This window comes from Anabaena sp. UHCC 0451 (assembly GCF_034931405.1).
In the GTDB taxonomy this organism is placed as follows: domain Bacteria; phylum Cyanobacteriota; class Cyanobacteriia; order Cyanobacteriales; family Nostocaceae; genus RDYJ01.
Map to the genome: position 1 here is coordinate 1 of NZ_JAYGHA010000025.1, position 57,671 is coordinate 57,671.

The window sequence follows — 57,671 nt, forward strand, 5'->3', positions numbered from 1 at the left end:
AAAATAGCTTGTTTACTCATCCCCTCTAACTCGTCAACAATAGCTAAAGCATCGTGATAACGTCCTGCTAAAATACTATTTCTGAGGTCTATTAATTCCTGTGTCATATTGATTACCTCAATTTGGAAATTTACTAATCTCAAAAAAGAAAAATTAAGAGTTTTGCAGCATTTTTAGAATATGTTTCGCTAAATTATTGTTAATTTCTCGATGTCTAGGAATTGGTTATGAAACTTTTGTGAGAGGATTTTGATACCAATCGTGATTACCACTATGTCTGATAAAAATACAACCAATTTCTTCTAATTCTTTAATTAAATCTCTTCTTTTCACAATAATTCTAACTCGGCAATTTTTCTAATGGCAGGAATATTATTACTAGAAAATTCCTGATACAAGTCCAATAAATTTTCCTGGAGTTCTTCTAAGGAATTTCCTTGAGTCCAATAGTCAGGATATTCTTCTAAGTACCCGATAAACATATCCTCGTCTTGCCAATAAATATATTTTTTTTTAGTGATTGTTTCCATGATCATCTCAACCTATAAGTAAAGGCTTGATCTAATTATATCAGATTTTTTCAAAAATTAAATATCAGCTTGATTGGCAGGGAATAACTAATTGGTAATCACTTTTTTATCCAGACGTTCAGCAAGCCACAATTTAATAATAGAATCAGAAGTCACACCTAAACGTTTTGCTTCCTGTTCTAAAGCTTCTATCATCCAAACAGGAAAATCAATATTAACTCTTTTTTGTGTATACCCTGGATGATGTACTTGAGATAAGTCTAAAAACTCAGTAATATCTTCACCACTGTCAAACTTAGTATCAAATTCTTCAGCTTTCATAAATATTGACCTCTTCAGTACGAGAACGACGAACAGAAATAATTCTTATTTTATCACTACGATAGGTAATGACTGCTGACCAATGTTTATCAGCTATCTTGCCAATCACTAAAAATCTGGGTTCATCGGTTGTGTTTGCCGTTACTTCTACTAGATGCGTATCTCTCCAAAGTTTTTGTGCTTCAATAAAGTCAATGTTATGTTTAGTTTTATTTGTTGCACTTTTGTTTGCATCAAATTCAAATTCCATCATTATTTTTGCATCTTTCTCAATTAAGTTTTGCCTTAATTTTCACTTTTGCTAGTCCTTTACAACAGTAATTTACTAATTTGAATGCCCCAATTGCTTTAATAAATCATTGCGATTATTGATATAAAGTTCATCATCTGGTTGAATACTAATTGCCTTGTCATAACATTTTAATGCTTCTCTGTATTCTTGTAACTCCTCTAAGGCAACACCCCGATTATGCCAAGCTTCATGATAGTCAGGTTTAATAGCAATAGCCTTATCGTAAGATGCGATCGCTTCTTCGTATTTTTCTAATTCTGCTAGGGAAACACCACGATTATACCAAGCATCATGATCGTCAGGTTTAATAGCAATAGCTTTATCGTAACATGAAATAGATTTTTCATACCCTTCTAATTCATGTAGTGCTGAACCCATGCAATCCCAAGCTTCATAGTAGTCATTTAGGAATTTGATCGTGATTTTGTCCTAATTTATATAATATTTGTGCTTCTTGTTCAAATAAACGGATAATTTCTGGGTCAATAATTGTTGGGTGCAGCTTTTTAACCACACAAATCGGTTTAGGAGTCACGGGAATATCTAAATCTTCTGCAAGGTAAGTTTCCCCAAACCCACCTGCACCTAATTTTTTAATAATCCTGTAACGTTGACGGAGAATATTACCAATCATAGAAAGATATTTTTATAACCCTGGTTATTAAATTCTAGCATCAAGAGCAATAAACTTTTACAGGATTACTAAAACCTTAGATGTGTAGGGGTTTAGCAGTGCTAAACCCCTACCGATAAAATCAGCTTGACTCAATTATTAATATGGCCAAGTCCAATCACGGATTTCTGGCATATCTTCGCCGTGTTTCTCGATATAATGCTTATGTTCAATCAAGATATCTTGTAATCTTTGCTTCACATAAGCAGCTTTAGAACCTAATTTTGGTACACGATCTATGACATCCATAACTAAATGGAATCTATCAAGATCATTCATCACCACCATATCAAAAGGTGTGGTTGTTGTTCCTTCTTCTTTGTAACCACGAACATGAAGATTTTTGTGGTTTGTATGACGATAGGTGAGACGATGAATTAACCAAGGATAACCATGAAAAGCAAAGATAATTGGTTTATCAGTTGTGAAAATTGTATCAAAATCTTTGCTGCTTAAACCGTGGGGATGTTCACTTTGTGGTTGTAGTTTCATCAAATTAACTACATTCACTACCCGCACTTTTAAATCTGGGAAGTTTTGGCGCAAAATATCTACTGCTGCTAAGGTTTCTAAAGTAGGAATATCCCCAGCACAAGCCATAACTACATCAGGTTCACCATCTAAATCACTGCTCGCCCATTCCCAAATACCTAAACCTTTGGTACAGTGTTTAATGGCTGCATCCATGTCTAAATATTGTAATGCTGGTTGTTTTCCAGCGACAATAACATTGACATAATGACGACTTCTTAAACAGTGGTCGGTGACAGATAACAAAGTGTTAGCATCAGGTGGCAAATAGACGCGAACAATTTCGGCTTTTTTGTTAATTACGTGGTCAATAAAACCCGGATCTTGGTGAGAAAAACCGTTGTGGTCTTGTCGCCAAACGTGGGAAGTGAGCAGATAATTTAATGATGCAATTGGTCTTCTCCAGGGAATTTCCAGAGTTGTTTTTAACCATTTAGCGTGTTGGTTAAACATGGAGTCAATGATATGAATAAATGCTTCATAACAAGAGAAGAAACCATGACGACCTGTAAGCAGATATCCTTCTAACCATCCTTGACAATTGGTTTCACTCAGCATTTCCATGACTCGACCATTTGGTGATAAATGGTCATCTTCGGGAAGAGTTTCGGCAACCCAGGTACGGTCTGTGACTTCTAATACAGGATCTAGGCGGTTGGATGCAGTTTCATCGGGTCCAAAAACGCGGAAGTTGCGACTTTCCTCGTTCAGTTTCATGATATCCCGCAGAAACTTACCACTAACTTTAGTAGCTTCAGCGTTAACAGTACCTGGTTCAGGTACTTCTACAGCATAGTTGCAAAAATCAGGCATGATTAAATCACGCAGCAACATACCGCCGTTAGTATGGGGGTTGTCTCCCATGCGACGCTGACCTTTAGGTGCGAGTTCTGCAAGTTCGGGAAGAAGCGTACCGTTTGCGTCAAAGAGTTCTTCGGGTTTGTAACTCTGCATCCAGTCTTCGAGGAGTTGCAGATGTTCTGGATTACCAACTACATTACCAAAGGGGACTTGATGCGATCGCCAATAATCTTCTGTTTTCTTTCCGTCTACTTCTTTGGGTCCCGTCCAACCTTTAGGAGTCCGTAATACAATCATCGGCCATTGCGGGCGTTCTTTGAAACCATGTACCCGCGCTTCTCTTTGGATACCTTGAATTTCTTGAATGATTGTATCTAAAGTTGCCGCCATTTTTTGGTGAACTTCCGCAGGATCAGACCCTTCCACAAAGTAAGGTTTATAACCATAGCCGATAAATAGGCTTTCTAGTTCATCATGGGGTATGCGTGCTAAAACTGTAGGATTGGCGATTTTATACCCATTCAAATGTAAGATTGGTAGAACTGCACCATCAGTAACGGGGTTGAGGAATTTGTTAGAATGCCAACTGGTAGCTAATGCGCCAGTTTCTGCTTCCCCGTCACCAACAACCGCAGCAACGATTAAATCAGGGTTGTCAAAAACCGCACCAAAGGCGTGTACTAAAGCATAACCGAGTTCTCCCCCTTCGTGAATAGAACCTGGTGTTTCTGGGGCGACGTGGCTGGGAATACCACCAGGGAAGGAGAATTGTTTGAACAGTTTTTGCATTCCTCCAGCATCTTGGGTGATGTTGGGGTAATACTCGCTATATGTTCCTTCTAAGTAGGTATTAGCGACAAGTCCGGGTCCACCGTGTCCGGGTCCTGCGATGTAAATTGTGCTGAGGTCGTATTTTTTAATGACGCGGTTGAGGTGTACGTAAATGAAGTTAAGTCCGGGGGTAGTTCCCCAATGTCCTAATAGTCTGGGTTTGACGTGTTCTTGTTTGAGTGGTTCTCTCAGTAGGGGGTTGTCGAGGAGGTATATTTGTCCGACTGAAAGATAGTTGGCTGCACGCCAATAAGCGTTGATTTTCTGTAGTTCTGTGTCTGTTAAGGGTTTTATTTGTGGAGTGCTGGCTAATGTCATCTGGAACTCCGGTAAGAGGTATTTACACCAATGTCAGTGTAATGGTTTGCTATTTCTGTGTCATCTTACCTATGATTAGTTTTTCTGGGGGGAAGTTACATATTTTTTTTATCTGACGCAAAGGCGCTGTGTTTATTAGGCTTTTGCGTAGCCTGTCGTAATTATCTACGAGTTTTTATCTTAACTTATTGACTTTTATTCCTAAAAGCTCTAAATTTATTTATGGAAATAGTTGAAATTAATTTGCAAAAATACTGGGAATTATTCTTAATGAAAAGTCAGAAAGTGAGTGTGAGCAAAAAAGGCTTATTATTGGGTGCTAGTGGGACATTTGCAGCCCTAACAGGTTTATTTGTCAGCACCTTGGGGGGAATGCAAGCCACAGTGGCTAACCCCAATCTGAATCAACCAGCACCACGCTTACTTGCCCAAAAACTCAAAACTTTAACAATAGTTTTTCCTAGTCGTTCTGATTCTACAGATTTGCAAACTAAAGCCAATGCTGTAGGTAGCTTTTTGTCCAAAGAATTGGGAATTCCTGTCAAAGCCCAGATCGGCGATGATACAGCAGCAGTGGAAGCATTGAGAGCAAATCGCGCTGATGTGGCTTTCTTGAGTAGTCGTCCCGCTTTGAAAGCTGAACAATTGGCAAATGCTCGTATGTACTTAGCTGAAGTTCGTGCCAATTATTCTGGTAGATTTACTTACGACTCCATATTTGTTGTCCCCGCAAACAGCCAACTGAAAAGCAAGACTACCCCAAAGGGAACTTTGGAACAACTGCGGGGTAAAAAAATGGCCTTTACTTCTCCTACATCCGGTTCTGGGTTTATTTTCCCCGTGGGTGAGTTGGTGAAGCAGGGTTTTGTACCTAATAAAGACCGCATGGATGGTTTCTTTGGTCAAATTACCTACGGTGGTAATTACAGCAAAGCTTTAGATGCGGTAGTTCGCGGTCAAGCAGATGTGGCTGTTGTATCAGAATATGCTCTGTTCCCTCCCTATATCTCCGCTGAAGACAGAAGTAAGTTAAGGGTTCTGCATAAAATTTCTGGTGTTCCTGCTCATGGTATTGCTATTGATGATGATGTTCCAGTAGTAATGCGGGAAAAAATTATTAACGCTCTCCTGAAGTTAAACAAGCCAGAAAATAACGCCATGTTCAAGAGCTTGTATAATTCTACAGAATTGGTCAGAGTTGATCACAATCGTCACCTCAGACCTGTCCGCGAAGCATTGAAAAATGTAGGTATGGAACCATAATTAAGAAGGGGTAAAGCGCAATGCTCAACCCCTACAATAATTACTCCCCACGTCAAATTACCAATTACTAATTAACTGATACCAGCGTGAAACTGATTGAATGTCATAATCTAGAGACAGCTTATACTGCATCTTTAAAGCGTCCCATCCTCAATGATATTAATCTTGATATACATCAAGGTGAGTTTGTGGTGTTACTGGGACTCAATGGTGCTGGTAAGTCTACATTGTTGCGATCGCTGGTAGGGTTAGTACCATTGGTACAGGGAGAAATTCACATTAATAACCTACAAATGACCCCCCAAACATTGCCGAAAATTCGCCGAGAAATTGCCATGTTATTTCAAGGTGGTGGACTAATTCGCCAATTATCAGCAATTGAAAATGTTTTGTGTGGTCGTTTGGGTGTGAGAACAACTGCACAAACTTTGTTTGGTTTTCTTAAACGCGATCGCATTCTAGCCCAAGAATTATTAGAACAATTGGGTTTAAAAGATAAAACATATCAAAAAACCAGTCAACTAAGCGGTGGACAACAACAAAGAGTAGCGATCGCTCGTGCTTTAATTCAATCCCCACAAATACTGTTAGCAGATGAACCTATTACCGGTTTAGATGTAGTTGCATCCCAACAAGTGATGGAAACTTTATCTCAACTCAATACCCAGCAAGGCTTAACTATTATTGCAGTTTTACATGATTTAGGCATAGCCGCAGCATACGCTCACCGAGCTATAGTTTTAGATGCGGGACGTATTATTTATGATGGAAATTGTGATCATCTACAAGAAAAATTTGCCCAGGTTTTAAGTTATTAAAAATATAGCCTTGGACAGGGTGGTTATACCATTTCTTTATGAGGCTGCGCTTAATTTTGTAACCTTATCTTTTTCTTCTCTGTGTCCTCTGCGTCTCTGCGGTTCGTTCCTTTTTAAATTTGGCGCATCTTTATACAGAATCGGTATTAGGACATCAATTGATAATGGAACTCCCACTACAAGAGGATTTTAATCCTGACTCCTGACTCCTGACGAAAACCTTATGAAAAAATCTGTTAAACCACAATTACTACATAATTACTCTTGGTTAATTAATCTAGCCATTCTATTCTTAATAATAGGAGTTTATATTTGGGCTTTACAAGGCTTACAAGTTGATTTTAATCTACTAAAAGATAGCTGGCCTTATATAATTGATTTTATTGTCAGGTTATTTCCCCCAGATTGGAAAGTTGTAGATATAGCAATTAAAGCATTAATTGAAACTGTGCAAATGTCACTGTGGGGAACTTCTATTGGTGCTATTCTCTCGCTACCAATTGCGATCGCTAGTGCTAATAATATTGCTCCCCTCTGGTTACGCTGGTTAGCAAATTTACTGCAAAACGCTGTTCGTTCCGTTCCCTCCATTATCCTGGGTTTAATCTTTGTTGCCGCTACAGGCTTAGGCGCACCCGCAGGAACTTTAGCATTATCAATCTATACTATTGGCTACCTTGCTAAATTTTATCAACAAGCAATTGAAGACGTAGATTCTCGTTCTTTAGAATCTTTACAAGTTGTTGGTGCATCGAGAATTCAAATAGCCCAATATGGAATATTACCCCAAGTATTACCCTTGGGATTAGGTTATACTTTTTGGATGTTTGAGTACAATATCCGTGCAGCTTCTGTACTTGGTGTAGTTGGTGCAGGTGGAATTGGTTTTCAGTTAAAAAGTTATATAGATGGTTTTGAGTATAATAAAGCCACAACTATGATGTTGGTGCTTTTGGTGGTGGTGACGGTAATTGATATTTTTAGTAGCAAATTACGTCGTTATTTGGATTCAATGTAGAGTTATCTTTAATTCTTTAATATTTTTGTGGTGGGACTACAAGTTTCTGTGTCATCTTACCTATGAGAAAAAAGAAATAAACAAAAATCAGAAAATTATCGTGGAGGTGTTCAGAGGGAACTCTTAACGGGCAACTCTTAACAGAAAAAACTCATGTTTAAAAACATGAGATTGAAATAATGACACTGTTTTTTTCGTGCTACGCATCTTGTAAAACATCTCTTTTTTGACTGAAGCTCTAAACTCAGAACTAAAGTTTCTTATCTGTTCCCTGTTCCCTTTTTTTTGTAATGAAAATTCAGTATTTGATACTGGGAAAAATGAGGATATCTATCATTTCACCTACCAACAAGCCTGAACAAGCAACTACTGTTAAAATCCAAAAAGAATCTGTTTTATTAAATCCAGCAAAACGCATTTCTAAATCAGCTAATAATGTAGTTGTTAACGGGATCAGAAATAAATTGAATAAAATTGACCAAATGGCTATTAAAGTAATTGATACACTTAAAACTAAGACAACAACTAAGGCTTGAGAACCAAATACTAACAGAATTTCTAACCAAGAGTTACTTTTTCTGACTATAGCGATAGTGATAGCCGTTACAAAAGCTCCCACCAACCAAGCAATCTGATGAGCCGCAAGATACCATCCCAAAAGATTGTAAGCTAACCACAGTAATATCAGAGCCGTTACAGGAAGCCTGTTTAAAAAAACCAAATTCATGTTTCCTAGTTCTATAATAATATTAGATCAATTTAATTTATCAAGATGTTATTTGTCTACTTCAGATTGAGAGAAAAATTTTGAAATTATTCCTCTATCTTCAGAGCTATTTTAACCCTTTACCATCATTGTGGTATTAATTTGTAATTTGGAAAATTTCCTCCTTCAGATATACATTCAAATATTCGCAAGCAAACCCATCGACAGAGATGGCTGAAGTTTTATTTTGTTAAACCTATAATTAGGGCTTGATCAATGATCTAATTTTCATAAATTGCTGAAAAAAGCAAAAGCATTATATTCTATAGAGAAGGTAAATAATATGTATGTTGAAGAAATATTACAGCATAAAGTAGCAGTCAATCAAAAACTTCATCGTTTAACACAAGCTGAAAGTAAACAGGAATACTCACAACAACAAGAAGGATTGAATATCTCTGATTTAGCAATAGCGTTAAGTCCATTCAGTTTTGTGTTAATTTGGGCATTTTTTTTGTTTATTTTCCACAAAATTCGCACTCATGCAGACAATAAAATAGCTTTTAGCATCAATGGATTACATCAAGTTCCTTGTAAAAATTGTCAATTTTTTTCTAACAACCATTATTTGAAATGTGCTGTAAAACCCGATATAGTTCTCACAGAAGCAGCTATAAATTGTTCTGAATACTGCCCTAAAAAAGCCAAATTACCCCGAAATAAATTATTTAGCTAACAAAATATAGCAATGCAAATAAATTACTAAAATCTATATAGGAATCCGGTTGGATTTCTGAATTTACCTTTCTGTCTGCTTACCATCTTGTAAAACATTTTGCAACATAGGTGCAAGTTCTTTATTTAACCGACCAGACCGGACAAATTCAGCATAAGTATCGGCTTCAATGGCTAGTAATTCTGATCGAAATTGTTCAGCACAGAAGTCTCTCAGATTGGGGTAATCATCTTGTAGTTTAGCAGTTTTTTCTTGTAAATCATTAATTTCACCTTTAATTAATGTCTCTTGGTAACGATAAAATTCTGGGTCAATTCCCGGACGTTGATCTGCTTGAAGATGTCGCAAAACTCTCTCTAAAGCTATGTTACGAGCAACTAATTCTAAGTATTGCTCACGTAAGCCAGAATCACCTAACAAATTTAATTTTTGTAATAAAGGTTTGATAGTTAATCCCTGTACCAGTAAGGTAAATAAAACCACACCAAAAACTGTAGCAATGATTTTGTCTCGTTCTGGTATAATTGTCGGTACACTTAAAGCCAAAGCAATAGAAACAGAACCACGTAAACCACCCCACCACAGAATAGTTTGCTCAGGTAAAGAAATTTCTGTTTTAGTGATGTTAGTGCTAACTAAGCTGAGAATGTAAAGAGCCAATCCTCGCATCACAATCATAGCTATCACTGTGATCAAGATGATTTGTATATTTTCGCCCAAACTAGCAAAACGAATTTGATCACCAATTAACAAAAAGACAATTGAATTGACAAAGAAAGCCAGAAATTCCCAAAATTCGGAAACAATAATCCGCGTCCGGGGATTCATGCCAATCCGAGAACCAAAGTTACCTAAAATCAAGCCTACAGTGACAACTCCAATTACTCCAGAACCGCCCAAGTCTTCAATAATTAAGTAAGTCCCGTAAGCGGAAACTAAAGTTAAAGATTGTTCCACCATTGGCAAATCGAAGCGTTGGGTCAGGTAGGAAATACCAAAACCAATTAAACTACCAACGGCTACACCAATACCGACTACTGTACAAAATTCAATTAAAATTGGTTGAAATCCCAATTCGGCATTTCCGAGAGGTAGAGCTACCAAAAAACCAAAAGCCACCACTGCCATGCCATCATTAAATAGGCTTTCCCCTTCCATGAGGGTAACAAGACGTTTACCTACTCCTAGTTCCCGAAATAATGCCGTTACAGAAACTGGATCAGTAGCAGATAGACTAGCACCAATTAATAAAGCTGTAGTTAGAGAAAGTCCAGCTAGTTGGTTAAGACCAATAGCTACACCTAGAATAGAAATTACTACCCCGAAGATTGCATATAAACAGATGGGTAAAAAATCCTTTTTTAGTTCTTTCCAGTGCAGATTCCAAGCCGCTTCAAATAACAGTGGTGGGAGGAAAATTAACAAAATCAAGCCAGGGGAAAGAGTGACAAGACGGACATTGGCGATCGCTAAACATAACCCAACAATTACTAATAGTAATGTGTAAGGTATTTGACGAAACCAACTAAATATTTGCGGTAATGTTGCTACACCTAATGATACTGAAAGCACCAAAAGAAACTGCTTGAGATTGTTGGCAATCAAATGTTCACCGATTTGTGATTCAATCATCATGAAAATTAGGGTAAAAAATCTGGTAAATTTCTCAACTCATTTTAATTTAACAATACTTATACCTAAGTAAGTCGGCTCGAAAAAACCAAGCAAGTACAAAAATGTAAAATCGCTGAAAGTCTCTTCCCTCTTCCCTCTTCCCTCTTCCCTCTTCCCTCTTGCCTTGCCATAACGACAATTTTCAACGCCTACCTACTTATTTATTCTGAACTTGATGATATTTTGCTATCAACTCCTTTACTTGAGCCGACACCAGTGGATGGGGATCTGTTTGCAAATGGGGGAGAATTTCTTGCAGCACTCGTTGGGAAACTACACTCAAGTAGGAAATTGTTGCCTCTCTAACAAAGCCTGTTGGATGGCGCAAATTTGCCAAAATTTCTGTAGTTGTGAGGCGAACATAAGCAGATTGAGCAAAATGAAAACAGCAAGCTAAACACCAATCAGAAAGCAAATTTCCCTGGGTAATGAGTTTACTGATACGCTGATTGATGGAAATATTTTCATATCGCCAAAACCCAGCATCCACAAGATACTTGAGCTTTTCTTGTTGTGGTCTTCGATCTAAAATATTCAGCAATAGAGTCTTACAAGGTAAATTTACAGTATGGTCTAAAATTTCTAACCCCCGCGCTAAATTGATCAAAGACTGAGATTGGAGATTAAAAGCTGCGGCCTGCATCTTTTCTGCTGGGTAAAGCAGTTTTAATAACAGCAATAACCGATCTCTGACATCCAATTCTAATTCTAGAAGTGAACGTTGTAGTAACTGAGCAATAGTTAATAATCGTTCATTTTCTTGATAATTTTCTAGTGACTCTAAATTTTGAAAGTCTATGTAAGCTGCATAAACCTCACCAAGAAGTCTTAATTCTTGCTCAATTAAAGCTTCCACCCGACTTTCATAAAATCGCTCTCCAACACTTATCTTTCCTGGTTGCTGGTTAATTTTCAGCAAGCTGCGGAGGATATAGTCTCTGGTAGTACCCCAAGATGTTTCTAAATGTAACCATAAAATTTCTATCGCTTCTACTGTACCGATTTGAGCAATGGTACGCCAAGCATACATTCGCACTACTTCTGGTTTATAAATATTTTTAGCTAGTTTCAATAACATGGGTATGGCTTCATTCTCCATGCTCACCAGACACTGCATGGCTGTAGTCCGAGTTGATTTGTAGTAGAGTGCAGCTAACAACGTTGGATAATATTCTTCCAAATGGGTAGCGGTAATCATTTCTAAGACAGCACAGCGTACCCGTAATGAGTCATCCTGCAATAAATTGGGGATGTGAACCCGCAAAGCCTGTAAATAGACGACTTCTCTCAGCGCCCTGACTCCGTCTACCCGTTCTCGTTCTTGTTTATGGGTTAACATCCGTCGCATGGTTTGCGTGGCTGCTGCTTGCTGCTGATGTGTTCCCTGACGTAACAGCAAAGCTGCTGCTGTAGCACGAATTAGTGAATGATGTAGTGGTTGTAGGTATTCTTCTAAGAGACTTAAATTAAGATTATCTTCCGCCAGCCAAACATAACGCATCGCCAGCGCAAACACTTCTGGATCAATAGTGGCTGGCGGCTGATCTAGTAAGCGACGAACTTCAGGCGCATACAGGGAATTTACACCTGACATGAGCATTAATTCTAAGCTTGATTTTTGCAAATCAGAAGGTAACTTCACTAACAAGGGCGCTAAAACTTGTCCCGCTCCTGGGAGATCGATTTGGGCTAAAAGTTCTAAGCAAGAGTGTTTATCGGTGCTAGTGCCTGTTTCTACTAAAGCTTTGACTATTCCCTGTTTGAAGGCACGGAGACCGACAGTAGTTGTACTTAATCCACCCCGTTCTGCACTCAAAACTAATACGTCAACATAGCGCGATCGCAATTCCCAGACGACTTTTAAACAGGTGGCTGCAACAATTACTGTTTCGCCAATTAATACCCACTTTTGCAGTGATTCCGGTACAAATTTATTACTGATATATACTGTGCCAAAAATGACAAATCCAGTTAAGCCGGAGGCGATCGCCTCGGCTGTACCACTTGATAACGCTTGCATCCGGCTGCGGATGCGTTCAGGAATAGGTTGATAAAGTGCCGGACCGCTACTAATTACGAAGGTATAGCGCAGCAGTTCATCACAAAATTTGAGACTGATTAAACCCCAGAAAAATCCCGGCTCTTCAATAGCTGGAAAGAGGTTCAAAACCGATATCGCTGCTGGTAATAAAAAGCCCACAGTCAATGGTAAAAGTGCGGCTGTGAAAAATACTCCCACTTTTTCAATCAAACGACTGGAAATAAACCACTGAGTAATTAATTCACATAAGCCGACAATGCCACCAAATATACCCAAAAAGCTGGCCAGTTGTTGTTCGCCTAAACTGGAATTGAGTTCGCGCAAATACTGAAAATCTATCAACAAGCCAATGACTTGCAATAGTGCAAAAAACGCGAACAATTGCCAAACATACCGTTTCAGTGGAGTCTCTAGGCGGCGATGTCGGGTAGCTTGTTCTTCCGTTAGCTGCCGTTGTGGCGTGTTGGGAAAAGCTGCGGGATATTTAAAAGTTAAATAAAATAAAATTCCTGATCCGCAAAAAACGACAACACAAGCGATCAGAATAACTGTATTCAGGGTGGCAAATTTTAGTAAAATTGGCAAACTAAAGCCACTAATGACATCGGCTACTAATATGCCACTACTCACTAATGGGTAAGTACGCTTAATCTCACGAATGTTGAATAGTTGATTAGCAACAATTGAGGTATTGAGGTCATTAACTACATAACAGGCATCTACCCAAAGCCGGAGCAGAAAGATAATAATTACTGCCAGGGTGGGAATATGTAAGCCCCAACGCAATAGTACCAGTAAGAATAAAGGTAAAATCATTCCCGGTGCGATCGCAACAATCACCGCACGGAAAGGGAAAACTTTTTGTAACCAAGAATATAAAACCACCAGTCCCGCACCTGTGGCTGCACTAGCGATATAAATCCAAGGTAGTTTGTCAGCACCATATTCATCTAAAAACAGGGCGACAGTGCTATCCTCAGCCCACCGTAATCCTATAGATACAATTGTGTAGAAGGCAAACATCATCCAAGTGCGTTCCACCTCCTCCGGTCGGAGATTTACCCACTTCAGTAGTCGTTTTAGAAAGCCTCTATCGCTAGTCAACCAGTAATTTTTCAATTCCATGCAGTTTTTTCTGGGGTGTGAAACAGGTGATCACAACACAACAGCTAAGTCATTAGGATAACAGTTACTGAATAGCAAAAGTCCCGAACAACTGAGTATTATCTTTCCCACTCAGGAGTCAGGACTATCATTTTTTGATAAATTTACGTTCAGGGGATTGGGGATTAGGGATTGGGGATTGGTAATTCTTTCCCAATTTTTCCTCTTCCTAAACCCTAAAACCTCAACCCTATTACTTCTTACTTCTTAGGTGAAATTAGCATCATCATATTTCGCCCTTCTTTTTTGGGCGCTTGCTGTACCTCACCAAATGGTTCTAAGTCTGTAGCCATCCGCTTTAGTAAAGTCTCTGCTAAGTCACTGTGCTGGATTTCTCGACCCCGGAACATCACCGTAGCTTTGACTTTATCACCATCTTTGAGGAAGCGTTCTGCTTGCTTGACCCGCACATTATAGTCATGCTCTTCAATCTTATAACGCATCTTCACTTCCTTCACGTCAGCTGTGTGCTGTTTCTTCCGGGCTTCCCGCGCTTTTTTCTCCTGCTCAAATTTATATTTCCCGTAGTCCATGATTCGACATACTGGTGGGTCAGCTTTGTCACTCAGTAGCACTAAGTCTAGCTCTTTTTCTTCTGCTAGTTGTAGTGCTTCCTGTGGTGGCATAATTCCCAGTTGGGCACCATCATTGTCAATGACCCGAATTTTCGGGAAGCGAATCCGTTCATTAATTTGGGGCAGATCGCGAGTTCTTTTTTTCTCAATCACAGGCATTATGATTTTTGGGAGCTCTTTAGTTAAGGATTTGGCTTGGTCTTAGTTTACTTAGTTTTGTTTGGTATGCCCCTAGAGGCAAAATACGGGAATGACTCAAAACTGAAAAATGAGTCTTTCTCTTTAAGGATAGCTAATCCATACAATAGTTGTTTAGTCTGTTGTATTTGCTATTTTACTAACTTTGATCAGATTTCCCTACAATAGTTAATCTAAATTACACAAACTTGGCTAAACTTAATTATTATTATAATTATACCTTAAATTAACTCTCTATTCCCATCAGCAATTACTAACATAGTAGAGTAGTTTTTCCCAGGAATTGAGTTGGAGGCGGATGTGTTAACTGGCTTGTCTTGGCAGCAGCGAGTGGGTAATCAAAGAGATTGGGTTTGGAGAGGTTGGCAAATCCGCTATACCTACATCCGTCCTGATCATAATTGCCAAAATGCACCACCTTTAATCTTACTACATGGCTTTGGTGCTTCCATTGGTCATTGGCGACATAATTTAGAAGTTTTAGGCAAATCTCATACAGTATATGCTTTAGATATGATTGGCTTTGGCGCTTCCGAAAAAGCCTCAGCTAATTACAGCGTTGCACTCTGGGTAGAGCAGGTTTATCAATTTTGGCAGGAATTTATCCGTCAACCAGTCATATTAGTAGGTAATTCCATAGGTTCTTTAATCAGCTTAGTTGCTGCTGCTGCCCATCCTGATATGGTACAGGGTATAGTGATGATGAGTTTGCCTGATCCTAACTTGGAACAAGAAGCTCTCCCCGCTTTTCTGCATCCAGTAGTTAGAGGAATTAAAAGTATTATCGCTTCGCCTCTACTCCTCAAACCTCTTTTTAAACTGGTACGGAAACCAAGTGTCTTACGAAGCTGGGTTAGTCTTGCTTATGCTAACCCCAACGCTATCACCGAAGAACTCATAGATATTTTAGCCGGACCTCCCCAAGACAGAGGTTCTACCCGTGCTTTTATTGCCCTCTTCAAAGCTTCAATTGGTACAGATTTTAGTCCTAGTGTCAAGAAAATATTGCCAAACTTAACAATTCCCATGTTGTTAATTTGGGGACAAAAAGATCGATTTGTTCCCCCAGTCCTGGCCAGTGAATTTGCCCGGTATAACGAGAAATTAGAAATCCTCTATCTCGAAGACGTGGGTCACTGTCCCCATGATGAATGTCCAGAACTCTTAAACCAGGTAATTTTAGATTGGATACAGGGAAACAGGTGACTTGTGACTGGGAAGAATACCCAATTACCCATTACCCATTACCCAATTACCCATTACCCATTACCCAACCGTAACTTGATTAGTATCAACAGATGTAGCGCCAGGTACAGAACCAGCCACAGAAATCATCTTGTTGAGAATATTCTGAGTGGAAACTCTGCCTTTTAATACCACAGTGCTACCTGTTTGAGCAACCCAGAGGGTATCAACATCATCAAGTTGGGGATCTTGATCAAATGCCAATGTTACTCGTTTGGCTAAACCGCTTTGGTCATATTCTCCGTTTAATCCCAGACGTTCTGGAGGGATTGTTTGAGTAGCGGTAGCCCCTGCTTGTTGTGCTACTTGAGGAGTTGGATTTACTTGTGCATTTTCTGGTTTTTCCAGTCCAAACAGTCTTTTTAACCAACTCATAAACAATTTTCTCCTATTCTAAATATCTCTGAAATTAGTATAAAGGCTGGAAAAAAAATTAACATCTATCTCTGAAAAGAGATGTAGTCACATATTCCTACTTTACGCAAGTGTCACACCAAAAATCTGTTGTAGGGTGCGTCAGATATCAACAATCTGTTTATTTGCGGGATTTATGCAGTCGGATGCACCCTACAAATGTTCCAGTTGCGTAAGTCCTGTTCTTTTTTGCAACAGTCACAAATGTAATTAAATCCATTTATCACAAGATATTTCTACTTAAGTAAAATCACGGTTTTCTCTATCAATGAATTATATTATGTTCATAAATGTATTTAAAAAAAGTTTCATCAGAAATAGTAGGGATTTAGCATTGCTCATTGGTGTCAACTTAACGTAAAACCCTTAATAAATAAGGAGGAGGAAAAGAGCGATAGCGCGGAATGCACTGCTATAGGCGATGGTATTCCACCCACCAAAGGTGATCGCTACGGAGGGCTTCGCTATCGCTAGATTTAAGAGTGATGTGCCTAGCTCACCGTAGGAATCACATTTGAAGCGAAAAAGAGGATAATAAAATCATAAAAAATACTCACAGAGTCTAAAATTATGACTCAAACAAGAAAAAGAAAAAATGGGAATCCAGATTTACGTTGTAAGCAGCAAACACTATCACCATCACTACCACAAATAGAAGAAGAATTAACAAAATATCTACAACCAAGTCTATTTACACCATTAAAATATTTACCAGGAAACAATGATAAACCGATGAGAGATAGATTGCTAAACTTACCAGTAATGGTAGCACTAATTCTCAGTTTAGTTTATCGGCAAATAGCTGGATTAGCAGAAGCAGTAAGAGTATTAAAAGAAGAAGGATTATTATGGGTAGAACCAATAGAAGTTAGTAAACAAGCAGTATCAAAAAGATTAATGAATATGCCGGCGGAGATTTTTGTACAATTGTTAAATCAAGTTGTAGAAAAAATTGCCAAGACTGAATCAAAAATAGTTTTAGAAAAGAAATTTGTAGAAAAAATTGCCAAGACTGAATCAAAAATAGTTTTAGAAAAGAAATGGGAGCAGATACAAAAAAAATTAACACCATATGGATAGCAGATGGTTCAAGCCTAGAGCAGCTAAGAAAAAGATTAAAAATCAGCGAAGATAATTCATCAAAATTAGGTGGAAAAATCATGATGATTGTCGAAGCTTTTACTTTAATTTTTTACGCAGTGCTAAATCAATTAGTTTCAGACGTAGCAGTTGCTTTAGGTCAGCCAAAAGAAAAAATATCAGTAGAAATGGTTTTTAGAAGTCTATATTATGTAGCTAAATCCGTAGAAAGGGGTGAAAATCCCGATATCGTCACCTCTAAAGTCCAACGAGCCAAATTATTTGGTTTAGTCAAAGCTATCAGGAAATGACATCGAGAAACACAACAAATCAGAGAGCAAATTTGGGAGGCTGTACCGTTAAGTTGACACCAATGAGCATTGCTAAACACCTACGAAATAAATAGTTTTCATTCAATACATATTTAATATTTATTGTCAATATGAATAGTTAACCGCTGGTATGTCAAAATAAAAATGACTGACTATCACAAAGTAAGCGACTCACTCAAACAGCTAGATAAAGGATTGATCTGAGAAATGGCAGAAGAAAACAATCAACAACCAGCAGAAACCGAAAAACCTGCTGCTAAACCTGCGGCTAAAAAGGAAAAACCCCCTGCTGTGGAAGATAAGCCGTTTGAAGAGTTTATGCAGCAATATTACTTACCAGCTTTGCAAAAGGCGATCGCTCAAGAAGGAGTTCCCGATGTAGAATTGAATTTTGCCAAACAGAAATATACTATTACTGGTTTTAACTCAACTGAAGAATGTTGGCAAATTATCGGCAGCTGGCAAAATGGACAGAGACAGTTTAACGTCTATTTCCCCGATGCAGACATTCAAGGTAAAAAGGGATTCTCCTGTAACGAAGGTAAAAAACCCAGCACCCTAGAATCATTCCTGATTGATGAGCGCAAAATTACCCTTGATTTATTGGTATCTCGCCTAGTTTACCGTTTAAACGGCCAAAAATGGCTAGGTAGAAATTAATTATTGGTGATTTGGTAGTTGTCAAGAGTTATTTACAATTCGTTAAAATGGTAGGTAACGGCTCCAGTGATGGGGTCGTTGTCTATTCTTACATAACCGGATTTCATCATTTCTTTTAGCACCTTTTCCACTTCTGCAAAACCAGCACCAGTAGCCTTCACGCCTTGAGTTACAGTCAAACTACCACCCTTGCTTTCTGCGGCTTCTAGCAATTGAACCATTAATTGGTTGCCAGCAGGACGGTAAACACGGGAATTGACAACTGGTTGATTGAGAGGTAAGCCCAGAGGTGATAAACCTGCTTTTAGGCGGAGATTTTGTTCATATTCGTCCACCATACCCGGAATGAGCATTAAATCAACAAACTGCCCTATGTAAAATAACCCGAAAGTACAAAACCATAATAAACCAGTTCCTATTTTGCCATTGTATAAGCGGTGTAAGCCGCCAACGCCCAAAAAACCCGCAGCACACAGGATGTAAGAAGCAACAAGACGGTCTTTATTCGGATTGTTTTGTGTATTCATATTTTATTCTCACCTTTTGTGTTATCTAGTTATTTTTTTAATTTAAGCCAATTAATACTCATATTAATTTAACGAGCAAGGTCAAGACTGGCATCAGTAATCCTAGCTAAATACCAATTTTCAACTCGTGATTTCGCAGTCACTCCAGATTTGTTGCAACTCTTAATGTTTTTTTTGCCTTTTTTTGCCTTTTTCCCGCCAACACCTTGGTACACTGGATTTTACAAGACCTCGCGGTAAGCGTAAAACTCAGTGGCTTTAGTCCTGAGATATAAGGGACACGAGGGATTTTAATCCCCGTGGCATTTGTGCTAAAATTGGGTTGTGAGTAAGAATAACTGTCTACGTGTTGAAGCATCCTAGTACGGAGAAATCCCGGCTCTTGTGAAACAACGGTTAGGTTCTAAGTCCTGACGACAGTATGACTTGAAAGAGCAATTAATGGCAGGTTGCGGAGCGTACCGCGAATTGGCTTAGTGATGGACTCTGAAAGCTTTGAAATTAGTGAAAGTAAGCGCAATTTCGACACCTTAATCGGTAGTTGCTTTGAGCGTCTAGGCGACGTTTGACGGTCGCAGCGAGGGTTTTACTCTGTCCGCAGAATCTCAGTGTCTTTAGACCTGAGAGTGTCAAACAAATGTAATTATTGTCCTTAGCTGCACCTTGTGAGAGCATAAACTTTGGCTGTCTGGTGTACTCAAAATTAAGAAAAACATTTATGGCAATCAAGAGATGGTAGATTCCTTAAAAAAACCAGGCTTTGAAGAAATGCGTCCTGGGGTTAAAGTCCCCTCCAGGGAAACCCTCTTAACACCCCGGTTTTACACAACAGATTTTGATGAAATGGCGCAGATGGATATCTCCGTCAACGAAGACGAGTTAATGGCCATCCTCGAAGAATTTCGGGTAGACTACAACCGCCATCACTTTGTTCGGGATGCTCAGTTTGAACAATCCTGGGACTCTATTGATGGGGAAACTCGCCAGTTGTTCATTGAATTTCTCGAACGTTCTTGTACAGCGGAGTTTTCCGGCTTTTTGCTGTACAAAGAACTCGGCCGCCGCTTAAAGGATAAAAGCCCTGTATTAGCAGAATGCTTTAACCTCATGTCACGGGACGAAGCGCGTCATGCTGGATTTTTAAACAAGGCAATGTCAGACTTTAATCTATCCCTAGATTTAGGGTTTTTGACTAAGAGCCGTAGTTATACCTTCTTTAAGCCTAAATTCATTTTCTACGCGACCTATCTCTCTGAAAAGATTGGTTATTGGCGTTATATCACCATCTATCGTCATTTAGAATCCCATCCTGAAGATCGGATTTATCCAATTTTCAACTTTTTTGAAAATTGGTGTCAGGATGAAAACCGCCACGGTGACTTCTTTGATGCCATCATGAGAGCGCAGCCTCAAATGCTAAATGACTGGAGAGCTAAACTATGGAGTCGGTTCTTCTTGTTGTCAGTGTTTGCAACAATGTATCTCAACGACATCCAGCGTAAGGATTTCTACGCTTCCCTGGGTTTGGATGCGAGAGAATATGACATTCACGTGATTAAGAAAACCAACGAAACCGCAGGTCGAGTTTTCCCACTGATGTTAGATGTTGATAACCCAGAGTTTTATCGACGTTTGGATATTTGTGTCAAAAATAACGAAAAATTGACCGCAATTGCCAACTCTAATACACCCAAATTCCTGCAATTATTCCAAAAAGCGCCAATTTATGTTTCTCATGGTTGGCAATTATTAAACCTGTACTTGATGAAGCCCATTGATGCAGTTGCTGCTCATGGTCAAGCTAGGTAATTTCATCTAATTTTCTAAAAGTTGCGGTGGTTCTGTTGTGTACAGAGCCACTTTTTTTATTTGCTTCAGTATATTTAAGAACCAGAAGGGAGCAAGCCTACAAAAATCAGCGTCAGCAATTGTATATTAACTAAAGATTTAGGTGTAATCCCGATGTTTAAAGATTTTACTAGGAAACTACCACTTATACTAACTTTTTGCTTATTTAATAGCTTATTACCCGCTGCCGCTACTGATGTTTGTTCCACTGAAAATGGTCAAGGAGGCTTTAAAATAGCTCAACGCTATAACCAGGACGGGGATAGAGAAAGTAATGGCCGTGCTGGAAGAGATGGCCGCAGTGGACAGAACCAGACTATTTCTGCTGGTTCACCAGTTAATCTTGACCTATCAGGTACGAATGGAGAAGATGGGGAAGATGGGGAAAATGCTTCTCGTCCCAGATGTGGTAGAGATTTCAGTAAAAATGCCAACAAAAATATTAATGCTCCTGATGGTGGTAATGGTGGTAATGGTGGTGTTGGTGGTAAAGGTGGAGATGGGGGAAATGGCGGTTCTCTCACAGTTTATTACACCAATTTAGCAGATTTAAAGACAATTTTTGTCCGTGCAGTTGGGGGAGAAAGTGGCCGGGGTGGACGTGGTGGCCAAGGAACAGCGGGTTGTAACTGTCATCGTCGCAGTTGGGAAGAAAAAACCTGTACAGGAACTCCTGGTAGTCCTAATTATAAGTGTACTAATACAGTTTATCGGTGTTATAACGGCAGGAATGGAAATAATGGAAGTAATGGACCGGATGGTAAACGCGGAAGCTTAGGGACTTTAAGTATTATTAATAGTCAAGAACCATTGGTGAATGATACACCAACTCGAAAAGTAGCAATTTCTCAACTAGGAAGTGAACAATTAACACTTTCTAAAAATAAATGGCTACAGCGTCAAGGTGCAGTTTCTTTACTAGCTGCTGGTTCTATTATTGCTGATGAATATCGAGAGTTTGAGCGGCGTTTAGAAGGAACTTTGAAATTAATTTGGCAAGAAAAACAGCCCATTGCTAACTTTGCTAATCAGACTGTAATACTGAGTTTAAATAATAATCAACAAATAGAAATTGCCTTTCCTGAAGATATGTGGGTTGATAGTAGTGCCAAAGTTGAGGATAAAGTGACAGAGTTTACTGTTAATTATGTAATTCCTCAACAAGAAGTCACTAAGTTAGCAGTTTCCGAGTTTGCCGATGCGGGACAAAACCTCAACTTAAAATTAGTTGATTTAGCAGGAAAGTCTGATTTAATCAACACTCAATTTAAAATAAAATATCGGGCAAGAGATAAGTTTTCTGGTAGTTCCGACTATCAAACTTTTTATGAGGGGGATATTCCTGTTACATTAATAACTCGTGAATATAACCGTTTTACTCTGGCTTTGGGTAAGCTAAAAATGCCTAGTGATGCTGTTAGTTCTGGAACAAATGTGGAAATTGAAGTAGTAGCAATTCGTTCTTTAGGTGAACGTTCTGCTCAACAAAATCTGAGATGGCAAGGTACAATTCGCAAGAGTAAATAATTGGTCTACTAACTTTTGTTTCTATGACTACTTTAAGCGTAATCATTCTTGCAGGTGGTAAAAGTTCCCGGATGGGTGAGGATAAAGCCTTAATTCCCATTCAGGGAATACCCTTATTACAAACAGTCTATAATGTTGCTAAAAGTTGTACTAATAGCATATATATAGTTACACCTTGGCCAGAAAGATATCAATATTTGCAGTTACCTGGATGTGAATTTATCGCAGAAGTTCCCAATAACACACAAAGACCATTAGTAGGTTTTGCCCAAGGACTAGAGAAAATAAAAACAGAATGGGTATTATTGTTAGCTTGTGACTTACCAAACTTGCAAGTTAAAGTGTTACAAAATTGGGTAAATAAACTGGATAATATAGAAGGAGAAAATATTGCTTGTTTGGTAAAACATACTAAAGGTTGGGAACCTCTTTGTGGTTTTTATCGCAGTCTTTGTTTACCGCTACTTTTAGATTTTATCAATCAAGGAGGACTTTCCTTTCAAGAGTGGCTGAAATTATATCCAGTTGCACTTTTACCTTTATCAGAACCAAATATGTTATTTAATTGTAATACTCCAGAAGATTTATCTTCACAACTAAAATCTCCAAATTCTAAGATAAGTTGAGGATTTAAGTAGGTAGGCGTTGAAATTTATCGGTTTTTCCCCAGTAGGGGCGAAGCATTCGGTCGATAATTTATCGGTTTTTCCCCAGTTTATTTTCCGAATGCTTCGCCCTTACACCGAATGCTTCGCCCCTACGACTCCTGGAATATTAGCTGAAATCGCGCAACATTTTTTTCAGTTCGAGATTGTGCATCTCTTCTTGTCCAATCATGCCACGGGCGAATTCTTCTAGATAGATACTGGCATCAGTAACTGTTTCTAGAAGATTTTTGTACATATCTAGGGCGTTCTTTTCGTGGGATAAACTTTCCTCTAAGATATTTTTGACCGTGTGTTTGAAACTTTCTTCCATTGAGGCAATTCTCAGAGTAGGATGTCCTTCTAAACCGGTGAGAATTTCCCCTACTTGTTGGGCATGAAGTAGGGATTCACTGGCTTGAGCTTTAAAAAACGCAACAATTGGAATGCGGTTAGGTCCTGTTACCATCAATGAATAATGGGTGTAGCGGACTACCCCAGCTAGTTCAAACTCCATGATGGCATTGAGGATATCAATTGTTTTTTGTTGGTCAAGTTCTCGCATTAGTTTTTAAGATGAGCAAAATTACGGTTGGAAAGGATTTTAGTGAGGAGTTATACACTTTTTATGTGTCGTAAATCTAGATGATTGGGAATGATTAATCTTTCACTATTTCCTCTCTTTCTACTTATTTTAAGCTGTTTGTTGTTTATATCCAATGGTGTGGAAATCTTAATTTTGTGCTTTAGTGCTAGTTTGAGAAAGGATTTTTTGGGTATTTTCCTCTACAGTTTTCAGTAGCTTATTGACATCATCAGGCGTTTTCATTGCTTGTGCGGGTGGAATAGCAGTAGGTCAAACTTTTAATAGCTCTGCTCAAGCTGTATCTATGGCTTTTTGCACTTCTGGCTTTACCTGAACCATCTTTGTAGAAATACCCACTTCTGGCTTTACCTGAACCATCTTTGTAGAAATACCTGTATATAGTTCCAGGACTTACGCAACTGGCACATTGGTAGGGTGCGTCAGACTGCATAAATCCTGCAAATAAACAGATTGTTGATATCTGACGCACCCTACAACAGATTTTTGGTGTGACACGCAGCTTTAGTCCTAAGTTCGTTGGGGTAAACCACAAAGCCATAGAAACTTTGTACCTCACGAGCATGGGAACTGCTATATATATTCAAATATCTGGAGTTTGAATCTGATGACAGAATATTTTAATTTTGAGGCAGATTTTGTTGACGCTCTTCGGTGTATACCAATGCAGGTACGTTGCAAGTTAGATACCTGTGGTATTAAGTTGAAATTGTCTGATTGGCATCAGATGACCATATTACAACGCACCACTTTAGTGGAATTACCCTGCTCAACAGCAACAGAAATTCAATTTTACCAAGAGCATTTACAAAAATTAATTTTAGAACTTACAGGCAAACCAGCTACTAAATTACCAATTGAACCTCACCCCCCGTGGATGGATTCTGCTACTGTACCACCTAGCCTTCAGGAAAAAGCACAAGAAATAGGTGTCACTATCACGTTACAAAATTGGGAAAAGTTAACTCCATTACGACGGTTTGCGCTGCTTAAACTTAGTCGTCCTGGACATGAAAACAAAAATTTTCCTACCGTCATGGCAGAGTTTAATCTGATTTAGGTAGTAAAGATGTTTTGCTGTCAAGACATTTCGCCATTACGTCTCTACAGTAGTCAAACCACCATGAATTAACATCCGTCCCTATATTATTTGTGAATTTGGCATTTTGTATTTTGAATTGGAGCAAAGCATCGGTTAGTGAAGCTATAGTGTATTTATCAATGGTGCTGCCGTTCATAAGGCTAAAATTAAGTCTACTACCTAAACATTTGATAACGTAGCTTGGCGTAAGCCATAGAATTTCTTTAGACACACTCACTAACTCGATGACAGGCAAAAACGCAAGACATAAAGCATTTCTGCGGCTAGTGTCTAGTAATGAAGTAGCTTCCAGGTCAGAATCTCGCTACTCACTGCTTCCCAATCAAGAAATGGTCATTGGACGCGACCCCATCTGCCAAGTTGTCTTGGATGCCATGATGTACAGGATGGTGTCTCGTCGTCATGCAGTGGTTCGTCCTCTCTCGTTATCACCAGATAGCAGATTCAGCTGGGTAATTTGTGATTTAAACAGTGCCAATGGCACTTTTTTAAATGGTCAACTTTTGCAAGGTTCTCAGGAATTGCACCAAGGTGATCACATTTCTCTGGGTGCTGATGGTCCGCAATTTATTTTTGAGTACGAATTTGTCCCTCAACCGACCGTGATGACAGCCAGTCAAGGTACAGTGATAGCCTCTACCAAAAATGGGCAACTGCAATCACAGCATGACTCGGTTAGTTTCACACAGCTATTTCCAATTATTTCTACTGGCAAAGATCTAACTCGCAAAGCTTATCTTGTACCAGGAATATTAACAGTTATCTTCGTAGTGTTGATGTTCGGTACTGTAGGCCATCCCCAAGCAAATCAAGTCATTGTCGGGTCTTATATCGCCTCTGCTGCTTACTACTTTGTTTACCAACTTTGCGGTAAGCAGAAGCCCTGGTGGGTACTCATCGCTATGGCATTGAGTACCATGCTAATTTTGCTCAGTCCTTTATTAGATTTTTTTATCTTTGTCTTTCGCGTGATTTTGCCTGGTAGTTTACCCTCATCTCAAGATTCGATTACCTTTACAGAATTACTTGTGCGGATGTTTTTCGGCGCTGGATTAATGGAGGAATTACTCAAGGCATTACCAGTATTAGCTGCTTATGTTGTGGCTAACTCTTTGTCCTCACCTTGGCGAGAACGAATAGGAGTTTGGGAACCACTAGATGGTATTCTCCTGGGAACTGCTTCCGCTGTAGGTTTCACTTTGCTGGAAACTCTTGGTCAATATGTGCCTGTAATTACGCAAAATGTTACCCAACAATCTGGGTTAGGTGCTGGACAACTGGTGGGTTTGCAGCTACTAATTCCCCGCATTTTAGGTTCTGTCGCTGGACACATGGCTTACAGCGGCTATTTGGGTTATTTTATCGGGTTAGCTGTCCTCAAGCCGCTGATGGGTTGGCAAATTCTCGCTGTTGGTTATCTAAGTGCCTCCGCCCTCCATGCTTTATGGAATGCTACAGGTTCTATTAATGCTCTGCTATTGGTGGTTGTGGGTGTTTTATCTTATGCCTTTTTGATGGCGGCAATTCTCAAAGCACGGGTTTTATCACCAACTCGATCCCAAAATTTCGCTACTCGCTTTCTCGAACCCAAATAAATCAGTTAATCAGTTATCAGTTATCAGTTATCACTGTGTACTGATCACTGTTTACTGATTACTGTCTACTTTTATCCATTCTTGTTAAAAGTTTTCTATGTCTCAGGATAGATGACTCAATTATTGCAATCAGTCTATATGTAGTTTATGGTGGGGCGAATATGAGTAGAAAATGAAAATTCAGCAAAAGGCTTTGAGACACAGAAGAACCGCGTCACAATCGAAAATAATTACTGTCTGCATTTAATCATCGCCTATTCTTGGGTCAGAAATTTAAGATTCCTCTTTTAAGCTAGAGAGTTCTTTGAAGGCATAATTAGCGATCGCTAAACTGATTTTTGCCTGTTCTATTTCTGATAAATCTGTCCACTCTCGATTTTCCAAATTGCTGATGATAGATGCCAAGTTTTGTGGTTCGTTACTTCGCATGGAGTATGCAAAAGGACGGGCTAGAACTAGTAAATCGTCTGTTCCCCAATTTGGCAGTAAGGCTTGAACACATTCTACTAGTTTCTCACTGGCAGACTGTTCTAAACTGATAATTTCTGATGCTTTTTGAGCGATCGCATTCAGCCAATTTGCAGGAACAGAGGCAGCAAACGCATTGTGTATCGCTACTTTTATACTTTTAGATGGCTGTTCATCATGGTCAGTTTTAGAATGGTAAACTTGAGACCAAATTTCGTCTAGATTGTGATAAAAATCTTGCGATCGTCTAGTCAGGTCTTCTGCTAGTAAATCCTCACATTCAAACTGCTGCTCTAGTTCATTAAAATAAGCTTCTGATTCCTGATCAACCAAATTCCATGGATAAGTCGCATCTTCAGGCTTTAGTAGTGCTTCTAATAGCTCTAAATCGACGATCAATGGTAAAAGTTGGCAAGTATCTAACTCATTAATTTTATTAATCATGTTTCACCTCACAATTAATTAGCATTCATTGATTAACCTTGTTGACAGCTACAACTGGCAGATTCAAATTTCCGTAAAAAACAATTTCTTAGTCATTAGTTATTAGTCATTAGTCATTACTGGTTGTTAGGTAAGATTGTTCTTCCCAATCCCCAATCCCCAATTCCCAATCCCCAATCACCTATCATCTAATGGATCTTCAATTACGAACTCCCAGGTTTCACCCTTAGCACTACCAAACTTTAATTTCATTCCTGATGTCAGAGGTACTTCTTCGCGGAGAATTTGTTGCCAACCATTTTGACTCAAACACCAGGTTGTACCGTAGGTAGAAAAATCTTGCAGATAATAAGTGGGAACTGATTGAGAACCAGTGAGAATATTCCGGCAGAGGATTTCGGCATGGCGTTTGGAAACATAAACTTCCGGGATGACAATATCATTGTCTTTTGTGCGACCAATACGAGTGACACCAGAACGCAGTAACCAAGTTTTACCTTCTGGTGAAAGTGATCGCAAAGCCGCCGTGAGTGAGGGAGCAGTGATACCAGAGATAGCTGTATCTGGTAGTTCCGTAATTCCTTCATCAACGGTTTTAATTAAATCACCATGAAAATCTGGATGCAGGTAGAGAACTGGTAATGTCCAAGCTGGTTGATTGAACTTATATATTGTTAACAGTTCTTGCCTAGCTACTGCCACTGCTTCATCAATAGGTTTACGCGATCGCAATGCTTCAGCAAAAGCTTGAATAAAACTGTGACTTTCTTGGTCAGCAATTTCATCCCGCATTGCTAATACCGCCGGTACACCATGACGGATGAGGACTTCTGCTAAACTACTTGCAGGTATAGCCTGTTGATTCATAGCTGCTGGTTGCGCTCCCCAACAGGCATTAAACACCCCTAATTTTACACCTGTCCGGGTTAATACCTGGGCTAATTCTATACCATTGAGGGTCATATTTGAACCCAAAAATAATAAACCACCATCGGGATCTGGCAGACCATGACCAGCGTAAAAGAACACATTGTAGGCCTTGGTTTCTAACTCTTGAATTAACTGTTGTGGAGTGGGTTGCAAGAGTGTTTTCACCATACAGGCTGATACAGAATTTTTCCCAGATGGACTGCATTCTGACAAAATTTTTTCCAGAATAGCAGCTTCTTTTTCTAATTCTAGGTTGTCATCATGCCCCAAAACTAACAAGACGTTTAAAGCTGGGTCTGTTCGCAAATTTGGCAGGGGTTCAACTTCACTGATAGTGCGACTAAATAAAATATCTTGGGAAAGAGATATTGCCGATTGGCCGGGTTCGCGCTGCATAATTTCCCAAGGTAGAGCGATTAGATCAGGATCACGAATTTCCAATCGCAACCGCAATCGTTTATTCTGACCCATAGCCATACCGCGACTACGTTCCAGACTACCAATAATTGCGCCATCGAATACCCAACGCCATAAATTTATGCCCAGATATTGCATCAAACGACTACTGTAGGGACTTGTAGTTTGACCGACCAGGGCTGAACTCAAATCAATTGGTAATGTATTTTCTCCTGGTGATGTCGAAATTGAACCAATATCCAGGGGAATATGACCAGCAAACATTTGCTGCCATTCTTGCCAAATTTGACTAAGTTCAGGAAAAAAAACACAATCACGCAAAACATAACCACTGGGATAGGGAGCTTTAACCACCCAAATGGCGAAGTTATCAGTGCCAGTATTTACCAGACGAGCGATCGCCACATTTAGGCAGGACATGGATTCAGGAAACTAAACTCTAAAAACCAACAAACAAATAAACTTTGTCTAGGAAGTGAATTCTTATTTTGTTCATCACCTGAATTATCATATCCCATTATGGTGATGAGAATCACTGAGGCTCTGCTGGTGAACTCACTGGTGGTGTTGGTAAATCTGGTTGGTTTTCTTCACTTTGCGGTGTTGGTTTTGTTGTTGTTTGTGGGCTAACAAATGGAGTTAGCGGCTCAATAGTTTTCTTTTCTGGCTCTCGCTGTATTTTGATCCACAATCCCAGTGAAGCAGCAGCTAAAAGCACCACTAAAAGAATTAGCAACTGTAGCGGTATTTTTGCAGCACGAGCCGACTTAGTTTCTGGAATGACTTGAGTTTGCTGGTGGGAATTGTTTAAAGTTGTTGCATTTGTTGTTCTGGGTGTCAAATCTACAGTTTTGCTGGCTGAAATGGTAGGAATTTCTGCTTTGAGGATGATATCTGGTTCCAAGTAGTTGACTTGATAATGTACTAAAGCGATCGTGACGTTATCATGTCCATTTTTCGTATTAGCGATTTCTATGAGTCGAGAGGCAACATTTTCTATATTTGTCTCGCCAGTGAGAATTGGTAAAATTTCCGTTTCCCAACAATCTTCTATTCGATCAAAATCACTCAACCCATCGGAAGTCAGCAAGAAGACAGCATCTTCGTCAATAATAAATCGTTGGGAAGTAGGATGCAATGAGGCACTCTTGCTCATACCTAATGCTTGGACTAAAGATCCAGAACCACTATGTTGTAATGCTTCCCGATAAACTGCATAGCCCAATCGTACCTCACGAGAAGCTACATCATCATCCAGGGTAACTTGATAACAACCGTGGCGCGTAATCCAATAGGCACGACTATCACCAATATGGGTAATGTACATTTCATGGGCAATAGGCAAGGCCATGACTAAAGTAGTTCCCATCCGTTGCCGCCCTTGGCGTTGTTCAGTGTCGTTGCGTTGGCTGATTTTATCGTTGACAATTGCTACGGACTGTTCTAAATCACCCAGCAGTATTAAGGGATCTATGTTTTCATAAGGAACTGAGGTGAGTTGGATCACCTGTTGTTGAATGGTTTCAATGGCCAAATTTGATGCTATGTTGCCTCCCTCATGTCCACCAATGCCATCACAAACAATGGCTAAGGCGTTTTGCTGGGGAGGTTTGCTCACCAGAACACCGCTAGGTGGATAACAGGCATCTTCGTTACGTTGACGACTCGGACCTGTATCTGTTTGGGTGATAATTTTAATGGTGGTGCTTTGGGTTGGAGAATTTCGCCCAGAAGAGGCTGTCCCCAATCCTGCCAGGGCTTGATCTAAAACCGTAATTAATTGTTCTGATGAGTTGATTTCACCCTCAATGAGAGCGTCGCTAATTTGCTTGAGGAATTCAGCTATGGCTGGCTTGGTATTTTTCAGGAGTTGTTGCCAAAATTCTCCTAGTTCGGACAATTTTGGGGCTGTTGGGGAATCAAAACGCAGTTCTAGTAATCTTACTAAAGCCCCTTCTACTCGGATTAAATGGGGATCTAATAAGCTAGAACCTACTCCTTCCGTTGAAAAAGGTTGCCACAAATGAGCTATCTGCCAAAGCCAATTTATTTGCCGCATTGATGAGGCATCACCCCAAGCTGTAGTTAACTCGCTGCACAGATTTACCTGAGTCTCTGTACTATTAGCTAACAAAGGCGGTTTCTCTAGGAGTAATATTCCCGACTGAGATTGTTTCTCATTGAGATAGACTATCCCATATACTTGTGGTATGTGCAAGCGATAAGGAATTAGTTTTAGATACGCTTTTATTTTCTCTAAATTATCTAATTCAGGTATCTGGGGTAGTAAACCAGGTTTAAGATCAACAATAATTGATTGACCAATGATTAAATAGCGATCGGCTAAAATTTCTCCAGGACTACCCAGACTCAAGCTATCTCCCACTGCCCGCAGGTAACGCTTGGGTAAGGGTGTGGAGCATCGCTGACAAAACTTGTGGGTCAAGGGGTTGGCAGCTTGACAATATTCATTTGGGCAGTAAAGCGTTGCCGCATCATTTTCCATATTTGTCGCACCGATCAGCGATTGGCAATTTATTCAACAGCAGGGGTAGTTTTTATTGAGTCCACTGATGTTTTTGTACTCAACATCATTGGGGATTGGGGATTGGGGATTGGGGATTGGGGATTGGGGATTGGGGATTGGGGATTGGTGACTAGGTAGAAAGTTATTCTCCTCTGCTCACCTGCTCACCTACTCACCTGCTCCCCTACCTCTAATTTGTTGGTGAGTCATGGAGTTATAAATTTTGTAACTCATCAACAATAACTCTTAAATTCATTGATTTGCGTTAGCTGCAACTTGGGGTAGTCCCATACTGTAGTTGGTAACGCGGCTAGAGAGATTGTAGCTAATTTCACCTTTTTGTAGAAGCGATCGCAGAAAATGCTCTAGGTCTGACCCAATCCGACGCAGGTTATAATCTGTTAGGTCTACACCACTGGAAGCTTCTACTAGTTCATCAAACTTACGATAAACTTTTTGTAGCGTGTCTTCATTCCAGATAAATTCATTGTCTGGGTCAACATCTAAGGTCAAGACATGATTGCTAGGAACTAGTTCATCTTTGTCCATTTCCGCCGCAAAAATGCGAATATGACGGGTTGTAGACTTGAGCAGCATCAGGTTATCCATAAAAGGAAAAAGGTCTAAGATTTCGGTTAATTACACTGCAATCATTTTAACTGCTATGTCTGAGCTTAACTGTCTTAATTTACAAGCTTTGAGCGTAGTTGTATTTTCCCAGCCAGCCTAGTACCGCTTCGCGGAAGTCAAAAGTCAAAAGTCAAAAGTCAAAAATATTCGGTCGTCAGCTTTTTAGCGATTGAGAATGGTTGATTTATTTACGCCGTGCTGTACTAGAGGGTTTTGCTTTTTCATATTTCTTTACATAAGTCAGGAGGCAAGATTGAGAATTTGATCACAAAAGTCAGCAGACAGAGGGCTGTATTGCTGCTGCAACCAGCTATTGATGTGGAGATAATTCAGTAGAGCTAGTACCATTTAAAACTAGCAATCCTGTTTTGTCCAATTTTAGGCTAAAATACTCTAGTTTAGTATGTATGTGATTCTCCACAATTAAATTTTTACAGTTTCTAAATTTACTGACTTACCACTTATAAATTTTTTGATAAAAAAGCACACCTTTAGTAATTTCACTTAAATTGCCTACAATGATATCTAGCTTGGATCAATGGAAAAATAGCAGTAAATTTATTTAAGTAAAATCACTTTGTTTATCGTAGTCTGCTGAACACTTGTTGACGTTTAGATAAAGTTGATGTAAAAACTTTTAAAAAGGTTTGACAAGTTCTTACAGAAACTTTATTGTATGGAATCTTAAAAACTGAATAATAGTGTATGACTTAGATATGCCATAACTACCACAGGAACATCAAAAGCTAGACAGTAAAAGTCAAGTTGGAATAAAAATAGGGGGGAGTGAGAAATGGAATGCAAATTGGATGGAGAAATAATCTTACATTCAGGCACTTCTTTGTATTTAAAAGAAATATGAAGAATTTTTTTTCTGGATATTTTAGCTCCTCACCTGTATAAACACCAAGTAAAGGAATCCTCAAGACTATGAACTCCAAAGCATTACCGCGCCAAATCAATAATCTCGAAGTAGGTGTTTATGAGTGCGAAATACATCTCAAATTCCGTCTGATTGAGGAAAAGAGTCTGTTGGGCGATCGCGAACAACTTTTGCAGGTGCTACTAGATGCACTCACTGAGGGATCTGATGACTTTTTAGAAACATTACAAGCGTCCGTGAAGGCGCAGGAGGTTTCTGAGTTCAAAGCCTCACCTCAAATGAGACGACAACTGATGCGCTTAAGAAACTTTGCTGATAACAGTCAATAGTTAGAGATTTAATTTTGAATAGTAGCAAATGCTTTATCCACGTTTGCGCCTAACTAAAATTGCTCTGAATCATAAGTGAGACTGTATAATCTGACTCTACAACTACCATCGAGAAGATCATTTAAAAGTTCAAGTCAGCATCTACATTAATCCCTACCTGTTGCACTACCAAAACAAATCTGGATGTCTGTTAATGCGGTCATCCCTTGCCAAAAGCTTGGGTGAGGATTGTATAAAATTTATACTCAGGGAAAATTCAAAAACTAGGGTTTCGTTTCAATTACAAGAACCCACATCATATATTTGGGTAGCAAACCCAACCAGGTGCATTTTACCAATCTTGTTTATGTTAAATACGAAAGCCGTCACCCTAACTCCTCTGGAGCGAGGTAAAGTTTTGTTGGCTTGTGACTGCTATTGAGCTAGTCCATGTTCTAGAGCAAAACGCACTAATTCTGTACGGCTATTAGTACCTGTTTTACTAAATAAACGGCTAACGTATTTTTCGACGTTGCGGACGCTGGTTTCCAAGCGGCGAGCAATTTCTTTGTTCATCAATCCTTGTGCTACCAGGTTCAATACACTTTGCTCTCTGGGAGTCAAATCAATTTTGAATGGAGGTGGAGTTTGAGAAATACCTGTTCTTGGACTTAACAAATCTTTAATTTTGGAAATTTCATGGGCTAATTTGGCAATGTCCATGTTTTCACTATCTTCTCCTATGGCTGGTGCTTGAGCCGTGCGACGAATTAGCAAATTTTCCACAATGGCTATTAATTCATCCGGATCAAATGGTTTGGGTAAATAAGCGTCAACACCTGCTTGATATCCTTGAATGCGATCGCCTGTCATGCCTTTAGCGGTTAAAAATACCACTGGTAATGCCTGAAAGCGGGGGTCATCTCGCATCTGCTTGAGGAACTGATAACCATCCACCTGGGGCATCATAATATCAGAAATCACTAAATCAGGTGTATTTTGCTGCATCAAGTCCCAACCTTCACGGGCGTTACTGGCAGTTTGAACGCTGAAGCCGCTTTCTTGTAAATATTCTTTCACGGCTTCCCGTAATCCCGGTTCGTCATCTACCAGTAACAGTTGTGCTGACATTGAAAATTCCCTTAAATTTACTGTTGATATCCTTTTTCTAACTTTAGCGAAATTTGGTCAGGATTGGGTATTGGGTATTGGGGAGATTTACTTCTGCGTTTATCTGTGTTTATCTGCGTTTAATTATTATTCATATTGAAACTCAGTATTTGCTGAAATGTTCAGGACTTACGCAAAATATCTCTCAAACCCTCATTCCTCTGTGTTCTCTGTGCCTCTGTGGTTCGTTTATTTCATAACTTGTGCGTAAGTTCTAATGTTTTTCTTAATTGATTTAATGGGTCGTATTTTTTTTAAAATTCTGAATCCTGTACAGACATTTCACCAAAACATCTCTACTGATTCCTACAACCATTCAATTGTCTTGGCATTTTCTGGTAGTTTCGCTTCTTTTTGTCCTATACTTCTTTCTCTACCAGTAAATAAACCAAGAGGCGTATTTAACAAATCTACTAAACTAGCTTTACCAATAATATTTTTAATACTTTCCCTGGGGAATTCTTTTAATAACCAACGCAGGAGAATATAAACATATTCTTTAGTTTTCATTTCTCGTGTTAATTCTATATTATGCAATTCATGTAAATAACGATTAGAACGCCCATAACGTCGCCATTGACTAGCTAATTCTTTGATTGTCAATCGGTGACGGTGTTGAACAATAGCGTTGGGAGCAAATTCTAATTTACCAAGATTAGCTTTGAGAATTCGCCAACAAATATCCGCATCTCCTCCTGTGGTTAGATAGGGACGAAATAAACCTGAAGTGTGGAAAATATGACGACGAATGGCTAAATTTGCAGTTTGTCCATAGGCACAAAATTTATGAGAAAGAGTATGTTTTTGAGATAATGTTTCTTGTTTATCGGCGAATTTTTCTAATAAACTTTTTCCTGTAAGTGCGACAATTTCCCCAGCGACAATTATAACTTCTGAATTTATAAAAGGCTGAATTAATGTCTGTAACCATTGGGGTTGGGGACGACAATCTGCATCGGTAAAGGCGATAATTTCACCAGTAGCGGCTTTAATACCTGTGTTGCGAGATGCATAGGAACTTTGAATATTATTTTCACTTAAAAGACGAATGGTAATAGGGGAATTTTCAGCGGTTGTTTGTAGAATGGAAAGGGTGCGATCGCTGCTATTATTATCTACTAATAAATACTCTACCTGTTCTTGCGGATAAGTTTGCGAAAATAGACAACTCAGCAAGTCTGGTAAATCTGCTTCTCCATTATAAACAGGAATAACTACCGAAACTTTGGGTACAAAATCTGGAGTAGTGCTGGTTTCCAGTGGCTGATAATTCATACATCTGATTTCTCGTTTACTTATAAGTATTTATACGATAAATAATAGCAGATCCCCGACTTCTTAAAGAAATCGGGGATCTTATTTTTCCAATCTTTACTTCTGACTCCTGTACGGGCGAACGGCCGTTAGCCCCTCCTGACTCCTTAAAATTAAAATTTCAAATCTTCAGCGCGAATGCTCAGAGGTTGGGAAAGTTGAGAAGGTGTTGAAGGTTGAGCAAATTTTGTATTAGAGAGAGCAACAATAGCACGGGCATATTGTGGATCACTCAAAGTTCCGATTAAATTCGGATTAGCTGCCAACTGAAGCTCTTGTGCTTCCGTCAAATCTAGCTGAATATCAGGTATAATGCCCTTCTTGTTGATATCCGTGCCTTTGGGGGTGTAGTAGTGGGCAATAGTTACTGCTAACCCAGAACCATCAGTAAGTTCATGGACTGACTGCACTAAGGCTTTACCAAAGGTTTGACTACCTACAACTACCGCCCGGTTATTATCTTTGAGTGCGCCGGTGAGAATCTCACTAGCACTAGCGGAATTACCATCTACAAGCACGGCTAGGGGTCGATTTGTCAAGGCTGTGCGATTGGCTTTGGTTTCTTCACTACCTCCCACACGATCTACCGTCTTGACAATGCCGCCATTATCTAGCCACATCCGCGCTATTTCAATGCTTGCTTGCAACAAACCGCCAGGGTTGCCTCGTAAATCTAATACATAGGAATCGACTTTTTGATTGTTCAAGTCACGAATCGCTCGACGCATTTGATCAGCGGCGTGGCCACTAAACTCCCTTAACTGAATATAGCCAATCCGACGGCCACCGTCTTGCTTGAGGGTATAACGCACTGTAGGAACTTCGATATTTGCCCTTGTCAGCTTGACATCAAACTCATTTTTTCCTGGTCTTGTCAGTTTTAAGGTGATCCCAGTACCTGCTTTACCACGAATCAATTTAGATGCTTCATCCACTTGCATTTTTATAGTGGATTTACCATTAATTGCTAAAATTTCATCCCCTGTTTTAATACCTGCTTTCTGGGCTGGAGAGTTTTCTATAGGTTCAACAACTGTCAATCGCTTGGTTTTTTCGTTGATTTCCATACGAATGCCAATTCCTGAAACTTCTCCAGATGTTTGGCTGGTTAGGGTTTCAAATTGTTTGGGGTCCATGAACCGCGTGTAGGGATCACCCAATCTTTGCAATGCCTGGCGAATGGCTACATAAGCTTGTTCATTGGAAGTGTAGTCTTTGCTTAATAGGCTTTGCCTAATTGCTTGCCAATCTTGTTGATTAAATTTTCCATCAACATATTCACGATTCACCAGTTGCCATACTTGGTCAACTAATGCTTTTGGACTATCTTGTAAAGCGGCATGAACATACCTTGTCCAAGCTTGACCAAGGACAGATATAGTAGCAGTTGTAGCGATCGCTCCACCAATCAAGGCTGCTTGGAGCGGTGAGTGACGTTTCGCAGATTGATTCATGTATACAGATGGAATAATTGTATTGTTGACAGTTTAGCAATCAGGTTTTTCTGAGATTTTTAAGTTTTTATACTCTACTTATCAGCTATGCTTAATCCATCATTTTTTTCCTTTGTAAATGATGTGGAAATTACCGTCTTTTTATTAATAGTTATCGTCTGCATGAAAGTGATTTTACTGTAAGAACAACCACAGCAGTAGTGTGACTCTTGTCACTGTATCTTCTTTACATCCTCAATCCTTTTCCTAAGATAACATTTTGTTGACTTGATGGCAGGATTTTTCAATAGTAAACAATAAAGCTTTAATTTTCTATCTTATGAAGCACAAATTCATGATCAAATCATCAATTTCTAGTCAGGGTAGATTGAGGCAATTGTGGCGACTGTTACAAAATATTGTTTTTGGTTTGTGTTTGATCCTGCTAAGTTGGTTGACTTTCACCACTATAACCCTAGTTTCTGCCTCTTCACAGTCGGTAGATGCCTTTTTTGTGCTTGGGGGTAGTATTCGCAGGGAAATTTATGTTGCTCAACTAGCAAAACAATCTCCCCAAACTCCTATTCTCATTTCTCAAGGTTCTCCAGCACCCTGTATTTTACTCATTTTTCAGCGAGAAACAGCAGAGTTACAAAGGGTTTGGTTAGAAAATTGCGCTCATTCTACGTTTGAAAATTTTTATTACGGGATACCAATTTTGCAGCGTTGGGGAGTCCGTAAGGTAAGATTAATTACTTCTGGAACTCATGTCTTTCGAGCCAAATTGATGGCACAAATTCTTTTAGGCGCTCATGGAATATGGGTAGAGTCTGATATTGTTCAGGAAAAGGGTATTCCTGGTAATCGGGAATTTTTGATCAAAACTGGATTAGATGTCATCCGTAGCCTATTTTGGGCGGTTTTCAGTCAAGTTATTCAACCCCAATGCTCAAATATAACAAGACTGGTTGATGTAGATATAGAAGTTTGGAAACAACGTGGTTTTCACTGTGAACATCAGGGAGGAATTAAAAATTAAAAGTCAAAATACTGCCTCAAACATACAATAAGTTTACATACAGCAAATTTCAGGTAAGTAGGATTTGCTGTTCGCGTAGGGTTCCGTTAGACATAAAACTTATTGATTTACTCTGGGTAGGGATTACTAAAAGCAGGGTTTTTAATAAACTCTTCATCAGTCAGACTTCGCAAAAATGCCAATAAATCCTGTTTTTCACTTTTACTTAATTTAAAACCACTAATAAACTCACTTTTGAAAGGATTTGTACTACCAATTCCGGCAAGTTCTCCTGTTTTAATAGTTCTGCCACCTGCTTGATAATGGTCAATCACTTCTTCTAAAGTCGCTATACTCCCATCGTGCATATAGGGAGCAGTGAGGGCAATATTTCGCAAGGTAGGAGCTTTAAAACGACCCATATCTGTTGGTTTAGAAGTTATTTCATAAACACCAGTATTATTTGCTGGATAAGCTCCTTTGCCATCAATATTATAAAGTCCAGTATTATGAAAAGCAATTTCTTGAAAAGCTAATTTTTCGTGCATAACCGAATCTGTAAAATTAATCCCCCCATGACAGTGAAAACATTCTAAATTTTCGCTATTAAATAGTTTTTCACCCCGTTTCGCTGCTGGAGAAATAGCATTAGGATCACCACCAAAGCGATATTTATCATAGGGAGAATTGACAGAAATTAACGTGCGTCGAAAAGCGGCTAAAGCTTTGGTTAAATTGCTGAGATTAATAGGATTTTTATCATTTCTAAAAGTATCTGTAAACATCTGCCGATATTTCGCGTCATCTCCCAACATTGCTAATATTTGTTTCTCCCTTCCTACCATCCCCATTTCTACTGGATGTTCCCCAAATATTGGCACTAAAACTTGATTTTCTAACTTTGTAATTAAGGGGTTAGCCCAAGTTAATACAGGATTATAGGCAATATTCGCAAGACTCATGGAGTTACGAGGATGTTTTTCACCGGTTGCTCCCACCGCTACTATTTTACCATCAGTAAAAGCCAATTTTTGGAGATGACAAGAAGCACAGGAAAATTCACCTGTAATTGATAAACGTTGTTCATAAAAAAGATGTTTTCCCAATTCAACTTTTTGAAAATTCATCGGGTTATCGGCTGGGACAATTGGTTTAGGCATCCAAACTGGAATATGCCAATTATATGCTGAAGTTGAAGATGCAGAAATGGCTGTACTCAGTCCAATTGATAAACAAACTGAGAACAAACAAATTGTCAGCCAGGTGAACCAGCGAGATAATATCATTCAACTCTAAAAAATTTCTGTTTAATAGCAGGTTTTCCATTAAAAGGTAGACCAAAATTAGTCATAATTACATTGCAGTCACTATCATCAGGAGATGACATACAACCAGGAGGTGTATTTTTTTGGTTGGCTGTTAAATTTGTGTTTCCTATTAAAGCTGCAATATCAGCAATTACGACATTTTTATTAACATCAAACTTGGTGAAAATGACTTTTGAAGTATTCAAATTAGTACAGGTTGATGGTTTTTGACTTCCCTCAATTGCTTGACAACCAGTGCTACCCAAATGAATTGGGAAACCCTGAGCTTTTTCACTTTTTTCACCATGCTTTACCTGAGAATTATCAGTTTGGGTTTTCCAATCCAGACGAGCAAATTTATAACCAAATAGCCAATTCCACCATAAAGAAGTCAGATTTAATGGTGACGGTGCAGTGACAGAATCAGCATGATTGAGATTGAAGGGAACACCTAAAGTAAATTGTAAGCCTTGATAATTGCCTTTGGGTATTGTTCCCACAACTTGATTGCGTGTTTCTACTGTGCCGTTAGCGCAGCCACCGGATTTATTTTCAAAGTCTAAGAGGGCAACATTTTGATATTGCCATTTTCCATCCTGTGTTAAATTCACAGGTATAGATTTACCATTATTATCAATTAAGGCAATATCAGATACATAAAAACGGAAGTCATCAGGAGTAACTTTTGTGGCTGGTTTACCTAAAGTATAGGTTTTACCGCATTCAAAAGGTTGTTTTCCCACTCTTCCCTGAAAATTAATTTTTACTTCTTGGTTGTTACTCGTTTGAGCAGAAGTTTTGGTAACACCACAAAAATTACCAGCCAGCATAATTACTGCTGTTGTGGTAGATGTTAATAATAATTGCCGTTTCATGGTTATTTGTATGAATACACGAATTTAGTCCGAAATTAGCCGTACCTTTACCAGACTCAATTTTCAGTTAAATAAATCACTAAGTCAAAAGACAAGTTGTCAAACTTGATTTTTAATATCTTTAAATCAAAAGAAGTCTTAGTTTCAAAAACCAAGACTCCATTTGAGATTATTTAATATTTTCCTAATTTAATCAATGTTTTATTTGTTAATTCAAAAACTGATTTACAGGCTTGTCAACCATGCAACCAAGCCATTTCCTGTAATCGCTTCTACAGCTATAAGTGAGACAAAGCCAATCATTGCTAAACGTCCATTTAGCTTTTCTGCGTATTCTGTGAAACCTACTCTTGGTGTTTGGTCTACTTTCATGGTTTTTCTAATTTAATTAATGTTTTATCTGTTGATTCAAAAACTGATTTACAGGCTTGTTAACCATCCAATCAAGCCATTTCCTGTAATAGCTTCTACAGCTATAAGTGAGACAAAGCCAATCATTGCTAAACGTCCATTCAGCTTTTCTGCGTATTCTGTGAAACCTGTTCTTGGGGTTTCGTCTACATATACTTTGGGTTCAATCGCAAAGCTGTTAAGTTGACCGAGTTCGTTGGTAGTAAAGCCTTTAACTGTCATGTTTTTTCCTTTTTGTTTTCTTATGTAAATTAATATAACATTTTGTAAATATTTTTTGCAAGGACTTGACACAATAAAAAAATACGGTAAACCGTACTAATATCGTTCGGAATACCGTATAATCAAGTTCAGTTAGAATTTGATATTATTCCCCGTAATGACTACTAACTACTTTGCCCCGAAATACTCTATATAGATAGGCATTATAGAACAGCATAATCGGTACAAAAAAGCCAATAAAGGTAATCATCAAAACTTGAGAACTAAAGGAAGAAGCTGCCTCAAAAATGGTGATTTGGGTGGGAATAATGTAAGGAAAGACGACAAAAGCTAAACCCACAGTTGTAATTAAAAATACCACAACTGCCCAAATAAAAGGTGTCATTTCCTGACGTTCATTGATGCTGTAAATTAATCTGCTAACTGCTAAAAGAGCCAGTATAGGAATTAACGCAAAGATAAATACTTCTGGTTGATGAAACAAGCGATCGCGTATATTTTCATAGTACACGGGAACAGCAGCAGTAATCAAAATTGCTCCAATAACTGTCGCCCAAGTTGATAATAAAGCTGTACGATAGTAGGTTTTTTGTAGTTCACCTTCTGTCTTGATAATTAGATAGGTTGCACCAATCATCACATAGCCTTGCATGACAGTTAAAGCTACGAGAATTGATGGCAAATTTAACCAATCCCAAATCCCACCAATAAACGCACCTGTACTATCAACTTTGATTCCAGCTAAAACCCCACCCAGAATTAACCCTTGAGATAAAGTAGCTAATAAACTACCACCTGCAAAGGCAATACTCCAAAAAGTTTTGTTGTGGGAATGTTCTCGAAATTCAAATGCAACCGCCCGCAAAATAAATCCAATTACCATGCAGGTGATTGGAATATACAGAGCATTAACAATTGTGGCATAAGCCAGAGGAAAAGCCCCAAATAAAGCTCCTCCAGTACACACTAACCAAGTTTCATTAGCGTCCCAAACACTGCTTAAAGTGTTAATCAAAATGCCTTTTTCTTCCTCATTCTTGCGCCTGAAAGTTAAAATCCCCACTCCTAAATCAAAACCATCAGTAATCAAATAAATAGAGAGAAATAAAGCAATAATACCAAACCAAACTATCGGTAATATTCGTTCCAATGTGTCCATTAAACCTCTCCTTTCTGAATTTTAGTTCCTACAACTTCACCCACAAATTCTCTTTCATTACTACCTGTTGGTAGTGGTAATTCCAAATTTGGACCTTGGCGAACAATGCGACTACCAAAGTACAAGGCAGAACTAAACAACAGCAAATAAATAACTGTATAGGCTATCAATGAAGTGAGAACAGTATTTGCTGGGAGATGAGAAACTGCATCTGCTGTTCTAATTTTTCCGTAGACAGTCCAAGGTTGTCTTCCCACTTCTCGCACTATCCAACCAAACTCCACAGCCAGATATCCTAAAGGCGCAGCAAATACCCAACCTCGCATCAACCAACGTTGTTTAGTGATATTTTCTATGGCAAGTTTACCGCGCAACCATTGAATAACACTGAACAACATTAACCCACATAAAAAGAAACCAATTCCCACCATGATGCGGAAAGAATAGAAAATAAGACTGATAGCATGGGGTCTATCTTGTGGTTGCCATTCTTTTAAACCTTTGACTGGTTCAGAAAGAGTGGGTTTCATTTCTAAGATGTAACTTAAAGCGTGAGGAATATTAACTTCCCAATGATTTTTTTCTCCAGCTATATCAGGTGCAACCAACGCTGTCCAAGGTGCAGATTCTCCGGCGGGAATAGTATCCCAAATTGCTTCTATTGCAGCTAATTTTGTGGGTTGGTTGTGATAAACTTGTTCACCACTGATATGACCAACAAATAGTTGTAGAGGAGTTACAAAAATAGCTAGAGCTAAAGCCAATTTGAAAGATTTACTGAAGAAAGCATGATGGCGATTTTTGAGAATATACCATGCACTAATACCACCAATTACAAATAGTGCAGTTTCTAAAATCGCCAAAACCATGTGAAACCAACTACTTAATGCTGCTGGATTAAAAATGGCTTGGATAAAATCATGGACGATGAATTTACCATTCACCATTTCGCCACCAGCAGGTGTTTGTATCCAAGAATTAGCGACAATAATCCAAAAAGAAGATAGACTTGCACCGACAAAAACCATGATTGTTGATAGCAAATGTAACCAACTAGGTACACGATGCCAACCAGAAATCATGATGCCTAAAAAGGCGGCTTCTAGCATGAATGCCATTGTGCCTTCAAAGCCTAAAATTGTGCCAAAAAAGTCACCAACAGCTACAGAAAATGGAGACCAATTAGCACCAAATTCAAATTCTAAAGCAACTCCAGATGCGACTCCACACCCAAAATTAAGAATGTAGATTTTTGACCAGAAACGCGCATGACGGTAGTAATCAGGGTTTTTTGTGAGCAACCAGAGAATTTCTACTACTACTAAATAACCCGCCATGCCGATGGTTAAGACAGGCCATAACATATGAAATATACTAGTCACGGCAAATTGTATGCGTGACAATATAATGGGGTCTGACAAAAATCCCATAACTACCTTCTCGTGAATAAACAAAATTTAGGGCGATGAGTTGTAGATATAGCCCGTATCTCTATTTATGACTTTTTTTAGTATTTCGTCAAAAGACAATTTGTCAGATTGAAAATAAATAGACTAATTCTAATTTTTGGTATATAGAATATCTTAATTGTCAGTTATTTTTGTTAGAAATAATACTTTTATTCCATTCCACAAATGTTGAATTATATTGTTTTTAGTAGTTTTTTTCTGTCTAAATCTGTGGTAAAGGAGGCTTTAATTATTATTGCCAATACTTTGATAATACTTTGTTCTTGTATTTAATAAACTTTTTCAGTATCAGACAATTGTTACGCTTCTTGAAATCATGAGAATTGAAGAAAAATTATGTGTGTAACTTGCGGTTGCTCTGACGATGCTGAAGTCAAAATCATCAACACTGAAACAAATGAAGTAGCAGTAATTAGCTCCCAAAATGAGCATCATCATCACCATGATCATAATTCACATGAAGATACAGCGATCGCCCATTCTCACAATCATGTCTCTCATCATGTCCACACCCACACTTTACCAGATGGCACTGTAGTTACCCATTCTCACAGTCATAATTCCATCTCAGAAGCATCTCAGATTCATGCTCAAGTACACAGCACAACTATATCTTTAGAGCAAGATATTTTAGCAAAAAATAATTTAATAGCAGCCCAAAATCGGGGATGGTTTAAAGGCCGCAATATCCTTGCTTTAAATCTAATGAGTTCTCCAGGTTCAGGAAAAACAACTCTATTAACTCGGACTATTAATGATTTAAAACATCAGTTGTCTATCAGCGTGATTGAAGGAGATCAAGAAACAATTAATGATGCTAAAAAAATTCAAGAAACAGGCTGTAAAGTAGTACAAATTAACACAGGTACAGGCTGTCATTTAGATGCAGCGATGGTAGAAAGGGGTTTGCAACAATTAAATCCACCTTTGAATTCAGTCGTGATGATTGAAAATGTTGGTAACTTAGTTTGTCCAGCATTATTTGATTTAGGCGAACACCTCAAAGTTGTCATTCTCTCTGTGACTGAAGGCGAAGATAAACCAATTAAATATCCTCATATATTTCGTGCTAGTGAGGTGATGATTCTCACCAAAATTGATTTACTACCTCATGTGCAGTTTGACGTTCAGCGTTGTATAGAATACGCCCAGCAGGTTAATCCTCAAATTCAGGTTTTTCAAGTTTCAGCGATGACTGGAAGTGGGTTAGAGAGTTGGTATGAATGGTTATCAGAAAAGGTCAAAAATATTTCACCAGTATATTCCTAAAGTAATATAGGAATCATATTTGATTCTTGAAAAACACTCCGTACACTTTCCCTGTTCCCTGTTCCCTGTTCCCTCTCTACACAGATAATTTCAAAAATCAAATACCAGTCCTATAGCTGAATGCTACAGATAATATTTTGAGATTACTATTTGTCATAGGAGAAGGGGGTAAATTTGCCCCCTAAAAATCTCTACACAGTTGCTACCTTGGGTTGAGGTTTGGTGAACAACTCAGCTAAATGATGTGGTTGGCGATCGCGCCAGTTCCCCTTATGATAGGCATATCCGGCAATTAACGGTAAAGCCACAGTTGCCTCAGAAAAGACCATTTGTTCAGTAGCTTTATCCACCTTGCCCCAAGAATGGGCTTCTTTGAGAGTAGAACCAGATAAAGCCCCATCTCGTTCATCAGCAACGGTAACTTGAATTGTATACTTGTGCATACTCGTATCAAAACCCAGCATTTCCGCCGCTACCACCGTATCCTGGGCGAAATTTTTTGGTACACCACCACCAATCATCACCAAGCCAGTATAGTTTGAAGCTAGTTTACACTGGGTTAACTCCCGGAAATCCCGCACCGAGTCAATGGTTAAATGCGATTCTGGAGAATTCCATTGATGATGAACAAGTCCAAACCCAGCCGAACAGTCACTAAAAGCGGGGACAAAAATCGGGACTCGGTGTTGATAAGCAGCTTGTACCACAGATTGACCATAGTTTCCCCGACGTTCTAAATAAGCCGCCATTTCCTCAATAAATTCCCGTGAAGAATAGGGACGGTTTTCTAAAGTCTCCGCAATTTCCGCAATGGTCATGTCGCACACCCGTAACTGATCCTCGTCAATATAGGTGTCATATATGCGGTCAATTCGTTGCTGTCTCAATATCTCATCATCTGCAAAAGGATCACCGACATAATGACGATAACCTAATGCTTCAAAGAAATCTTGATCAACAATATTAGCACCAGTAGATACAATTGCATCTACCATATTGTTAGTAATTAAATCGTGAACTATTCCTTTTAACCCAGCACTAAATAAAGAGCCTGCTAAACAGAGAATAATTGTACATTCTTTGTCTTGCAACATGGCATCATAAATTTTCGCCGCTCGTCCTAAATTTCTGGCTTGGAAAGCTGTTTTGCTCATAGCTTCCACTAAACCAACGACATCAAAATCTTTAATGTCAATTGGTTGCACAGTCTCTTGCAAAAGTTCTTCACGATTCATGGTAGATTTTCCCTAATTAAAGTTTAAGATTTTGTTTCACGCAGAGGCGCAGAGTCGCAGAGAGGAGGAGTTGAGAATCATTGATTTTTGAATTTCATACTTCAATAACTACAGAGTTGTCATTACTCGTGAAATTCTCTCCAAAGCCCAATCTATTTCAGATTGAGAAATAACTAAAGGTGGAGCAAATCGGATGACATTATCTCTAGTTTCTTTAGCTAATAATCCCTCTTTTGCTAAGGCTTTACAAAAACGTCTCGCACCACCAGCTTCTGGGTGTAATTCCATGCCAATTAGTAAGCCTTTACCACGAACTTCTTTAATATGTGAACTGGGAATTAATTGTAATTTCGCCATAAAATATTCTCCCAATTTAGCAGCTTTTCCTGGCAAATCTTCGTCAATAATGACATCAAGGGCTGCGTTGCCAATCGCAGCAGCTAAAGGATTTCCCCCAAAGGTACTACCATGATCTCCTGGTTGAAATACACCCATAACTTCGTCGGTGGAAATAAAAGCAGAAATTGGATAAAATCCACCTGATAGAGCTTTTCCTAATGTGATACCATCGGGTTTAACATTTTCATGTTCATGGGCAAACATCTTCCCAGTTCTGCCTAATCCAGTTTGAATTTCATCAAAAATCAGTAATACATTATGTTGATGACATATTTGTTCTGCTTGCTTTAAAAAACCATTGGGAGGAACAATAATCCCACCTTCACCCTGAATTGGTTCTACCAAAAATGCAGCAGTATTAGGAGTAATTGCTTTTTCTAAAGCCGCAGCATCACCAAAAGGAATAACTTTAAACCCTGTAGTTAAAGGACCAAATCCATCTTGATATTGTTCTTCTGTGGAAAAGCTAATTAGACTAATAGTACGTCCAGAAAAGTTATTACTACAAACAATAATTTCAGCTTGATTTTCTGGAACACCTTTAACTTTATAAGCCCATTTCCGAATGGCTTTGATAGCAGTTTCTACAGCTTCTGCACCGGAATTCATGGGTAATACTTTAGGTAAACCGGAAATTTGAGCAAGCTTTTGATAAAATTCTCCCAATTGGTCATTACGAAAAGCCCTAGAAGTTAAAGTAACTTTTTGAGCTTGTTTGATCATAGCTTCAAGAATTTTAGGATGACAGTGACCTTGATTTAATGCTGAATAAGCAGACAGAAAATCGAGATATTTCTTACCTTCTATATCCCATACCCAAACTCCTTCTCCTTTGCTGATAACTACATCTAAAGGATGATAATTATCAGCCCCATATTCCTGTTCTAGTTCAATATAATCCTGGGTATTCATCATCTTCAAAGACGGAATTTCCAGAGTTACGTTTGCTGATGACATATTTACTCCTAACAATTTTTAGCGATTTCAATCAGATTTGAAAATACATGAAATATTAACTGTTGAATACTTTATTCAACAGATATGAGCATGATATTCGGTTGATAATTCAATACAGTTCAGTTAAAGCTAAAAACTTAAATTTTGTAGGTTGGGTTGACATAAGGAAACCCAACATTATTAATGCTGTTGTTGGGTTGCGCTGTTGCTTAACCCAACCTACTTTTTTCTTAACTAAACTGTATTGGTTTATAATTACCAATTCCAGAACAATATCAACAATGAGAGTAACAAAGTAACTCCCAAAATTAGCTCTATTATTTGATGCTGATGGATTTTTTGGTGAATATCTAAATAGCCATTTGCTTTTTTCCAGACAAACAACCTATGTAGCCAAATTTGCCTACTTTTTAGTGAAGAAACCCGGTTGCCCACTCTGTCTGAATAAAAAATGTTGCTGGCATAAAAACTAATAGTATAAACTGTGATGGTCTAATTATGACTCTGATTTTACCCGCACTTAGCGCATAAAAACATTAATTAAGCAAGTTTATTTGGACTTAATTTTACGTCAGATATTAAGCTATCACGAAAATTATCACTCTTCAATACCGGGTGGGGGCATATTAGAACATTTGGATTTAAAACCCCAGTCAATACTACGCCAGTATATTTGACAGCTTGTCTTTTGACAAACTGAGTCTGTGAAGTAAATAATCCTACCTGGAGACTTAGGACGTAATATCTTTAGTTATTTTTTCGTGGAATGTGGGGTGTGGCTTTGAAATTAAAACAGTGTGTATCTATAAGTGTGGCAAGTACGATTTGTTTGTTGATAACTCAAAAAGCAAATGCAGAAACTGTTCCCAGTGGAGTTATTACAGATATTCCCCGACTAAATGATATTGAACGTCCAAGAACGAGTATTAAAGATTGGTTAGCACAGGAATCTCCAACTTCTCAAGTTTTGCAAATAACTGGTGTGCGACTGCAAGAAACAGAAGCAGGTTTGGAAGTTGTTTTAGAAACGACCACTGGAGAATTATCAGCACCAGAAACTTTAATTGATGGTAATATTTTAATTGCAGATATACCCAATGCGGTATTAGCTTTACCAGATCAAAAAGAGTTTACAACCAAAAATCCAGCAGCGGGAATTGCGGCAATTACGGTTACACAACAAGAAAATAACCAAGTCCGAGTTTTAGTAACTGGAATTGAAGACGCACCAACACTACAGATAGGTGCAAATAACGGCGGTTTAACTTTAAATATATCTGCTGCTACATCAGATCCAGACATAGAAATAACCGTCACTGCCCAAAAACGGACAGAAGACGCTCAGGATACACCACTTAGTCTGACGGTAATTCCGCGACAGCAATTAGAAGACTCACAAATTAATTCTTTCTCTGGTATCGCCAATAACACACCCAATTTTACCTTTTCTTCTTCATCATCCGGTAGTGCAGAATACAACTACTACAGTATGCGGGGTTTAAGTAATTTCAACGCTTTTACTAACCAAGATACTGTAGCTTTTTATGTTGATGATGTTCCATTTGATTACGGTGGCTTTTTAGACTTAGGCTTGATTGATTTGGAACGAGTCGAAGTCCTACGCGGTCCCCAAAGTACCCTTTACGGTAGAAGCAGTCCGGCTGGGGTTGTGAATGTGATTTCTCGTCAACCGACTCAAAAGCCAGAATTTGGACTTTCAGCTAGTTATGGCAGCTACAACAGCCGTGAGTTGCAACTTTCCCTCAGTGATGCGGTGATTCCTGATAAACTATCCTTTCGATTGGCTGGTGCATACAACGCACGGGATGGATTTATTGATAATACGACACTGAATCGCACTGTTGGTGAAGTATCAAAATTAGCTGGACGGGCGCAAATTCTTTGGAATCCCACTCCAGAATGGAGCGTGTCTTTCAATACTTATGCTAGTGATAGCGATGGTGGCAATCCTACGTATAATCTCCGTAATGCCCCTGACCCATTTCAGATAGATCAAAGTGTGGATGGTTTTGCGCGGTTAAGCAGTAATACCCAAGCCTTGAAAATTGGTTATGATGGGACTGGATTTCGGGCTACTTCAATTACAGCCCGTCGTTTTACCAATCAATCCAATTTCCTGGGAGATAACTTTGCTGAACTTGATTTACTCAGGCAGATTATAGATATTAATTCCACTGTTTGGTCACAGGAATTTCGTCTCCAGTCACCAGAAAGTGCAGATAGTTTGCGTTGGTTATTGGGTGGATATTATGAAGCGCGTGATTTTAATGTTGTTAATGATACGATAGAAAGAACAGCAACAGCCGCCGCCATATTTGGTTTACCAGCAGGACGTAACCGCGTTTCTGCCGAGCAATCTCGTAATACTTATGCGGTTTTCGGTCAATTAGACTACAAACCCGTTGAACCGTTAACTTTATTTGCTGGTTTGCGTTATGAAGCTGCGGATAGCACCCTTAACCGTCGCCGTGTCTTTGAAGCGGCTAGTGGTGGAGTTATCCCATTTGGTTCTGAATTAAAAGGAGCAGAAATTAGTAGTAGCACCGTAATTCCCCGTTTTGGGTTGCAGTATCAAATTACCCCAAATTTAATGGCTTACGGGACAATTGCCCAAGGATATCGCCCCAGTGGACTCAATTACCGCGCTGACGACGACGCAACCCGTCAATATCGGGAAGAAACATCTTGGACTTATGAAGCGGGTTTAAAGTCTTCCTGGCTAGATAATCGGTTGATGGCTAATTTATCGGTGTTTCGGACTAATGTTAATGACTATCAAGTTTTGCTGACTGATAATGATGGATTTTTCCGCGATATTACCAACGCTGATGTTGATATCACTGGATTAGAATTTGAACTAAAAGCCCAACCTGTAAAAGGGCTAGATTTAATTGCTGGTGTGGGTTATGTAGATAGCAAATTTCACAACTACAGCAATCCATTTACAGGCATAAATTATAGTAATAATCGCGTTCCTCTTGCACCAGAATTAACTTACAATTTAGCGATTCAATATCGCAGTGCTGGAGGTATTTTTGCTCGTGGAGAATTGCGCGGGTACGGCACAAATTATTTTGATGATGCTAATCAGATTAAGCAAGATCCTTTTGTATTGGTGAATGCCAGGATTGGTTATGAGTGGAAAAAGTACGGTATTTATTTATTTGCTAATAATTTGTTTGACACTCGTTATATTAACTCTGGTTTCTTTTTTCCACCGCCTAATGTAACAGCAGGATTTGGTGATCCAGCGATGTATGGGGTGCAAATAAAGGCGAGTTTTTGAAATTGCCTGTTGGTAGTCATAACACCCCACCCCTAGCCCCTCCCCGCAAGCGAGGAGGGGGACTGGATTTGTGGTTAAATAATGTTTTCATAGTCCGAAATTTTGGCTACGTGTGTAAACCCCAGAATTAGGATGTTTTATTACTAAGAAGCGGATTTTTCAAACATCCTCTTAATTCTTAGGTTTGAATTTTTCAGGACTTATACCAATTTGATGTGAGGCTGCACAGAACCCAGAAATTTATTGAATGTTTCATGTTCATCTGCGTTTATCTGCGGTCAATTATTCTTGATATTTTATTCTATGCAGCTTCATCTTAATTTGGTATAGCAATCCTAAAAATTGTGTAAAAAATCAAAATCCTAAAGCTCTGGCACTTTGATAGAAAATAAAACTTGCTACCCAAGCTAAACCAATAGACCAAACTACAGATATAACTGCAAATTTCCAGCTTTTAGATTCATTTTTCAAAACAGCAACAGTTGATAAACAAGGGACATAAAGCAGAGTAAATAACATGAAACTATAAGCCTGTACCCAGTCTATTTGATGAGCGATCGCACCCATTAAATCTGCACCCTCAGACTTACCATAAATGACCGCTAAACCGCCCAAAACAATTTCTTTAGCAATAAAGCCAAAAATCAACGCCACAGCCAATTGAGGATTAATTCCAATGGGTGCTAATAATGGTTGTGTGGCTTGACCGATCATTCCTGATAATGTTTGGGAACTCGCGGTGGGTACTCCCAAAGGTAAATTATTTAATAACCAAATAGCCACCACACCAAAAATAATAAACCGATTTGACCACTTTAAAAAATGCCTAATTTCCCCCCAAGCACGTAACCACATTTGTTTGATAGTGGGAAAACGATAAGGTGGTAATTCTAATACCAATGGTTCTTTATTGGGATATTTACCTTTAAATAAAAATGCGGTCAAAATAGCCGCGACAAAACTAAATAAATACAAACTAAATAAAACTACAGGCGCTATTTGAGGAGAAAATAAAGCTGTAGTCATAAAAATAAATACATTCAGTCTTGCTGAACATAAAGAAAAGGGAATGACGAGCATGGAAAGCATTCGCAACCCTGGGGAACGCATCACCCTTGTCCCCATAATTGCGGGAACATTACAGCCAAATCCCATCAATGACATCACAAAAGAACGACCATCTAAACCCAATCGTTCCATAAAAGCATCCATCAAAAATGCCGAACGTGACAAGTAGCCGCTATCCTCAACAATAGCCATGCAGAAGAAAAATAAGACAATTATAGGGATAAAAGCCGCAACTGTTCCCATACCACCATAAATACCGTCAATTAGGAAACCTTTCAAAAACGGTGGTAAACCCCCTAATAGTGGCTCTAATGCTGTTACTTTAAACCAGTCCAGGATATTCCCCAAAAACTCTTGCATCGGTGTTCCTAGGGCATATACTACCTGGAACATTAAAAACATGGTTGCAAAAAACAGCGGTAAGCCAAAGACTGGATGTAAGAGAACTCTATCTAAGCGTGTTGTCAGGTTTTCCTGAACTTGTGCTGGAGTATAAACTGAATCCTGCAATAAACTGCTCATTTCTGAGGCAATTTTACTATCGCACGCAGAACACTGTTCTAAAGAACCGGCTTTAATTGGTTCTTCCTGTTGCTGGAGACTATGAGCGATCGCTTTTACCGCTTCATCATAACCATTGCCATACTTAGCACTAATGGGCAATACTGGTATTCCCAGATGCTTGGCTATTTTATCAGGCTCAACTTTTACCCCAAAATTTGGGGCTTCATCTGCCATATTCAGTAATAACACTGCTGGAAGATGTAAATGTTTTAGCTGTAAAGCTAGACTAATTTGGCGGTCAATTTGAGTAGCATTGAGAATTATTATTATTAAATGTACTGGTGTACTTTCCAGAAACCGCCGCACCACAGCCTCATCTTCCGAAAACCCCCGCAAATCGTAAATTCCTGGTAAATCTACTACCTCTGCTTCTTCCTCACCAAGTTTGATTTTTGCCATCATCAAATCTACTGTCATCCCTGGCCAGTTGCCAATACTTGCATTAGCACCTGTAAAACGGTTGAAAAATGTAGATTTGCCAGTATTTGGCATTCCCAAAACCGCAATCTGTTTGATAGTCATATTCCCGTACTCACATTTGTAACTTCTATTTCTCTAGCTTCCCGGCAACGTAGCATCACTTCTGTAGTGCCAATACGAACATGAAGTGGTCCAGAAAGCCATCCCCGTCGCAGCATGACAATTTGTCTACCCGTACGGAAACCCATTGCTAGAAGGCGTTGTTGTAATCCAGATTCACTGTGCAGTTGAGTAATTGTGGCGATTTGACCAGGTTGTAACAAACCGAGATGATTTTTTGGCATTCTTTAAAAATAATTCTCATTAGTATTGAGAGTAATTATCAATATAATCTCATGTTTTTACAAAAAATTGCAAAATCATCTAAAAATTTTATTTTCTATGATTGTGTCATATATTAGCTCTAGTGTACGTATTATTATTGATAATGCTTTTGTATAGAAAATAAACTTTAAAAAAATGGAAAAAGTATTAAACGACCTATTGTCAAACCTTTCAAAAGTTAAAACTTTTGGAAGTAATACCATCTGAACAAATATTAATGTATATCCTTAATAGGTATTTATCCCTTTTGCGTAACTCCCTTAAAGAGTATGGAAATTCTATCTAATACCGTCGCGTTATCACGGTTGCAATTTGCATTTACAGCGATTTTTCACATGATTTGGCCTGTTCTCACGACAGGTATGTCTATTTACTTAATTGTCGTGGAAGGACTCTGGTTAAAAACCAAAAATCCCACTTATTATCATCACGCGCGTTTTTGGTCAAAACTCTATTTACTAAACTTTGGTATCGGAGTTGCGTCAGGTTTACCAATGGGTTTTCAGTTTGGGACTAACTGGGCCCCGTTATCAGAAGCAGTGGGAGATTTCTTAGGTAGTATTCTCGGATTTGAAGGCTCAATGGCATTTATGCTAGAGGCTTCTTTTTTAGGAATTATGATGTTTGGTTGGGAACGAGTTCCTCCTGTAATTCACTATTTAGCAACTATTCTTGTGGCTTTTGGAGCGAATCTTTCTACATTCTGGATTTTAGTGGCAAATTCATGGTTTCAGACTCCCAGTGGTGGAGAAATGGTAAATGGTAAGTTTATTGTTGATGACTATTTCCAAGCAATTTTAAATCCCTTCATGGTGAATAGTGTTCTCCATATGTTCTTGGCAACATTGGAGACTTCTTTATTTGTCATTGGTGGCATTAGTGCTTGGTATATTCTCAATAATCGCCATTCAGAATTTTTCAGCAAATCATTTAAAATAGTTTTAGCGATCGCAATTTTTGTTGCTCCCTTACAAGTCTACATTGGTCATGCTAGTGGTGATCAAGTTTATCACTATCAACCAACTAAATTAGCAGCAATAGAAGCCCAATGGGAAACAGTCCCGGCTGGTGAATCTGCCAAATGGAATATATTAGCAATTCCCAATAGAAAAGCCGAAAAAAATGATTGGGAAATTTCTGTTCCTAATGGTTTAAGTTACATTTTAGAACTCAAACCCAAACTTTCAGAACCAGTTTTAGGACTCAAAGAATGGAAACCAGAAGACCGTCCACCAATGATTCCCTTGATTTTTTATTCCTTCCGAATCATGGCAGGAATCGGCTTTTTCTTAGTAGGATTAATGCTGTGGAGTATCCTGCAATGGCTCAGAGGTAAACTGAATGCCAATAATATCAATCAGCAAAAATGGTTATTACGGGCTTGGATTTTAGCTGCACCTTTGGGTTATTTAGCAATTGAATCAGGCTGGATTGTTCGCTGTGTGGGAAGACAACCTTGGACAGTATATGGGCAAATTCGTACTACTGACGCAGCTTCTCATTTAGAACCAGGTGAAGTGTTATTTTCACTCACAGTTATTACTCTTCTTTACAGTGTGTTGTTCGTCTCAGCTATGTTTTTTGGTAGCCGCATTATTCGCAAAGGACCAGATTTGAATTTACCCATACCAGGAGGTGAGATCAAAACAGTAATTGCTACTGAATCTGTGAGTCATATTCCCGATAGTCGTCCTTTGGAAACACCGCAATAGGAACAATTACATGGAAGCTTTACTGCACTTTTTACCACAAGTTTGGTTTGTTATTCTGGGATTATTTCTGTTTCTTTACGTGCTTTTAGATGGCTTTGATTTAGGCGTTGGTATCCTCTCTTTGACTTCTTCTGATGAGAAACGCCGTAGTTTATTAATGACCAGTTTGGGTAATGTTTGGGATGCTAACGAAACCTGGTTAGTTTTGATGGCAGGGGCATTATTTGGGGCTTTTCCTTTAGCTTATGGAACAATTTTAAATGCCCTGTATTTGCCTTTAATGGTGATGGTTGTAGGGTTAATTTTGCGGGCTGTGGCTTTTGAATTTCGAGAACATTCTGATAATAAAAGTTTCTGGAATTTTGCCTTTGGAATTGGCAGTTTCATTGCTTCTTTATTTCAAGGATTTGCCTTGGGTGGTGTATTAGCAGGAATCAAAGTTGATGCTGCTGGGCATTTTATAGGTGGAATATGGGATTGGTTAAGTTGGCAATCATTATTAACAGCATTGACACTTGTACAAGGTTATGTGTTGATTGGTTCAACTTACTTAATTTTAAAGACTGAAGGCACATTACAGGAAACTCATTTTAAAACTGCTAAATTAGCAGCTTGGACAACTTTCATCGGGGCAAGTTTAATTACCATAACAACACCAATTGTCTATGAAAATGCGAGAGATAGGCTATTTCATCAACCAGAAGTTTATATTTTTGCCCTGATTCCTTTGTTGGGTATATTGCTGATTTGGTTGCTGCTACAAAGCCTAAACAGTAAACAAGAAGTAGCTTCTTTTGTCTATACAGCTTTAATCTTTTTGCTGACATTTATCGGCTTAGGATTTATTGCTTTCCCCTACATTATCCCCCCCACTATTACCATTTATCAAGCAGCTTCTTCTGCTACTTCAATGGTCTTTATGATTACGTTCATTGGGTTTTTAATTCCAATTATGTTGTTTTACAACATCTACAATTACTTTGTTTTCCGGGGTAAGGTAGTAACTACTGAAGAGGGAGAATAAGATTGGTAATTGGTAATTGGTAATTGGTAATTGGTAATGGGGTTATTCATTTCCCTATTCCCAACACCGATATAATTGGTTTTTAAATACCATCTAATTTTTCTACAAAATCTTGATGTTCTGTTGAATTTAAACCTGTTTGCAAAACAGCCATTACCTGTTGCATATTGCCTGTTACTAAGGCGGAAAAATCCAGCCATAAACCTGGAAATACTTGACTTTTAATTATTCCTTAACTGCAAATAATATTAGGGGTAGGTAAATTTATTATATCTTACTGTTATCAAAGTAAACCATGAAAGGCAATTGCTTGAATCATAGATATAGGAACTGTGGCAAAATATTCCTTTTGAAATTGTTCTTCTCTGACTGCGGCTAAAAATTGATTAATCGCATTTTCAGTTTTAATTTCATCCTGAATAAATTCATCCCAAGTGATTTGTAAATAACGGTCTTGATGTTCAACAATAAAACCTAAATATCTTAAAGCCTTAAATCCTAAATGTAAGCTTTTATCACTGATACCCAATTTTTCTAAAAGTTGTAAACGAGTAACTAACTGATTAGTCCGATTTAGATATTTAGCAATTCCTACTAAGGTAAACCAAATTTCTTTGGGGGTTTTATTGTCTGGTTTTGACCAAGCTATAGCTATTTGTTGTTGATTATAAATTGACCTTCTTAACCAAGCACGAACATCATCCCAACTTGTTGGACAATCTTTAATAATCAATATTGAGTTATTTTCTTTAAATTCTAAATCATCCTGATTTCTCCAATCTAAAATCATCGCTGATTTCTCAGTTTTTACTTCTAAATCAGCACAAGGACGCACAGCAATTAATCTAATTTCATAACGATTTTTATCTTTAAAACTATTAAAGTCTATTTCTGCGATACAATCACATCTACCATTAGGCAATTCTTCTTGATAATGTCCCCACCAAATACCAGGAAAAGTATGGTTTGTGGAATCATCACGAATCAAAAACTCGGTTTTAATATATTGTATTTTCTTGCCTTTTAAATCTTCTTGATTTCGATGCCAAGCTTTTTCAAACCAGCAATTTTTAATTAATAGTTTAGGAATAGGGTTTCCCATTCCACAAGGTTCTAAAAGTTTCAGTTCTAAAAATAATTCTTTTCCTAAATCTGCAACTGTCACCACTAAATCAGCTTGTACTGTAGGTGTGAGATTTATTCCCCCTAAAGATTGCCGTAATTTTTGATTAATTGCATCTGTAAATAAGGGAATATTCTCAACTAATAAACTTAAACCTGCCGCAAAGGGATGTCCACCAAAACGATGTAATAAATGTGCTTGTTCTTTGACTAATTGATATAAATCGACGGAATTAATGGAACGTGCAGAACCACGCGCAAATTTTGGTTTATTTGGTTCAGAATCTCCAGTTTCTGTACTCAATAAAATTGTTGGACGACCTATTTCTTGTGCCACTTGACCTGCAACTAAACCTAAAACACCACTAGGCCATTGAGGGTCTTCTAAAACGATAACACTAGTAGTTGATAAATCTAATTGGGAGAGTTTTTTAAATACTTGATTCTGGACATCTTTTTGTAAAGATTTGCGTCGAGTATTTGCTAATTCTGTTTCTTCTGCAAGTTGCTGACAGCGTTCAATATCTCGACTTGTTAATAGTTCTACACAGAAACTAGCATCACCATGAATTCTGCTGACTGCGTTAATGCGAGGACCCAAACCAAAGGAAATATCTGTGGGGCGATCGCCACTTTTCTGGCATAATTCTAATAATCTACCTACTCCTGGCCGTCTTCTTTCCGCAACAGGTTTTTTATAATCAGCTTGCAGTTGTTGAATTCCCAATTGCGCTAAATAACGACAATCACCATTTAATTGTACCAAATCAGCAATTAATCCCACCGCTACTAAATCTAATAAATCATCTAAGGGATGTTGTGGTATATCTGGCAAAGTTTCATATAATGCTTCTACTAATTTATAAGCAACTGCTACCCCAGAAAGATGAAATAATGGATGTTCTTTTGGTAAATAACGAGGATTGATAATTGCAGCGACTGGAGGACGTTCAGCAGGTAAAGTATGATGGTCGGTAACGATAACATCTATACCTAATTTTTGAGCATAAATAATCTCATCAATATTTGTACTTCCTGTGTCACAAGTGACGATTAATTTGCAACCTTGTTCGGCTAAATTATCAATTCCTGCTACATTAAGTCCATGAGATTCTGTTAAGCGATTAGGAATGTAATAAGTTAATTGTTGATGTTGA

49 protein-coding genes and 2 pseudogenes (1 of these 51 running past the window's edge) are annotated in these 57,671 nt (G+C 38.6%); 18 read left to right on the forward strand and 33 right to left on the reverse strand.

From position 1 onward, the window contains the following. Positions 1 to 225: 225 nt before the first annotated feature. From VB694_RS25335 to VB694_RS17385, 7 genes are all read right to left on the reverse strand, one after another. Positions 226 to 333, reverse strand: a complete 108-nt coding sequence (locus VB694_RS25335) for a type II toxin-antitoxin system HicA family toxin (protein ID WP_416233489.1) — start codon at positions 331 to 333, stop codon at positions 226 to 228. Next, entirely contained in the window at positions 330 to 530 is a 201-nt protein-coding gene (locus tag VB694_RS17360) for a hypothetical protein (RefSeq protein ID WP_323361585.1), read from the reverse strand. Before VB694_RS17360 ends, VB694_RS25335 begins: the two co-directional genes overlap by 4 nt. Positions 531 to 617: 87 nt before the next feature. Continuing rightward, positions 618 to 851, reverse strand: a complete 234-nt coding sequence (gene brnA, locus VB694_RS17365; protein ID WP_323361586.1) for a type II toxin-antitoxin system BrnA family antitoxin — start codon at positions 849 to 851, stop codon at positions 618 to 620. Continuing rightward, on the reverse strand, positions 841 to 1,104 hold the full coding sequence (locus tag VB694_RS17370; protein WP_028091317.1) for a BrnT family toxin: 264 nt from the start codon (positions 1,102 to 1,104) through the stop codon (positions 841 to 843). Before VB694_RS17370 ends, brnA begins: the two co-directional genes overlap by 11 nt. Before the next feature lie 72 nt (positions 1,105 to 1,176). Then, positions 1,177 to 1,521 carry a tetratricopeptide repeat protein gene (locus VB694_RS17375; protein ID WP_323361587.1) on the reverse strand — a complete coding sequence of 115 codons (345 nt, stop codon included), beginning with the start codon at positions 1,519 to 1,521 and terminating at the stop codon, positions 1,177 to 1,179. A 22-nt stretch (positions 1,522 to 1,543) separates the two neighbouring features. Next, positions 1,544 to 1,777: a hypothetical protein gene (locus tag VB694_RS17380; protein ID WP_323361588.1), complete on the reverse strand. Its 234-nt coding sequence runs from the start codon at positions 1,775 to 1,777 to the stop codon at positions 1,544 to 1,546. A 138-nt stretch (positions 1,778 to 1,915) separates the two neighbouring features. Beyond that, positions 1,916 to 4,297: a phosphoketolase family protein gene (locus VB694_RS17385; protein ID WP_323361589.1), complete on the reverse strand. Its 2,382-nt coding sequence runs from the start codon at positions 4,295 to 4,297 to the stop codon at positions 1,916 to 1,918. A gap of 285 nt (positions 4,298 to 4,582) precedes the next feature. Here VB694_RS17385 and VB694_RS17390 point away from each other — a divergent pair, with 285 nt between their 5' ends. The 3 genes from VB694_RS17390 to phnE all read left to right on the forward strand — a co-directional run bounded on the left by VB694_RS17390 (position 4,583) and on the right by phnE (position 7,396). Further along, a complete protein-coding gene (locus VB694_RS17390; RefSeq protein WP_323361655.1) occupies positions 4,583 to 5,560 on the forward strand; it encodes a phosphate/phosphite/phosphonate ABC transporter substrate-binding protein in 978 nt (325 codons plus the stop codon). 86 nt (positions 5,561 to 5,646) lie between these two features. Continuing rightward, positions 5,647 to 6,378 (forward strand): phosphonate ABC transporter ATP-binding protein, encoded by a 732-nt coding sequence (locus VB694_RS17395; RefSeq protein ID WP_323361590.1) that lies wholly within the window; start codon positions 5,647 to 5,649, stop codon positions 6,376 to 6,378. 223 nt (positions 6,379 to 6,601) lie between these two features. Continuing rightward, positions 6,602 to 7,396, forward strand: a complete 795-nt coding sequence (gene phnE, locus VB694_RS17400) for a phosphonate ABC transporter, permease protein PhnE (protein WP_323361591.1) — start codon at positions 6,602 to 6,604, stop codon at positions 7,394 to 7,396. A 298-nt stretch (positions 7,397 to 7,694) separates the two neighbouring features. Here the strand turns inward: phnE and VB694_RS17405 are convergent, their stop codons facing one another. After that, complete coding sequence (locus VB694_RS17405) at positions 7,695 to 8,123, reverse strand: hypothetical protein (RefSeq protein WP_323361592.1); 429 nt, start codon at positions 8,121 to 8,123, stop codon at positions 7,695 to 7,697. A gap of 322 nt (positions 8,124 to 8,445) precedes the next feature. On the opposite strand from VB694_RS17405, the gene VB694_RS17410 reads away from it, so the two are divergent. Beyond that, on the forward strand, positions 8,446 to 8,838 hold the full coding sequence (locus VB694_RS17410) for a hypothetical protein (protein WP_323361593.1): 393 nt from the start codon (positions 8,446 to 8,448) through the stop codon (positions 8,836 to 8,838). Between the two features lie 63 nt (positions 8,839 to 8,901). Here the strand turns inward: VB694_RS17410 and VB694_RS17415 are convergent, their stop codons facing one another. From VB694_RS17415 to infC, 3 genes are all read right to left on the reverse strand, one after another. Beyond that, entirely contained in the window at positions 8,902 to 10,473 is a 1,572-nt protein-coding gene (locus VB694_RS17415) for a sodium:proton antiporter (RefSeq protein WP_323361594.1), read from the reverse strand. A 196-nt stretch (positions 10,474 to 10,669) separates the two neighbouring features. Further along, the gene (locus VB694_RS17420; protein ID WP_323361595.1) at positions 10,670 to 13,678 is read right to left on the reverse strand and encodes an MFS transporter; all 3,009 of its coding nucleotides are present in this window, start codon (positions 13,676 to 13,678) and stop codon (positions 10,670 to 10,672) included. Between the two features lie 239 nt (positions 13,679 to 13,917). Continuing rightward, complete coding sequence (gene infC / locus VB694_RS17425) at positions 13,918 to 14,451, reverse strand: translation initiation factor IF-3 (protein ID WP_323361596.1); 534 nt, start codon at positions 14,449 to 14,451, stop codon at positions 13,918 to 13,920. A 339-nt stretch (positions 14,452 to 14,790) separates the two neighbouring features. On the opposite strand from infC, the gene VB694_RS17430 reads away from it, so the two are divergent. Then, positions 14,791 to 15,696, forward strand: coding sequence for an alpha/beta fold hydrolase (locus tag VB694_RS17430; protein ID WP_323361597.1), 906 nt, complete (start codon positions 14,791 to 14,793; stop codon positions 15,694 to 15,696). 60 nt (positions 15,697 to 15,756) lie between these two features. Here the strand turns inward: VB694_RS17430 and VB694_RS17435 are convergent, their stop codons facing one another. Continuing rightward, on the reverse strand, positions 15,757 to 16,110 hold the full coding sequence (locus VB694_RS17435; RefSeq protein WP_323361598.1) for a BON domain-containing protein: 354 nt from the start codon (positions 16,108 to 16,110) through the stop codon (positions 15,757 to 15,759). A gap of 609 nt (positions 16,111 to 16,719) precedes the next feature. On the opposite strand from VB694_RS17435, the pseudogene VB694_RS25340 reads away from it, so the two are divergent. Then, a pseudogene (locus tag VB694_RS25340) lies at positions 16,720 to 17,540 on the forward strand (hypothetical protein). 228 nt (positions 17,541 to 17,768) lie between these two features. Further along, entirely contained in the window at positions 17,769 to 18,221 is a 453-nt protein-coding gene (locus VB694_RS17450; RefSeq protein ID WP_323361601.1) for a DUF2996 domain-containing protein, read from the forward strand. Positions 18,222 to 18,253: 32 nt separating this feature from the next. Here the strand turns inward: VB694_RS17450 and VB694_RS17455 are convergent, their stop codons facing one another. Then, the gene (locus VB694_RS17455; RefSeq protein ID WP_323361602.1) at positions 18,254 to 18,748 is read right to left on the reverse strand and encodes a TM2 domain-containing protein; all 495 of its coding nucleotides are present in this window, start codon (positions 18,746 to 18,748) and stop codon (positions 18,254 to 18,256) included. Positions 18,749 to 19,480: 732 nt separating this feature from the next. Between VB694_RS17455 and acsF the strand changes: the two genes are divergently transcribed. The 3 genes from acsF to VB694_RS17470 all read left to right on the forward strand — a co-directional run bounded on the left by acsF (position 19,481) and on the right by VB694_RS17470 (position 22,749). After that, a complete protein-coding gene (gene acsF, locus VB694_RS17460; protein WP_323361603.1) occupies positions 19,481 to 20,557 on the forward strand; it encodes a magnesium-protoporphyrin IX monomethyl ester (oxidative) cyclase in 1,077 nt (358 codons plus the stop codon). Positions 20,558 to 20,710: 153 nt separating this feature from the next. Next, positions 20,711 to 22,123, forward strand: coding sequence for a collagen-like protein (locus VB694_RS17465; protein WP_323361604.1), 1,413 nt, complete (start codon positions 20,711 to 20,713; stop codon positions 22,121 to 22,123). Positions 22,124 to 22,146: 23 nt separating this feature from the next. Beyond that, entirely contained in the window at positions 22,147 to 22,749 is a 603-nt protein-coding gene (locus VB694_RS17470; protein WP_323361605.1) for a molybdenum cofactor guanylyltransferase, read from the forward strand. Positions 22,750 to 22,897: 148 nt separating this feature from the next. Here the strand turns inward: VB694_RS17470 and VB694_RS17475 are convergent, their stop codons facing one another. After that, a complete protein-coding gene (locus VB694_RS17475) occupies positions 22,898 to 23,332 on the reverse strand; it encodes a ferritin-like domain-containing protein (RefSeq protein ID WP_323361606.1) in 435 nt (144 codons plus the stop codon). A gap of 646 nt (positions 23,333 to 23,978) precedes the next feature. On the opposite strand from VB694_RS17475, the gene VB694_RS17480 reads away from it, so the two are divergent. Both VB694_RS17480 and VB694_RS17485 read left to right on the forward strand, forming a co-directional pair. Continuing rightward, positions 23,979 to 24,431 (forward strand): nitrate reductase associated protein, encoded by a 453-nt coding sequence (locus VB694_RS17480; RefSeq protein ID WP_323361607.1) that lies wholly within the window; start codon positions 23,979 to 23,981, stop codon positions 24,429 to 24,431. Between the two features lie 266 nt (positions 24,432 to 24,697). Next, a complete protein-coding gene (locus tag VB694_RS17485) occupies positions 24,698 to 26,068 on the forward strand; it encodes a PrsW family glutamic-type intramembrane protease (protein WP_323361608.1) in 1,371 nt (456 codons plus the stop codon). Positions 26,069 to 26,341: 273 nt separating this feature from the next. Here the strand turns inward: VB694_RS17485 and VB694_RS17490 are convergent, their stop codons facing one another. The 4 genes from VB694_RS17490 to VB694_RS17505 form a co-directional block, all read right to left on the reverse strand. Further along, a complete protein-coding gene (locus tag VB694_RS17490; RefSeq protein WP_323361609.1) occupies positions 26,342 to 26,980 on the reverse strand; it encodes a hypothetical protein in 639 nt (212 codons plus the stop codon). Between the two features lie 177 nt (positions 26,981 to 27,157). Further along, positions 27,158 to 28,747 carry a CHAT domain-containing protein gene (locus VB694_RS17495; RefSeq protein WP_323361610.1) on the reverse strand — a complete coding sequence of 530 codons (1,590 nt, stop codon included), beginning with the start codon at positions 28,745 to 28,747 and terminating at the stop codon, positions 27,158 to 27,160. Between the two features lie 112 nt (positions 28,748 to 28,859). Next, positions 28,860 to 30,833, reverse strand: coding sequence for a protein phosphatase 2C domain-containing protein (locus VB694_RS17500; protein WP_323361611.1), 1,974 nt, complete (start codon positions 30,831 to 30,833; stop codon positions 28,860 to 28,862). A gap of 273 nt (positions 30,834 to 31,106) precedes the next feature. Then, positions 31,107 to 31,463: an NAD(P)H-quinone oxidoreductase subunit M gene (locus VB694_RS17505; RefSeq protein WP_323361612.1), complete on the reverse strand. Its 357-nt coding sequence runs from the start codon at positions 31,461 to 31,463 to the stop codon at positions 31,107 to 31,109. Between the two features lie 951 nt (positions 31,464 to 32,414). On the opposite strand from VB694_RS17505, the gene VB694_RS17510 reads away from it, so the two are divergent. Further along, the gene (locus VB694_RS17510) at positions 32,415 to 32,696 is read left to right on the forward strand and encodes an Npun_R1517 family heterocyst differentiation transcriptional regulator (protein ID WP_016948939.1); all 282 of its coding nucleotides are present in this window, start codon (positions 32,415 to 32,417) and stop codon (positions 32,694 to 32,696) included. A gap of 414 nt (positions 32,697 to 33,110) precedes the next feature. On the opposite strand, the gene VB694_RS17515 is transcribed toward VB694_RS17510, so the two are convergent. The 3 genes from VB694_RS17515 to ctpB form a co-directional block, all read right to left on the reverse strand. Continuing rightward, positions 33,111 to 33,806 carry a response regulator transcription factor gene (locus VB694_RS17515; protein ID WP_323361613.1) on the reverse strand — a complete coding sequence of 232 codons (696 nt, stop codon included), beginning with the start codon at positions 33,804 to 33,806 and terminating at the stop codon, positions 33,111 to 33,113. 345 nt (positions 33,807 to 34,151) lie between these two features. Then, positions 34,152 to 35,120, reverse strand: a complete 969-nt coding sequence (locus VB694_RS17520) for a glycosyltransferase (RefSeq protein WP_323361614.1) — start codon at positions 35,118 to 35,120, stop codon at positions 34,152 to 34,154. A gap of 152 nt (positions 35,121 to 35,272) precedes the next feature. Further along, the gene (ctpB, locus tag VB694_RS17525) at positions 35,273 to 36,613 is read right to left on the reverse strand and encodes a carboxyl-terminal processing protease CtpB (RefSeq protein ID WP_323361615.1); all 1,341 of its coding nucleotides are present in this window, start codon (positions 36,611 to 36,613) and stop codon (positions 35,273 to 35,275) included. Positions 36,614 to 36,932: 319 nt separating this feature from the next. On the opposite strand from ctpB, the gene VB694_RS17530 reads away from it, so the two are divergent. Next, positions 36,933 to 37,631, forward strand: a complete 699-nt coding sequence (locus VB694_RS17530) for a YdcF family protein (RefSeq protein WP_323361616.1) — start codon at positions 36,933 to 36,935, stop codon at positions 37,629 to 37,631. 107 nt (positions 37,632 to 37,738) lie between these two features. Here the strand turns inward: VB694_RS17530 and VB694_RS17535 are convergent, their stop codons facing one another. The 6 genes from VB694_RS17535 to VB694_RS17560 form a co-directional block, all read right to left on the reverse strand. Then, entirely contained in the window at positions 37,739 to 38,896 is a 1,158-nt protein-coding gene (locus VB694_RS17535; RefSeq protein WP_323361617.1) for an MbnH family di-heme enzyme, read from the reverse strand. Then, positions 38,893 to 39,792 carry an MbnP family copper-binding protein gene (locus tag VB694_RS17540; RefSeq protein ID WP_323361618.1) on the reverse strand — a complete coding sequence of 300 codons (900 nt, stop codon included), beginning with the start codon at positions 39,790 to 39,792 and terminating at the stop codon, positions 38,893 to 38,895. Before VB694_RS17540 ends, VB694_RS17535 begins: the two co-directional genes overlap by 4 nt. Positions 39,793 to 40,017: 225 nt before the next feature. Beyond that, a complete protein-coding gene (locus VB694_RS17545) occupies positions 40,018 to 40,164 on the reverse strand; it encodes a chlorophyll a/b-binding protein (protein ID WP_284081328.1) in 147 nt (48 codons plus the stop codon). Positions 40,165 to 40,212: 48 nt separating this feature from the next. After that, positions 40,213 to 40,425 (reverse strand): high light inducible protein, encoded by a 213-nt coding sequence (locus VB694_RS17550; protein WP_323361619.1) that lies wholly within the window; start codon positions 40,423 to 40,425, stop codon positions 40,213 to 40,215. Positions 40,426 to 40,570: 145 nt separating this feature from the next. Continuing rightward, complete coding sequence (gene cydB / locus VB694_RS17555) at positions 40,571 to 41,584, reverse strand: cytochrome d ubiquinol oxidase subunit II (RefSeq protein ID WP_323361620.1); 1,014 nt, start codon at positions 41,582 to 41,584, stop codon at positions 40,571 to 40,573. Continuing rightward, complete coding sequence (locus tag VB694_RS17560) at positions 41,584 to 43,014, reverse strand: cytochrome ubiquinol oxidase subunit I (RefSeq protein ID WP_323361621.1); 1,431 nt, start codon at positions 43,012 to 43,014, stop codon at positions 41,584 to 41,586. The genes cydB (VB694_RS17555) and VB694_RS17560 overlap by 1 nt, the downstream gene beginning before the upstream one ends. A gap of 375 nt (positions 43,015 to 43,389) precedes the next feature. On the opposite strand from VB694_RS17560, the gene hypB reads away from it, so the two are divergent. After that, positions 43,390 to 44,322, forward strand: a complete 933-nt coding sequence (gene hypB, locus VB694_RS17565) for a hydrogenase nickel incorporation protein HypB (protein ID WP_323361622.1) — start codon at positions 43,390 to 43,392, stop codon at positions 44,320 to 44,322. Between the two features lie 191 nt (positions 44,323 to 44,513). Here hypB and VB694_RS17570 read toward each other — a convergent pair whose 3' ends face one another. Together VB694_RS17570 and rocD are read right to left on the reverse strand one after the other, a co-directional pair. Further along, a complete protein-coding gene (locus VB694_RS17570; RefSeq protein ID WP_323361623.1) occupies positions 44,514 to 45,557 on the reverse strand; it encodes a 1,9-bis(guanidino)-5-aza-nonane synthase in 1,044 nt (347 codons plus the stop codon). Between the two features lie 108 nt (positions 45,558 to 45,665). Further along, positions 45,666 to 46,913: an ornithine--oxo-acid transaminase gene (gene rocD, locus VB694_RS17575; RefSeq protein WP_323361624.1), complete on the reverse strand. Its 1,248-nt coding sequence runs from the start codon at positions 46,911 to 46,913 to the stop codon at positions 45,666 to 45,668. A 766-nt stretch (positions 46,914 to 47,679) separates the two neighbouring features. Here rocD and VB694_RS17580 point away from each other — a divergent pair. Then, the gene (locus VB694_RS17580; protein WP_323361625.1) at positions 47,680 to 50,220 is read left to right on the forward strand and encodes a TonB-dependent receptor domain-containing protein; all 2,541 of its coding nucleotides are present in this window, start codon (positions 47,680 to 47,682) and stop codon (positions 50,218 to 50,220) included. Between the two features lie 354 nt (positions 50,221 to 50,574). Here VB694_RS17580 and feoB read toward each other — a convergent pair whose 3' ends face one another. Then, positions 50,575 to 52,374 (reverse strand): ferrous iron transport protein B, encoded by a 1,800-nt coding sequence (gene feoB / locus VB694_RS17585; protein ID WP_323361626.1) that lies wholly within the window; start codon positions 52,372 to 52,374, stop codon positions 50,575 to 50,577. Further along, positions 52,371 to 52,616: a FeoA family protein gene (locus tag VB694_RS17590; protein ID WP_323361627.1), complete on the reverse strand. Its 246-nt coding sequence runs from the start codon at positions 52,614 to 52,616 to the stop codon at positions 52,371 to 52,373. The genes feoB and VB694_RS17590 overlap by 4 nt, the downstream gene beginning before the upstream one ends. Positions 52,617 to 52,925: 309 nt before the next feature. Here VB694_RS17590 and VB694_RS17595 point away from each other — a divergent pair, with 309 nt between their 5' ends. Then, complete coding sequence (locus tag VB694_RS17595) at positions 52,926 to 54,368, forward strand: cytochrome ubiquinol oxidase subunit I (protein ID WP_323361628.1); 1,443 nt, start codon at positions 52,926 to 52,928, stop codon at positions 54,366 to 54,368. Positions 54,369 to 54,378: 10 nt separating this feature from the next. Beyond that, positions 54,379 to 55,392, forward strand: a complete 1,014-nt coding sequence (gene cydB / locus VB694_RS17600) for a cytochrome d ubiquinol oxidase subunit II (protein WP_323361629.1) — start codon at positions 54,379 to 54,381, stop codon at positions 55,390 to 55,392. 82 nt (positions 55,393 to 55,474) lie between these two features. Here the strand turns inward: cydB (VB694_RS17600) and VB694_RS25345 are convergent. Together VB694_RS25345 and recJ are read right to left on the reverse strand one after the other, a co-directional pair. After that, positions 55,475 to 55,624 (reverse strand): annotated as a pseudogene (locus tag VB694_RS25345) (Uma2 family endonuclease); the annotation flags it as partial. Between the two features lie 51 nt (positions 55,625 to 55,675). Further along, positions 55,676 to 57,671, reverse strand: the 3' portion of a protein-coding gene (gene recJ, locus VB694_RS17605) for a single-stranded-DNA-specific exonuclease RecJ (RefSeq protein WP_323361630.1). 329 nt of this gene lie beyond the right edge of the window; 1,996 of the gene's 2,325 nt are visible here — the last part of the coding sequence; its start codon lies off the right edge, out of view — the gene reads right to left on this strand; the stop codon is at positions 55,676 to 55,678.

Coding starts and splice junctions, on each gene's coding strand:
- VB694_RS17360 (WP_323361585.1), bottom strand. CDS start 530: ATGGAAACAATCACTAAAAAAAAATATATTTATTGGCAAGACGAGGAT.
- brnA (WP_323361586.1), bottom strand. CDS start 851: ATGAAAGCTGAAGAATTTGATACTAAGTTTGACAGTGGTGAAGATATT.
- VB694_RS17370 (WP_028091317.1), bottom strand. CDS start 1,104: ATGATGGAATTTGAATTTGATGCAAACAAAAGTGCAACAAATAAAACT.
- VB694_RS17375 (WP_323361587.1), bottom strand. CDS start 1,521: ATGGGTTCAGCACTACATGAATTAGAAGGGTATGAAAAATCTATTTCA.
- VB694_RS17380 (WP_323361588.1), bottom strand. CDS start 1,777: ATGATTGGTAATATTCTCCGTCAACGTTACAGGATTATTAAAAAATTA.
- VB694_RS17385 (WP_323361589.1), bottom strand. CDS start 4,297: ATGACATTAGCCAGCACTCCACAAATAAAACCCTTAACAGACACAGAA.
- phnE (WP_323361591.1), top strand. CDS start 6,602: ATGAAAAAATCTGTTAAACCACAATTACTACATAATTACTCTTGGTTA.
- VB694_RS17405 (WP_323361592.1), bottom strand. CDS start 8,123: ATGAATTTGGTTTTTTTAAACAGGCTTCCTGTAACGGCTCTGATATTA.
- VB694_RS17410 (WP_323361593.1), top strand. CDS start 8,446: ATGTATGTTGAAGAAATATTACAGCATAAAGTAGCAGTCAATCAAAAA.
- VB694_RS17415 (WP_323361594.1), bottom strand. CDS start 10,473: ATGATGATTGAATCACAAATCGGTGAACATTTGATTGCCAACAATCTC.
- VB694_RS17420 (WP_323361595.1), bottom strand. CDS start 13,678: ATGGAATTGAAAAATTACTGGTTGACTAGCGATAGAGGCTTTCTAAAA.
- infC (WP_323361596.1), bottom strand. CDS start 14,451: ATGCCTGTGATTGAGAAAAAAAGAACTCGCGATCTGCCCCAAATTAAT.
- VB694_RS17435 (WP_323361598.1), bottom strand. CDS start 16,110: ATGAGTTGGTTAAAAAGACTGTTTGGACTGGAAAAACCAGAAAATGCA.
- VB694_RS17450 (WP_323361601.1), top strand. CDS start 17,769: ATGGCAGAAGAAAACAATCAACAACCAGCAGAAACCGAAAAACCTGCT.
- VB694_RS17455 (WP_323361602.1), bottom strand. CDS start 18,748: ATGAATACACAAAACAATCCGAATAAAGACCGTCTTGTTGCTTCTTAC.
- acsF (WP_323361603.1), top strand. CDS start 19,481: ATGGTAGATTCCTTAAAAAAACCAGGCTTTGAAGAAATGCGTCCTGGG.
- VB694_RS17465 (WP_323361604.1), top strand. CDS start 20,711: ATGTTTAAAGATTTTACTAGGAAACTACCACTTATACTAACTTTTTGC.
- VB694_RS17470 (WP_323361605.1), top strand. CDS start 22,147: ATGACTACTTTAAGCGTAATCATTCTTGCAGGTGGTAAAAGTTCCCGG.
- VB694_RS17475 (WP_323361606.1), bottom strand. CDS start 23,332: ATGCGAGAACTTGACCAACAAAAAACAATTGATATCCTCAATGCCATC.
- VB694_RS17480 (WP_323361607.1), top strand. CDS start 23,979: ATGACAGAATATTTTAATTTTGAGGCAGATTTTGTTGACGCTCTTCGG.
- VB694_RS17485 (WP_323361608.1), top strand. CDS start 24,698: ATGACAGGCAAAAACGCAAGACATAAAGCATTTCTGCGGCTAGTGTCT.
- VB694_RS17490 (WP_323361609.1), bottom strand. CDS start 26,980: ATGATTAATAAAATTAATGAGTTAGATACTTGCCAACTTTTACCATTG.
- VB694_RS17495 (WP_323361610.1), bottom strand. CDS start 28,747: ATGTCCTGCCTAAATGTGGCGATCGCTCGTCTGGTAAATACTGGCACT.
- VB694_RS17500 (WP_323361611.1), bottom strand. CDS start 30,833: ATGGAAAATGATGCGGCAACGCTTTACTGCCCAAATGAATATTGTCAA.
- VB694_RS17505 (WP_323361612.1), bottom strand. CDS start 31,463: ATGGATAACCTGATGCTGCTCAAGTCTACAACCCGTCATATTCGCATT.
- VB694_RS17510 (WP_016948939.1), top strand. CDS start 32,415: ATGAACTCCAAAGCATTACCGCGCCAAATCAATAATCTCGAAGTAGGT.
- VB694_RS17515 (WP_323361613.1), bottom strand. CDS start 33,806: ATGTCAGCACAACTGTTACTGGTAGATGACGAACCGGGATTACGGGAA.
- VB694_RS17520 (WP_323361614.1), bottom strand. CDS start 35,120: ATGAATTATCAGCCACTGGAAACCAGCACTACTCCAGATTTTGTACCC.
- ctpB (WP_323361615.1), bottom strand. CDS start 36,613: ATGAATCAATCTGCGAAACGTCACTCACCGCTCCAAGCAGCCTTGATT.
- VB694_RS17530 (WP_323361616.1), top strand. CDS start 36,933: ATGAAGCACAAATTCATGATCAAATCATCAATTTCTAGTCAGGGTAGA.
- VB694_RS17535 (WP_323361617.1), bottom strand. CDS start 38,896: ATGATATTATCTCGCTGGTTCACCTGGCTGACAATTTGTTTGTTCTCA.
- VB694_RS17540 (WP_323361618.1), bottom strand. CDS start 39,792: ATGAAACGGCAATTATTATTAACATCTACCACAACAGCAGTAATTATG.
- VB694_RS17545 (WP_284081328.1), bottom strand. CDS start 40,164: ATGAAAGTAGACCAAACACCAAGAGTAGGTTTCACAGAATACGCAGAA.
- VB694_RS17550 (WP_323361619.1), bottom strand. CDS start 40,425: ATGACAGTTAAAGGCTTTACTACCAACGAACTCGGTCAACTTAACAGC.
- cydB (WP_323361620.1), bottom strand. CDS start 41,584: ATGGACACATTGGAACGAATATTACCGATAGTTTGGTTTGGTATTATT.
- VB694_RS17560 (WP_323361621.1), bottom strand. CDS start 43,014: ATGGGATTTTTGTCAGACCCCATTATATTGTCACGCATACAATTTGCC.
- hypB (WP_323361622.1), top strand. CDS start 43,390: ATGTGTGTAACTTGCGGTTGCTCTGACGATGCTGAAGTCAAAATCATC.
- VB694_RS17570 (WP_323361623.1), bottom strand. CDS start 45,557: ATGAATCGTGAAGAACTTTTGCAAGAGACTGTGCAACCAATTGACATT.
- rocD (WP_323361624.1), bottom strand. CDS start 46,913: ATGTCATCAGCAAACGTAACTCTGGAAATTCCGTCTTTGAAGATGATG.
- VB694_RS17580 (WP_323361625.1), top strand. CDS start 47,680: ATGTGGGGTGTGGCTTTGAAATTAAAACAGTGTGTATCTATAAGTGTG.
- feoB (WP_323361626.1), bottom strand. CDS start 52,374: ATGACTATCAAACAGATTGCGGTTTTGGGAATGCCAAATACTGGCAAA.
- VB694_RS17590 (WP_323361627.1), bottom strand. CDS start 52,616: ATGCCAAAAAATCATCTCGGTTTGTTACAACCTGGTCAAATCGCCACA.
- VB694_RS17595 (WP_323361628.1), top strand. CDS start 52,926: ATGGAAATTCTATCTAATACCGTCGCGTTATCACGGTTGCAATTTGCA.
- cydB (WP_323361629.1), top strand. CDS start 54,379: ATGGAAGCTTTACTGCACTTTTTACCACAAGTTTGGTTTGTTATTCTG.